Here is a 57,671-nt window from a genome sequence, read left to right on the forward strand (position 1 = left end):
ATGAAAACACAAAACCACCAGCAAATGGAGGAAATGAAACCACAAAACCACCAGCAAGTGGAGAAAATGAAACCACAAAACCACCAGCAAATGGAGGGAATGAAACAACACCACCAACAAATGGAGAAAATAATAACAGTAATGTAAATAATCCTGAAAAACCTCAAGTAGAAAAACCAAATCAATAGAAATTAAAAGGACTTTACTAGTAGTAAAGTCCCTTTTAATATTATAGAAATATCAAATTTACTTGTGATACTTGAAAATTATTCAAAATTTGAAGTTTACGACATATATATAGATAATGAGTTCTTCTTTAATTGGATAGTATTGGGAATTTCCTGTTGATATATAAGACTTATAAATGAAAAAATAAACATGAAGGTTACCTAAATTTTTATTAATAAAATGTAAACAAGAAGTATTAAATTTGATAAATATGGTATAATCATAAAAAAGAATAAGGAGGACTAGAATGTTAGCATCAGATTATTTATTAACTAAGATATTAACAGTGCCTGCAATTTTAGTAGCTTTTGTTGCACAAGGATATGCAAAAGCTAAAGTTGCAGATAAATTAGGAGATAAAACACCAAGATTTCAAGGAAGATTAACATTGAATCCAGCAGCTCACATAGATATTATTGGATTTGTTATGATTTTATTAGTAGGGTTTGGTTGGACTAAGCCTGTAGATACTAATCCAAGTGCATATAAAAGAGGGCAGAAGGATGCAATAAAGGTAACTATGGCAGCTCCTCTTGCAAATTTATTAGTAGGATTTATTGGGATGTTTATATATGCATTGTGGTCTTTTATAGCATATAGAATGCCATCATCAACTTATAGTATAGTTGGTAATGCACTATATTTAATTTCAATTATTAATATAAATTTATTTGTATTTAATCTAATACCCCTTCCAGGACTTGCTGGATTTGAATTGTTTAGAGAGTTGAAGCCTAGAAGCTTTTATAAAGTTGCAGATAAGCTTTATCAATATCAAATGGTTATTCTTTTAGGTATTGTTTTAGTAGGTCAATTTATATTGACTATACCATCAAGTTTAATTATAACTCTATTTAGTAAAATAGCATTTGGAATTGTAGGAATAATATTTTAATATGACAAAGTAGATTCTATAAAAAGAAGTGTAATTAAGAGTTAGATTTACTGAACTTTTAATTACACTTAAATGAATCTACTTTTTTATACTTTAATAATTATACAAAATTTTCTATATATGATTAACTTATATAATTGAACTTTCATTATATTAATAAATTAAATAGCTTCAATAATAAGTTCTTTCCCATATATTTCTATAAATTTCTCACTTGCTCTTAAAGCTTGACGAATTTCAAAATCTACATCTATATCGGAAGAAACTTTAATTGTTACAGTATCATTACTAAATGATACTTGGATATCTTTAACTGCACCAACCAGGCTTCTATCTAAACCTTCAGCTATTTTAACAAGAACTCCAATAAGTTTTACAGTGCGCAAATCTAATTGACTAATAACTGAAGAAAATGGGGATAAAGGTGTTTGATAGCTATTAAATCTATGAGAAGCAGCAATAGCAGCACTCATAAGAAGTTCTTTATGTGTTAAACCATTTATATAAGAGTTTAATATTATATAAAATGAATGTTTATGATGCCCATAATAGTTAATACTAATTCCACAATCATGAAGCATAGAAGATGTTTTTATAATATTTAAATATTCATCTCCTAAATGATGTAATGGTTTTAAAGAATTAAATAAATTATAAGCTATTTTAAACACATTTAGTGCATGATTTTTATCACCATTTAAAGTTTCCAATATTCCGTTTATACTATAATCTAGTATATCTTCTGGTAGTGAATACTTATTATTTAGATATTCATACATTAAACCTTCTCTAAGTCCTCTTCCTGAGATTATTATCTTACTACATTGAACCAAATTAGCTATTTTCTTAAAGATAGCTGTTCCGCCAACTATTATATCTGCAAGCTCAGGTTCTATTCCATCTAATTTTTGTCTTTGTTTATAGTCTTTACATTTTAATAAGTTAAATATTTCTTGAACATCAATATCAGAAAGTTCATAGTTGTGAGGGATATCAAAAGGATATCGCTTTCTAACTCTATCTATTTTGCCTATATTTCTAACAGTAGATGCTATGCCTATTATAGAATCAAATTTAGTATCCATAAGCCAATCAATGTCATTTAATTGTGAAGATATAAATGTAAAGGCATCAGTTAAATCTTGAGGCGATATTCTATCTTTCAAATTAAATTTATATGTTAGATTTACACTTCCTATAGGCAAGGTAACATTTTTTAGTACCTTATCACCTTGTACCCAAGCTAAATGAGTATCGGTTCCTGCTACTTCAATCATTAAAGAATTGCCTATATAAATACTTTTTCTTATTCCAAGAAAGTTATAGTAAATTTCTTCATCGCAGCTTAAAACTCTTATATCAATATCTAATTCTTTTTTGATTAGTGGAAGAAGAATATCTTTATTCTTAGCTTCTCTTAAAGATTCAGTAGCAACAGCAAAGATTTTATTTGCACCTGAAACTGTGCAAAGTGACTTATATGCTCTTAGTGTAGAAAGTATAGTTTTAAAGTTTTCATTACATATACCGTAATCAGTAACTAAATCATGACATAATCTGATAGATGTTTTTAATTCATCTATTATTTTAAAATATCCATGTTCATTAACTTCAGTTAACATAAGTCTAAGAGAACTTGGACCTATATCTATAATACCAACCCTATTCATATTGACTCCTTAAGTAAATATTATGAAAATTATTTTTATTATAGATATTATATCACTTTAATTAATAAAGTATAGATAATAGTTGAATTTATTTATATATGAGTACCTTTGGTGTTGACAATAAAAGTTTTGTTTATGTATAATGTTTATATTAAATTAGAATAAGTATTAATATCTATGAAGAGAAGAGTACTATATTTGATTCTTTTAGCGAGTAAGGGATTGGTGTAAGCCTTATAAGATAGAATATTAGGAAGAGAGCCTTGGAGATAGCTACTGAAATTTTATTAGTAGGATAGTTCGTATTGCTGCGTTAAAGCATTGAGTGGCATTTTATGCAATCAGAGTGGTACCGCGGAAGTTTTTCCGTCTCTTAGTTAGTTAAGAGACGGATTTTTTATTTTTAAAATTATTAGTGAAAATTAAGGAGGATACATAATGGATTACAAGAAAAAAGTTGCAGAAGCAATAAGTAAACATGTTGATATGGATATTGAAAGTATAGAAAAGTTAATAGAAATTCCACCAAAGAGTGATATGGGAGATTATGCATTTCCATGCTTTCAATTAGCAAAAGCTTTTAGAAAAGCTCCTAATATGATATCAGAGGAGTTGGCTGGTAAAATAGATAATGAAGGATTTGAAAAGATAATTAATGTTGGTCCATATGTTAATTTCTTTGCAGACAAAAGTATATTTACTAAAAATACAATAGAAAAAGTACTAACAGAAGGCGATGAATATGGTTCATCTAATATAGGAGAAGGGAAAACTATTTGTGTTGAATATTCATCACCTAATATAGCAAAGCCATTCCATGTTGGACATTTATTTACAACTGCTATAGGAAATTCTTTATATAAGATATTTAAAAAAGAAGGATATAACGTTGAAGGTATAAATCATTTAGGTGATTGGGGAACTCAATTTGGAAAGCTTATATCTGCGTATAAAAGATGGGGAAATGAAGAAGCATTGGAAGAGAATGCTATAGATGAATTATTAAGAATCTATGTTAAATTCCATGATGAAGCTGAAAAAGAACCTTCACTTGAAGATGAAGGAAGAGCTTACTTTAAGGCATTAGAAGATGGAGATAAAGAAGTTGAAGCTTTATGGAAGAGATTTAGAGACTTAAGCTTAAAAGAATTTGAAAGAATATATGAAATTTTTGATGTTAAATTTGATTCATATGCAGGGGAAGCATTTTATAATGATAAAATGGATGTTGTAGTAAATGAATTAAAGGAAAAGGATCTATTAGTAGAAAGTAATGGAGCACAAGTAGTTATGCTTGATGAATATAATATGCCTCCATGTATAGTATTAAAAGGTGATGGAGCATCAATATATGCAACCAGGGATTTAGCTGCTGCAATGTATAGAAAGAAAAAATATGATTTCTATAAGAGTATATATGTAGTTGGAACACCGCAAGCACTACACTTTAAACAAGTATTTAAGGTATTAGAACTTGCAGGTCATGAATGGGCAAAAGATTGTGTTCATGTAGGCTTTGGGCTTGTAAAATTTGCAGATAGAAAACTTTCAACTAGAAAAGGTGAAGTTATTTTATTAGATGACTTAATAAAAGAGTCTATAGATAAAACGTTAGAAGTAATAAATGAAAAAAATCCAAATTTAGAGAACAAAGAAGAAGTAGCTAAAAAGATAGGTGTTGGAGCAGTAGTATTTACTTATCTAAAAAATTCTAGAGAAAAGGATATAGTATTTGACTGGAAAGAAATGCTTTCATTTGATGGAGAAACAGGTCCTTATGTTCAATATTCATATGCAAGAGCAAACAGTATATTAACAAGAGCAGGAGAGCTTAAGGGAAATGCTGATTATTCTAAGCTTTCTTCAAAGGAAGAGTTTGAATTAGTAAAGACATTAGAAGGATTTGCAAAGCAAATACATTTAGCAACAGAAAAATTAGAGCCATCAATTGTTACAAGATATGCAATAGAAGTTGCAAAATCATTTAATAAATTTTATAATGCACATTCAGTATTAAATTTAGAAGATGAAGAATTAAAAGAGGCTAGATTAAGCTTAGTAAAAGCTACATGTCAAGTTATAAAAAACTCTTTAGCTTTATTAGGAATTGACGTTGTAGATAAGATGTAATATATAATCATTTAAGGATGCTAAGTTTGCATCCTTATTTGTATTTAATTTTTATAAAAAGTTAACAATAATATGAAAGACCAAAGAATACTATTATGATATAATCAATAAAAATTAGAGAGGAGAGTGGATATTTATTTTTGGCAATATAAAAAATAAAGATTTATTAATTACAATTGTTATTGCAATATTATTAGGAATAGTAGGATTTAAGCTAATAGAAAATTTCTCGTATTTTTGTAGTATATTCAAAAAGTTTTGGTCATTAATGTTACCAGTGGTATATGGTTTGATATTTGGGTATATTTTAAATCCATTAGTTAAACTTATAAAGAGAAAGTTTAACTTAAAAGAAGGTACAGCAATATTAAGTACCTATTTATTAGTACTAGCATTATTAGTATTAACATCAATATATTTTATACCTAATATGATAGATAGTGCTGCAGATATAACTACAAAAATGCCCATATATATTCAAGAGACTCAAGGTTGGTTAGATATAATTTTAAATAATGAATCTGTAAAAGAAATTATAAATACTACAGGAACAATGGATAATGTCAATCATATTATAACTCAATTTGGAACAATGGCAGTAACTTTATTGGAGGGTTCAATATCATATATATTTACTATTTCTAGTCAAATAGTTAAATTGTTCTTAGGGTTACTAATATCTATATATGTGTTAGTAGATAAGGATAGATTAATAAAAGAGAGTAAAAAAGTAACATTCTTAATATTTAAAGAAAGAAAAGGAAAGAAATTAATAGAGGGTGTTAGAATATATCATAGTATGATAGGTGCTTATATAGGAATAAAAGCAATAGACTCTGCAATTATTGCAGCTATGGCATTAGTTTTGTTAACTATAGTTAAGTCGGAATATGCTTTCTTATTAGCTGCTATAGTTGGGATAACTAATATGATTCCATATTTTGGACCATTTATAGGAGAAATAGTAGGATTTTTATTTAATGTTTTTGTATCTCCTAGTAAGGGGTTAATTGTATTTGTAGTATTATTGGCACTTCAATTATTTGATGGTTGGTATTTAGATCCAAAGCTAATAGGAGATAAAGTGGGGGTAAGACCTTTGTTTATAATAATAGCAGTACTAATAGGTGGAGGATTTTATGGGGCTTTAGGGATGCTTTTAGCATCACCAACAGCTGCAACTATAAAGGTATATTATGAAAGAATAATGAAAAAGAATGAAAGTTTAGTAAAGATTGCAGAAAAAAGTTAGTAGAAAGTTAAAATGACTTAATAAAATCTAATTACATTTTATTAAGTCATTTTACTTTTAGTTTTTTTTCTTAAGTTTAATTCCATTATCTTTTTCTTCATAGGCTGGGCAATGATTTGAACAACTACCACAATTACACTCGCCCTTAGAAGATTTTCTTATATTCTTATATATTGTATAACCTGCAAAAGCCACAATAATTAAAGTTATTAATATTTCCATGGAAACACCTTCTTTTATATAAATAATTTAGTTATGTTAAAAATTATAAATGAAACTACCCAAGCTAAAATAAGCTGATATGCACTTGCAAATAATGTGAATTTAGTACCATATTCCTTTTTCATTGCTCCAAGAACTGATATGCAAGGAGTATATAAAAGTACAAAAACTAAGAATGATATCGCTGATGCTGTAGTAAAATAAACTGGTAACATTACTGATAAGTCACCTGCAAATATGATTCCCATTGATGCAACAACAGTTTCTTTAGCTAATAATCCAGTTAATAAAGAAACTGAACTTTGCCAGTTACCAAATCCTAAAGGACTAAATACTGGAGATATAAAGTTTCCAATTGATGCTAATATACTTTCATTAACATCTACAGTACCTGAGAAGTTAAAGTTTGATAAGAACCAAATAACAACACTCATAGCAAATATTATAGTTCCTGCTTTTACTAAGAAGCTTTTAGCTTTTTCATAAACTTGTTTACCAACATTTTTTATAGAAGGAGCCTTATACTCAGGAAGTTCTATAATAAATGGTTCCTCATCCTTTTTAAATAAAGTATTCTTAAATATTATTCCTAAAATGAATGCTAATATTACACCTAATAAATATAAAAGTGCAACTACTAATCCTGTATAGTTTGGGAAAAATACTGCTGCAAATACAGCGTAAACAGGTAATCTAGCATTACAACTCATTAATGGAACTAATAAAGCTGTAAGTTTTCTATCTTTTTCACTTTCTAATGTTCTAGCGGACATTATTGCAGGAACTGTGCAACCAAATCCTACGATCATAGGTATAAATGCTTTACCTGAAAGCCCCATCTTTCTCATTAGTTTGTCCATTATAAATGCAACTCTAGCCATGTATCCGCTATCTTCAAGTATTGATATACATGCAAATAATGCAAGGATTATAGGTAATAAAACAATAATTCCACCAACACCGGCTACAATTCCATCAACTATTAGAGATTGGAACCATGGAGCACTATTAGCAAGCAAGTCAGATAAATAAGGTAAAAGTGAATCATTTAAAAATCCATCTAACATATCAGATAATGGTTGTCCAATCCATGCAAATGTAATTTGGAACATTAATGCCATTATTATTATAAATATTGGATACGCAAGCCATGGATTTAATAGAAAGTTATCTAATTTATCTTTTAATGTAGTTTTAGATTTATCTATAGTTTTATTACATTTATTAAGAATATCTTCTATAAATTCATAAGTTTCCTTCTCATTATTAAATTCATAATTGCTATTATCTATTTTAGATAAGTAATTACCACTTTCTAGAACTGATTTTATATTGTCAACACCTTGTCCTTTAGAAGCGACAATTGGAATTACTGTAACATTCATAAGACTTGATAATTTATTATAATCTAAGTTTATTCCCTTTTTTTCAGCAACATCAATCATGTTTACAGCCAAAATAATAGGTTTTTTAAATTGTTTTAGCTGAGTTGTCAAATAAAGATTTCTATCAATATTTGAGGCATCTATTATATTCAATATAACATCAACGTCATCATTTTCTAAAAATGCTTTAGATATTTTTTCTTCATTAGAATAAGTATCCATTGCATATATACCAGGCAAATCAACTATTCTAGTATTTTCAAAAAATCCTTCCTTCTTGTCTACCGTAACCCCTGCCCAGTTACCAATTCTTTGATTTGAACCGGTTAAGTAATTAAAAAGAGTAGTCTTTCCTACATTTGGATTTCCAAGCAATGCTACTGTTTTCATTTGTTATTCCCCCTATACAGCTAAAAATATATTTTTAGCATCCTTTTTTCTAATTGCTAAATCAAATCCCCTAAGATTAACTATTATTGGATCACCTAAAGGAGCAACCCTTTTAAGCTCAATTTCAGTTCCTTCAATACAACCAAGAGCTAATAATCTTTTGGTAAGTTTATCATCACCATTGATATATTTTATTATAGCTTTTTCCCCTAAATTTAAATCACATAGACTCATACTATCCACCTCGTATTGAAAATCATTATCATATTAATATGATATCAAAATGTGAAAAAATAGTCAATATTTTTAAGTGTATAATTGATATATATTATCATTTGTAAGATTATCTATATTAGAATTAGTTATATTTTTATTGAACATATAATAAACTACATAATATTATATTAAGGTAGGAAGATTTAATTATATTTATTTTTATATTGTTATAAAAGGTGATATAATATTATAAGATAAACTAAGGACTTAAAAGGTGATAAATGATAAGGAAGAAAGAGTGGTAATGTGATTATAAGAGAGAATATAATAGAGGTGGATTATTTCGCAAGAGATTTTATGCTAAAAACAGATATAATTAATAGGCCTTCGGAGGAACTAATATTTTTTGATCTAGAGCATTATGTGTATAAGAAACCAAAATGTATAGGAGTCTTTGGAGCATGTATTTTTGAAAAAAATAAATTATATGTAACTCAATATATGATTGAAAATAAAGGGGAAGTAATTCAAATTCTTGATTTAGCTAAAAGATATTTTGTTAATATGAGGAGAAAAGGAAAGAAGGCAATTGTTACTTTCTCAGGAAACAATGACTATACAGTTATAAATTATTTGTTTAAAAAATATGGAATAGAATTTAATTTTTCTAAGGAATTTGAAGATATAGATATTCAAAGAGAGTATGAAAAAGAAAATGGACACTCTATAGGTCTAAAAAATCTTGAAAAAGAGTTTGGTATTCATAGAGAAGGAGATTTAATTAGTGGATCTAATTTGGCTAAAACCTTTAATAAAGTATTAAAAGATAGAGATTATATACTAAGAATGCCAAAAGAAAAGATAGAAACGATACTTCTATATAATGAGCAAGATGTTACCAATTTATATAATATTTATATGAGATGGAAGGCATATGTAAAGAAAGAAGATGAGATTGAAGAAGATCAAGATATAGAAGAAATAGATGATAATAAAGGCTTAGAAAACAATTTTTTTAATATACAAAATAGAAACTATAAAGATATAAATAAAACGGAAGAAAAAATTTGCATAGATAATAAAAGGGATGCATTAAAAGAAAGTTAAAATATTGATTTAAGAATAAAATCTTAAATGATAGATGCTCCTAAAATATTAGGAGCATCTATCATTTTAAAGATAAACCATCTGATGTTATTACGATATTTCCATTTATATCTGTTCTATAAACTTTAGTTTTTTTTAATCTTGATAAAACAGTATCAGTTGGATGTCCATAAGTATTATCTTCGCCCACTGAAATTACTGCTATTGAAGGATTGCTTGCCTTTAAAAAATTTTCAGAAGTCGAACTAGAAGATCCATGATGACCTATTTTTAACACATCACATTTCAAATCAAAACCAGCATTTAAAACTTCATTTTCAGAAAGCTCTTCAGCATCACCAGTAAATAAAAATGAAGTGTTTCCATAAGATATTTTTATAATAGGAGAATAATTATTTATATCAGCATAACTGTTAGAGAGAGGAGAGAAAATATCTACCACGATATTTTTTCCAAGATCTATTGATTTTATATTTGCTTTCAGTACTTTAATTTTCATATCTTTTCGAATAAGAGATTCAACCATTGTCTCAAAGGCCTTTGTAGAATTTTCAACTTTAGGTGCATAAAAATTTAATACTTCAAAATTATTAATTATGTAGCTCATATTTCCTATATGATCTTCATGGGGGTGAGTTGCAATTATATAATCAAATTTAGGTGTTTTTAGTTCTTTTAGGTATTTTTTTAACTTATCTTCAGATTCATTAGGGCCAGAATCAATAAGTAGATTCTTATTGTTAACCTGTACTAATATAGAATCACCTTGCCCGACATCAATGAAATGTACTCTCATGGTATTTTTATTCTTTTCTAAATTATTTTCTTTAGTATCTATGCTACATTGAAAAAATGAAATTATAAGAATAAAATTCAGGATTATAAGTAATGATTTTTTTATCAATTTTTATCTCCTCGAATAAATTAAAATTTAAATGATAGGTTATTTAGCTAAAGTATTCTAGATAAGAAAAATAGTATATTCTGAATTAATAGGTTATGTGAGTAATAAAAGTCATAAATTTATAGTGGGAAATAAGTGTTTATATAAGAAATATACAAAAAATTATATAGTTATTAATTAAATATATAGTTAAATTCAATAATAAATATAATATATGAATATATATATATTATAGACATATGATAATAAAAATATAATTGAAGAAAAAAATATAAGCATTTATAATAAAGTAAGAAATAAAATATGGTGGTGAATACTAATGAGTGTTTTTAAAATTATTAATTATGGTATATATATGATATTCATGCAATTTAAAGCTATAAAACGTTGGTTTTTAGAAATTACAAAGGGTGAGAAAGCTGCGGTGGATTATAGTGGGAAAGTTGGAGAGGATTGGGCAAGATACACAATACATAATACTCTTAATATGAATGTTACTATAAAAGGAAAAGAAAATATTCCAGATGTTCCATGCTGTTATATAGGAAATCATACCAGCATTCTAGATATTCCTTTATTAATAGATTCAGTAGGAAAGTGTATGGGATTTATTGCTAAGAAAGAAATGGTAAAGGCCCCGATAATAGGATATTGGATGAAAAAATATAATTGTGTTCCTTTAGATAGAGAAAATGCAAGGGAAGCAATTAAAGTTATAAGAGAAGGTGCAAATAATATAAAAAATGGCTATAGTATGGCTATATTTCCCGAAGGTACAAGAAGCAAAGATGGAAAGTTAAGGGAATTCAAAAAAGGAAGTTTAAAATTGGCTACAATGGCTAAGGCACCTGTAGTTCCAGTTGCTATTGATGGTGCATATAGGGCTTATGAAATAGATGGACATTTTAAATCAATAGATATAACAGTTACATTTGGTAAGCCTATATATACTGTGGACTTAACTAGAGAAGAAGAAAAAGGATTAATGGAAAGGGTTAGAGAAGTAATAGCAAAAAATTTAGGACAATAAAATCATAATAAGAATAATATATAAACTATACCGTTAAAAGAAAGTTAAAGGTATAGTTTCTTTTTTATTCAAAAATGAATATACATATTATAAAATTTGCGGTTTAAAAAAAGTTCGCAATTAAATAGATGTTTTAAATTATTACAAGAAAAAAATTCGTGAATTTAATGAATTTATAAAAATATCTAAAAAAATCAATTTGATTACGTTTTCTTTATTGGAAAATATAAAAAAGTCATAATAATTTTTGAAAAATGAAAAAGACTTATTCCTAAACTTGCAAAATGTATGTTATAATATAAAAAAATAGTGTAAAAATGAAATTTTTAATTTGTATATATTTCAAAAGGGGGCAATTGTATGCGTAAAGAGTTTTCAATAAGCAATGATAAGGTATTAATTAATTTCACAGCTAAATATTGCAGTACATTTGAGGAGTTAGTAGAAAGTGAAGGATTTAGAAGGGTAATTGAAACCTATTTAAAAAAGTCTAAAAAGAAAGTTACATTAAGCTGGAGATATTTAAGGTTAGGGTTAAAAACAGAAGATATTTCACAAATATCAAAAGATTTATCAAAAATATTCAAATATTGCACAGTTATGAATGTGGATGAGATTGTAGAGGCTAATACAAATTATTGTGATTTATTTTTAGATAAGGAGAATTTTATAGCTTTTGTAGAAGATTTATATTTATTCTGGAGAAGAATGGAAAGATATACAATAATTCATAGCAATAAACGTCAAGATGGATTATCAGCAGTAAGTTTTACTCAAGCTAACTCATCATTATCTAACTTAATACTAAAGTTATATAGAAAAGTTGAAAAGAATGTATTAGGATATAAACCAAATGTATTTAGACAAATACCAGTTGGAGGAAATGCATCAATTATAATTAATAAAGTTTTATGGCCATTACCAAAGGGCTATGAAGCATTAGAAGATATAGAGTTTATCGATAGCATCTTATTAGAAACTCCATTTATAACATATCCTAAGAAAAATACTAGAAGTGGAATGTTTACAGAAATAGATAATAATCCATTAACATATGCTTCTTTAAATAAAGATCATTGGTTCTGTTATCCAGCTAAAGTCGGTGAACTTATAGCATTTATATATTTTCATAGGGATTTTATGCAGCATGGAATAACTTTATGTAACCTTTTTGAAATGGCTAGATGTGAAGAATATAGAGGTAAAAAACCAGATTTAGTATATGTATTTGGAGCAACAGATGGGGAAAATGAAAAGAAAACTGTATTTTATGATGATAAAGAAAATGATATTATGCTAGGTTATGTTAATCATTCTGTAGATATTGATTACTTTGGATATATGAAGAAAATGACTCTTACATTACACAATTTACTAATGATAAAAAGAGGATATTTACCAATACACGGGGCAATGGTTAATATCGAACTTAAAGATGGAAAAGCAGCAAATGTTGTTATAATGGGAGATAGTGGAGCTGGGAAATCAGAAAGTTTAGAAGCGTTTAGAACTTTAAGTGAAGATTATATTAGTAACATGACAATTATATTTGATGATATGGGAACATTTAAAGAAGTAGATGGAAAGATAATTGGATACGGTACAGAAATAGGAGCATTCGTTAGATTAGATGACTTAGATCAAGGATATGCTTTTAAAGAAATAGATAGAAGTATATTTATGAACCCAGATAAGATAAATGCAAGATTAGTAATGCCTGTAGCTCCATATAAAGAAATAGTAAAAGGATATGAAGTTGATTTATTCCTTTATGCAAATAACTATACAGATATTAAAGAAGGAGAAAATTCAATTGAATATTTCAAAACTCCAGAGGAAGCTATAGAAATATTTAAGGCAGGAGCAAGGATGGCTAAGGGAACAACTTCAGAGAAAGGCTTAGTTGAAAGCTATTTTGCAAATCCATTTGGACCGGCTCAAAAACAAAAGGAAACGGATTTGTTGATAGAAAAATACTTTAATGATATGTTTAATGGAAAAGTTAAAGTAGGCCAAATAAAAACTTGTTTAGCTTTAGAAGGCCAAGAAAAGGAAGGACCAAGAAAAGCTGCAATAGAATTATTTGATATTATAAAGAACTTGAAATAAAGAATTAAGGAAGCCCACTTTTAAAAGTAGGCTTTTTAAAGTAGAATTTTAAACTAGTAGTTTTTATTATAACAAGTATATTAAACTAATTAATTTATCTATAAAAGAGATAGAGAGTTATGAAAAGAAAACCCTTAATTTCTTTTATGATACTATTAATAATTTCTATTTGATATTCATTTAATTTTAAGGCAAATGTTTAATTTGATATATAATTTAGGTTGCTATTTTAAAGATATTAAAAATATATAATAATATATTTTTATATAAATTAAGAGAGTATGGTAAAACCATACTCTCTTAATTTAAATTTAATACAGTGTATTAAATTGCTTAGTTAGAACCCATAAATCTATCTTTAGCAAAGAATGATAGAGAATATAGTCCGGCTATTCCTACTAAAGCATAAATTATTCTGCTAAAAGCAGTCATTGTTCCAAATAGTGTGTCAACTAAATTAAATTGAAAAAATCCAATTAATCCCCAGTTAACAGCGCCAATTATAACTAAAATAAGTGCTATAGAATCTAAAACTTTCATAAAAAACACTCCTTTTAAAATAGGTTTACAAAAATAGTGTAACCAAAAGGAATCATTTTATGTATTTTTATATAGATATATTTCTATCAACAGGCTGATCTAAAGATATTATTGTATCTGTTCTTTGTATTCCATTAATAGTATTAATTTTATTTAATAATATATCTTGAAGATCTGTAATATTTCTACAAACCACTTTAGCAAAAATAGAATAATTTCCAGTTGTTAAGTGTAATTCAACAACCTCTTTAATTCTAGATAATTCATCGAATACTGAATCAAAAGAAGAGGTTTTATCAACGTATATTCCAACAAAACAACATACATCATAACCTAACTTAGGTAAATTTAAAAGAATTCTAGTTCCTTTTATTATTCCAAGCTCCTCCATTTTTTTCATTCTAACATGTATCGTTCCCCCACTTACATGGCAAATTCTTGCTATTTCTAAGTAAGGAGTTCTACAATCTTTTATTAATAAATCTAGTATTTGTAGATCTAATTCATCTAATTGATAGGGCAAATTTAAACTCATAGAATCACCTCTTATTAACATTTTATAATTTCTTTCTTTATTCTATCAAATAATTTATTAAAATAGAAGGGAATTATAATAAATTTAATAAATTTAACTAAAAATATTAATATATTAGCAATGAATGGTAAAAAACTGGATGTTTGAAATGCATTAAAGATTTTATTAGTTGTAAAATAAAAATATATAATGTTATAAATATTTAAATGCATATATCTTGAAAATATATAGTATTTCTTTTAATATAGTATATAGAAGCTTTTTAAAGGAGGAATAATACCGTGCAGATATTAATTACTATAGCATATTTTGCAGCAACTATCGGGTTAATGATCCTGCTATTTACTTTAGGAAAAAAATATGTATTTTCTAAGGTAAGAATAAACAAATGGATTCCATTAGCAATAGCACTAGTTCTATTTTTGGCTCAATTTTTTATAAAAACAAATAATATGTGGATAAATATGGGGCTTACTTTAGTTATAGTTTGGTTCTTCTTATGGTTCTTTGATATTCAAAGTACTGGTGGACCAAAGAAGAAAGAAAAGAAAATTGAAATAAGACCTAAGGCTAAACCTAACAGAGTTAAACATATGCAAAATCAAAAAAAATAATTTGAATTTTGAATATAAATATGGCATACAATTATGAATTAAAACATAATGTATGCCATATTTATTTTTATATTAAATTTTTAGATTTACAATACTATATTTTCAGTATTATTTATAAAAATAGGAGAGCTAAAAGCAATTTTATTATTTTCTTCGATAACTTTTATTATATACCAAGTTTCATGAGGTTCCCTTTTATGCTCATATAAGTACTTAATACTACTTAAATTAATATTTTCAATTGTTCGTATAACTGTACCTTTATTAGTTATTATTTGTATTTCTTTTATTTTATATTTAATGTCTTCTGTAAAAATCATAAATCTAAGCTTATCATCAGAAATAGTTATTTCTTCACCCATAAAGTTATCATTGATAGTAAAGTATAACTTTAAATATCGTGACTCAGTTGAATATGTTCTTCTTTCTCTAAAGGAAGATATAATATCACTGCTAGAAAGACTATTACAAATACAAACTGTCAAGTTTTCGGAATCACCAAAATTGATTTTATGATTATCTTGGCCATTAATTGCACCAAGTTTCCAGCCAATATCTAATAAGCTAAAGTAGTAGCGATCATGCCTTGTATATTTACTAGCAGGATTTCCATTTCCAATTTCTATAGATGTGATTAGTTTATTTAATACTGGATTATAAGGTAATGCTTTTATATTTTTATGTGGATGATTTATAGAAATAAAGGCATCAGGATTATTTAACATCCATAATGTTAGGACTTTTAAATCTCTTACGGCACCAGTAAAAAAGTTTGAAGAATTCATTATATTTAAATCTCCGTAGAGATTGGTCTTACATTCAAAACCAACTAGTGGTAAAAAGCTATCATATTTCTTTTTTATTTTTGAGGCGTAAACCTTAGTTCCTTGGAACTTAGAGTATTTATCATCTTTAATAGATATTTCATTAGATAAATAGGAGTTATGATCTGTTATAAACATAAAATCCAAACCAGATCGATAACCGTACTCATAAGCTTCGATGGGAGAACCTTTACCAGTTGAAAACTCAGTATGACAATGCGGAATACCATAATAAAATTTTATGCTACTTTGATCAAATTCTCTTGATTGTTTATGTTTTTTTCTTCCCAAAATAAGCTCCTTAATAATTTATTACTTATCTATATATAGTATTGAATAACTATAAATAATGACAATAATATTCAGTAATGATAAAATAACTTTAAGGATTACTTAATAGATCGGGGGGATAAAAGTGATAAAAGAATTTAATGGAATAAGACCTGTTATAGATAAAACTTGCTATATATCTGAGAGTGTTGATATAATAGGGGAAGTTGTTATTGAGAAGAATGTGAATATTTGGTTCGGAACACGATTAAGAGGCGATATGAACAAAATATATATAGGTGAAAATACCAATATTCAAGAAAATTCAGTTGTTCATGTTGACTTTGATTATGAAACTATTATAGGTAAAAATGTAACTGTAGGTCATGGAGCTATAATTCATGGATGCACAATTTCAGAGAATGTTTTAGTTGGAATGGGCTCAATAATATTAAATGGAGCAAAAATAGGAAAGAATACTATAATAGGAGCAGGTTCTTTAGTACCTCAAGGTAAAGAATATGAAGAAGGAGTTCTTATTCTTGGAAGCCCAGCAAAAGTTATAAGAAAACTTACAGATAGTGAAATTGAAAGTATAAAAAAATCTTCATATAATTATGTTGAGTTAAGTAAAAAATACTTATAAAATCAGGAGGAAAAATGATTAATATAGGAAAATATAATGTTTTAGAAGTTAAAAGAGAAAAAGAATTTGGGTTTTATTTAGGTGATGATGGAAGAATAGATGTATTGCTTCCTAAATCTATGACAGAAGATAAGGAAATACAAGTAGGAGATAAAGTAGAAGTATTTGTATATAGAGATTCAAAAGATAGACCAATAGCTACATTTAAAAAACCTTTAGTTACTGTTGGTGAAGTTGCTTATTTAAAAGTAGTATTCCAAACAGAATTTGGTGCTTTTATTGATTTTGGGCTAGATAGAGATATTTTTGTTCCGATTAAAGAACAAAGATTTAAATTACATACAGGAAGTAAATACTTATTTTACATATATTTAGACAAAACTGGAAGGTTAGCAGCTACTACAGATGTAGAAAATTATTTATTAAATGCACAAGAAGAAGAAAAAGAATTTAAAGTTGGAGAAGAGGTTATAGCTCAAGTGTACTCTAAGAGTGAGGGTGGAACTGTTCATGTAGCTATAGATTCAAAATATAAAGGCATAGTATTACCAAATGAATATTATACTGAAATTTATCCAGGAACTGAAATGAAGTTAAGGATAAAAAGAATATATGAAGACGGAATTATAGGCTTAACTCCAAGAAAAACAAGATTAACTGAAAGAGAACAGATTCAAGAAGACATATTAAAGTATTTAAATAAAAATGGTGGATTTATGACATTTAACGATAAATCTAATCCGGAAGATATTAAGGCTACCTTTAATACAAGTAAAAACTATTTTAAGATGGCTTTAGGCGGATTAATGAAGAGTGGAAAAATAGTTCAGGAAAAAGAAGGAACGAGATTAAAGTAATTTTCAAAAGAGGCAGTTTGTACTGTCTCTTTCTTTTAAAGATTAAATTTTCAATATAAAAATACACACAAAATGAAAAAAAAGGTGTTAAATAAAGTGAATTATTTAATGATTATATGAAAAATCAATAAATGAAGAAGTAAAAAATCTAGATAAGCCATCTAGATTTTATTAATAACTATTTATCGTATATCTATATTAATAATCAAGTCTATAATAGTTAGTAGTATAAAAATAATGAAATAAGAAGTAATTAAAATATATGATAAAGTTAAAAATAATAAGAATAGGGAATTTTTAAAGTGTTAATACTAGTAATGTATATAAAAAGGAGCTAGATTTTAATGACTAAAAAAAATAAAAATACTGATATAATAATTTCGGTATTCATAATATATAATTGCTTTTTAGCTATTTTTTCAAATATTATTAGTACTAATTTTAAATATGAAAACTTTATTATGCTTGGAGTGATATACTTAATCTCTTTAATAACTTATTTTGTAACTATAGAAAATTCAATTGTATTTATTATATTTATAGATTTTATTTATTCAAGCATAATTTTATACAGACATTTAGTTAAATTAGAAGAATTACAATTAAGTACTTTCTATTGGATATTACTAATTCCTATTACAACAGTTATTATACATAATTTAAGAAAATTAATTAAAGATTAAAAATACAATAATTTATTTATATTATTGTATTTTTAATTGACTTTATTACTTTACTATGATAAAGTAATAAATAGGTAAAGAATATGAATTGAAGGGGGATTTAATTATGAAAATAATAAAAAAAATATTAATTACTTCATTATTAGGAGTAATGTCATTTGCATTAGTATCTTGCGGAGAAAAAAAAGTTGAAAATTCTATGGATAAAGAGGAATTAGTATTGGGGTTTGATGATACTTTTGTACCAATGGGGTTTAAAGACGAAAAAGGGGAATATACAGGATTTGATATAGAGCTTGCTAAAGAAATTGGTGAAAAATTAAATAAAAAAATTATATTTCAGCCTATAGATTGGAGTATGAAAGAGACAGAACTTAATAGTGGAAATATAGATTTTATTTGGAATGGATATAGTGTCACTGAAGAGAGAAAAGAAAAAGTTACATTTTCAAAAGAATATTTAAACAACAGACAAGTTATTATAACATTAGCTGATTCGAAAATTAACTCTAAAAAAGACTTGAAGGATGCTGTAGTAGCTGCTCAAAATCAATCAAGTGCAGTAGATGCAATAGAAGGTGATGGGGATATAGTAAATAGTTTTAAGGATGGAAAAATAGTTACATTCGAAACTAATAACGAAGCCTTGATGGACTTAGAAGCAGGAAGAGTAGATGCAGTTGTTGCGGATGAAATATTAGCTAAATATTATATCAACCAAAGAGGGGCTGAAAAGTATAAAGTTTTAGATGAGGATTTTGGTAAAGAATCATATGCAGTAGGAATGAGAAAAGATGATAAAGAATTAGCAGAAGCTTTTAATAATGCTTTTGATGAATTAGTAAAGGAAGGTAAAGCTGGAGAAATATCAGAAAAATGGTTTGGAGAAGATATAATAGCTAAATAAACTTAAAGATAGTTAGGATAGTTAAATTAATTTGAGATGAGGTGGTTTCTTTGGAATTAATGAAGGATATAATAGCTTTTATGCCACAAGTTTTAGAAGGACTAAAGGTAACAATAGAAATATTTATAATTACTCTAGTTTTATCTATACCATTAGGAGCTATGATTGCACTTGGAAGAATATCTAAAATAAAAATATTAAAATCAATAACTGGATTATATGTATTAGTTTTAAGAGGAACACCTCTTTTATTACAAATTTTATTTATATTTTTTGGTTTACCATTAATAAATATAAGTATTCCGAGGTTTCCTTCAGCAATACTGGCAATGGTATTAAATTATGGGGCATATTTTGGAGAGATATTTAGAGCTGGAATTTTATCTATAGATAAGGGGCAATTTGAAGGGGCTGAGGTATTAGGATTAAGTAAAAAAGATACTTTTTTTAGAATTATAATGCCACAAGCATTAAAAAAAATATTTCCACCAGTTGCAAATGAAATTGTTACTTTAGTTAAAGATACAGCTTTAATTTATGTTGTAGGATTAGATGAGTTATTAAAAGTGGCTAAGATAGCTTCAAACAGGCTTTCATCTCTAATGCCATTTGTAATAGTAGGCATTGTATATTTATTATTTAATGCACTAATAACAAAAGGTTTAGAAAGTATTGAAAAAAGGTTTAATTACTATCAGTAGGAGGAGTAGTTTATGCTGAAAATTCAAGGATTAAAGAAGAACTTTGGTAAATCTGAAGTTTTAAAAGGAATAGATTTAGAAGTGAAAGATGGCGAGATAGCGGTTATAGTTGGACCTTCTGGTGGTGGTAAAACAACATTATTAAGATGTGTAAATGGATTAGAGTTTTGTGATGAAGGAACAATAGAAATTGATAATAAGTTTTTATGCAAAGAAGGAGCTTATAAAGAAAAAAAAGAATTCAATGAAGCAAGAAGAGAAATTGGATTAGTATTTCAAAATTTCAATCTATTTCCACATATGAATATATTAGAAAATTTAATTGAAGCACCGAAAAGAGTTTTAGGAGAATCAGATGAAGTAGCAAGGAAAAATGCAACAGAAATTTTAGGTTTTTTAGGACTAAAAGATAGGTTAAGTAGCTATCCATATGAGTTATCTGGTGGAGAAAAACAAAGAGTTGCAATAGGTAGGGCATTAGCATTAAATCCAAAGTTAATGTGTTTTGATGAACCTACTTCTGCATTAGATCCAGGGATAACAGGTGAAGTAGCAAGCTTAATAAGAAGCCTTGCAAAAGGAGGTATGAGTATGCTTATAATTACACATGACATGATATTTGCAGAAAAGGTAGCAGATAAAATTTATTCGATGGATGATGGTAAGCTTAAAGAAGGAAATATATTCTAATAGATAATGGATAATTGATGAAAGAATGAAAAAGTTAAAAAATGAAAGAATTTAGGAATAAACTTCATAGAAGTTTAGAAAATTTATTTTTCTTAATTTAGCATGCTAAATTATTTCCTTAATTCTTTCATTTTGATATTTTAATAGTAAAATATTAAATTTTTATTATTTAATTATTTTTTATCTTTCATTCTAAAGAATATTTTTATTATTTCATTTATAACAAATGGAATTAAAGATATTAATATCACTATTCCCCAATCTGTAAGTGTTAATGGATAAACTTTAAAGACTGATGCTGTAAATGGTATTGTTATTATAGCAAATTGTAGCAAAATGCCTAATAAAACTGAACCAATGAGCCATTTATTTTTAAACACTCCAACTTGGAATAATGACTTAGTTTCATTTCTCATAGCTAGTGAGTAGAATAATTGTGAAACGCTAAGTACAACGAATGCCATAGTTTGAGCATGTCTTAATGAATCTGGATATAAATATTCTCCAAGTACAAAAGCAAATAATGTATTTGCACCAATCAAAATACCATTTAATATTAATAATTTACCCATTCTTCCAGCAAATAAGCTTTCTTTTGGATTTCTAGGTGGAAGTTCCATAACACCTTTATCTCCAGGATCAACACCAAGTGAAAGAGCAGGAAAACTATCTGTAATTAAATTTACCCAAAGAATGTGTATTGGTAATAATGGGGCAGCCCAATTTAACAATATAGCAACGAATAATGCAACTACTTCACCTAAGTTACAACTTAATAGGAATAAAATAGATTTTTTTATATTATTAAAAATGTTTCTTCCTTCTTCTACAGCACTTACTATAGTTGTGAAGTTATCATCAGTTAATACCATATCTGCAGCACCTTTTGCAACGTCTGTTCCTGTTATCCCCATGGCAACTCCTATATCAGCTGCCTTTAAAGATGGAGCATCATTAACACCGTCACCAGTCATAGAAACAATATTACCATGAGCTTTAAAGGCTTTAACAATTTTAACTTTATGCTCAGGAGACACACGAGCAAAGACTCTATAATTATTAACTATCTTAGTAAATTCTTCATCTGAATAGGTATCTATTTCACTACCAGACATAGCTTCTGAAATATCATTAGCAATGCCAAGTTCTTTAGCAATAGCTACAGCTGTATTTTTATGGTCACCAGTTATCATTATTGTTCTAATTCCAGCATTTTTACTAACTTGAATTGAACCTTTTACTTCTTCTCTTGGAGGGTCTATCATACCCATAAGACCAACAAAAATTAAATCTTTTTCAAGGTCATCTATAGCAACATGTTCAGTATCTATAACTTTATATCCTAATGCCAAAACTCTTAATGCATCATCAGACATTAAGTTTGAAGCTTCAAGAACTTTGTCTTTTTCTTCTTTTGTAAAATCTTTAATTTCTCCATTAATCAATATTTTATTAGAGATTTTTAAAATACTGTCTATGGCTCCTTTAGTGAATACATTAAAGCCTTTATTATAAGTATTTACAGTGGTCATAAGCTTTCTGTCAGAATCAAATGGAATTTCATTTACTCTTTTGTGAGCTTTATTTAAATCCTCTTTAAATATATTGATTTTATTACCAACATCAATTAATGCAACTTCTGTAGGGTCACCAGTTTGAACACCATCCTTTGAAGTAGCATCATTACATAGAATCATTCCATCAACTAATAATTTACTTTCATTATTTTTGATATCTATTTTTTCAAGAGCCTTAGTTTCTCCATTAACATAGAATTTTTTTACAGTCATCTTATTAATAGTTAATGTACCAGTTTTATCTGAGCAAATTATATTAACAGATCCTAAGGTTTCTACAGAGGGAAGCTTTCTGATAATAGCATTTTCCTTTATCATTCTTTGAACACCAAGGGCTAAAACAATAGCCACAATTGCAGGCAATCCTTCAGGAATGGCAGCTACAGCTAAACTTATAGAGGTCATAAACATTTCAAGAAAATCTCTTCCTTGGAACATAGATACTATGAACATAACTATTGAAATTCCAACAGCAGCAAAGCCTAAGGTTTTACCTAATTGAGCTAATTTTTTTTGAAGAGGAGTAGTATTTTCATCTTCTTCATCTAACATCTTAGCAATTTTACCTATTTGAGTGTCCATTCCAGTGGCTATTACTATACCTGTTCCTCTACCATAAGTTGCTAGGGTAGACATAAATGCCATATTATGCTGATCTCCAATAGGAACATCTTTTTCTTCTTTTATAATATCAGAATTTTTTTCAGCAGGAACAGATTCACCTGTAAAAGCTGATTCTTCAATTTTTAAGTTTGCAGATTCAATTAATCTTAAATCTGCTGGAATATATCTACCTGCATCTATTACTACAATATCACCAACAACAACTTCCTCTGATGCTATTTCAATAATTGAACCATCTCTTTTTACAAGAGCTTTTGGAGTAGACATATTTTTTAGTGCTTCCAAAGCTTTTTCAGCTTTAGATTCTTGAATAACCCCAATTATTGCATTAACAAATATTACGATTAAAATAATAATTGCATCACTTATTTCTCCTACAATTGCAGAAATTATTGCAGCAATTAGTAAAATGTAAATCATAACATCATTAACTTGCGATAAAAAAAGCTGTAAAATAGATTTCTTCTTTTTTCCTTGAAGTTTATTTAGACCATTTTTTTCTAATCTTGATTTTGCGTCTGTTGAAGAAAGTCCATTAATGACATTTGAGGATAATTCTTCAATTATTTCTTCAGAGTTTTTATTAAACCACATTAAAATACCTCCAAACTTTCTAAATTTTGTAAAAATAAATTTCTTATATAAGTATAGCATATTTACTTTTATTAATATTAATACATGGAAAAAAAAGTGAGAGAAAAAATATTTTTTAATGATATAATATCTATAGAGGAAGGGTGGAGATTATGGAAATAAGTAGAATAAATAGAAAAAGTCCCGTTAAGCAAGATAGAAGAGTAATTTCTGAGAAAAAGGATTTTTCACAAAGTTTTAATCAAGCTAGGGAAAGAAAATCTGAAGAACAATTAAATCAAATGATTGAAGAAATACATAAAAAGGGTAATAGATTAGTAGTTACAAAAACATATGGTGATGTTATAGCTTATAAGAAGTTAATAAAAGAGTATTTAGAATCTATTTTAAAGTTTATGTATGACACTAAAAAAGATATAAGTTTTTGGCAAACACAATATTTCATAACTGTAGATACTATAGATCAAAAGCTTGAAGAACTTACTAAATCTCTCTTAATGGGAGAGGGAGATAATTTAAATATAGCTTCTTCTATTGATGAAATACAAGGATTAATAGTTGATATATATAGATAAAAAGAATAAAGTATTAAATATTTAAAATAATTATAATTGCAAAATAAATATATTTATGATACTTAATAAATAGATAAATTGTTTCGAATAATAAAGATTACTTGAAAATTATTATCAATAAGTCTATTATTAAATAATAACAATAATATAATGTAGTAATAAAAGGAGGTTAGTTATGGTAAAGAGATTTATTAGTTACTATAAACCATACAAAAAATTATTCTTTTTAGATATGTTTGCAGCATTTATAGCAGCAGCATGTGATCTTGTTTATCCTATGATGACAAGAACTTTAGTAAATGATAGCATTCCAAATAAGAATTTAAGAATGCTAGTGGTGTTCGGAGTTACTTTATTAATTATATATTTAATAAAAGCAGCTTGTGGTTATTTCATGCAATATTATGGACATGTTATGGGTGTACATATGCAAGGTGATATGAGAAAGGATATGTTCTTACATCTACAAAAATTACCTAATTCATATTTTGATAACAATAAAACTGGTGATTTAATGAGTAGAATGATAAATGACCTTATGGAAGTATCAGAACTTGCGCATCATGGTCCTGAAGATTTATTTATTTCTCTTGTTATGTTAATTGGTTCATTTACTGTATTATGTACAATAAATATACCTTTGACTCTGATCATATTCGCATTTATACCTTTTATTGTACTGTTTACTTGGAAGCAAAAGAATAAAATGATGAATGCTTTTATGGAAACTAGAGTAGAGACATCAGCAGTAAATTCAAATTTAGAGAATTCACTTTCTGGAATAAGAATAACAAAGGCTTTTGTATCACATGATCATGAAATAGATAAGTTTGAAAATGGAAATAATAGATTTAAAAATGCTAGGTCAAGAGCTTATAAAGTTATGGCAGAATATTTTGCAGGTGTTGGATTTGGAATAGATATATTAGATTATGTAGTATTAATAGCCGGTGGAATTTTCACATATTTCGATATAATAAATATAGGAGATTTCTTTGCATATCTTTTATATATAAAATTATTTACTCAACCAATTAAAAAGCTAGTTAATTTCATGGAGCAATATCAAAATGGAATGACTGGATTTAAGAGATTTGTATCTATAATAGATGAAAAGATTGAGGAAGATGGAAGTTTAGATTTAAAAAATGTTAAAGGGCATATAAGATTTGAAAATGTTCATTTTAGTTATGATGAAAAAAATATTTTAGAGGGAATAGACTTAGATATAGAACAAGGGAAAATGCTTGCGTTAGTAGGACCATCAGGTGGTGGTAAAACAACTTTCTGTAATTTGATTCCTAGATTTTATGATGTAACAGAAGGAAATATAGCAATTGACAATGTAAGTATATATGATGTTACATTAGAATCTTTAAGAAAAAATATAGGAATAGTTCAACAAGATGTATTCTTATTTACAGGAACAATAAAAGATAATATATTATATGGAAAGCATGATGCTACTGACGAAGAAGTATTAAGAGCAGCAAAAAGAGCTAATATACATGAATTTATTATGTCATTACCAGAAGGTTATGATACTTATATAGGAGAAAGAGGCGTGAAACTTTCAGGAGGACAAAAGCAAAGAATTTCAATTGCAAGAGTGTTCCTAAAAAATCCACCTATATTAATTTTAGATGAAGCAACATCAGCATTAGATAATACAACAGAATATATGATACAAAAGTCCTTAGAAGAATTATGTGCAGGAAGAACTACTATAGTTGTAGCACATAGATTATCAACAATAAAAAATGCAGATGAAATCCTAGTATTAACTGATAAAGGTATTGAAGAAAAAGGAAGTCATGATGTCTTGTTAAAGAGAGAGGGATTATATAAAGAATTATATGAATCTCAATTCTTACATTTAAAAAAATAGTAAATAAAAGAGTTTTTATTGGGAAGAATAAAAAGGTAAAAATAACCCTATAATCTATTGACTATAAATAAATAATTGTGTAAAATAAATACAAACGATACCCCTTAGGGGTATATTAGGAGGTAAATTTATATGGTTCAACATGTATCAGAAACAGATTTTAATGAAGTTGTATTAAAACATGAAGGAGTTGTATTAGTAGACTTTTGGGCAACTTGGTGTGGTCCTTGTAAAATGATAGCTCCTGTATTAGAGGAAGTATCTAATGAAATAAATAATGCAAGATTTGTAAAAATTGATGTAGATGAAAATCCAAATATAGCTAATAAATATCAAATAGCAAGTATTCCAACTTTAATGATATTTAAGAATGGTGCTCCAGTAGAAACTTTAGTTGGTTTTATGCCTAAGGATTCTTTAAAAGAAGCTGTAATTAAGCATCTATAAAATAAAGAGGTAGAAAAGTGAGCGAAAGATATGATATTGCAATAGTAGGTAGTGGTCCAGCTGGTTTATCAGCAGCTTTAAATGCAAAGATAAGAAATAAGAAATTTATTATCTTTGGAAATAAGAACCTAACTAATAAGCTTGTTAGAGCACCTAAGATTAATAATTATTTAGGCTTTTATGGAATAACAGGAGAAGGTGTTAAGGAAAGATTTCAAGAGCATATACAGGCTATGGATATAGAAATAACAGAAGAAAGAATTAATAGTATTTATGCAATGGGGGAGTATTTTGCTTTAATGGCAAATGATAAAACTTTTGAAGCAAGGGCTGTTATTTTAGCAACCGGAATAGAATACACAAGACCTATAAAAGGTGAAGAAGAATACTTAGGTAAGGGTGTAGGATATTGTGCAACTTGTGATGCACCATTATATAAAGGTAAAGTAGTAACCATAATAGGTCATAACAAGGAAGCGGAGGAAGAAGCAAATTATGTTTCAGAGTTAGCTGGAGAAGTATATTATGTTCCTATGTATAAAGGCAATTATAAATTAAGAGATAATATAAAATTAATAGAAGATAAGCCACAAGAAATAGTTGGTGAGTTAAAGGTAACTAAATTGATCCTAAATAAATCTGAAATTGAAACAGATGCTGTATTTTTATTGAAAGATTCAATATCACCAGGCCAGCTAGTTCCAGGTTTAAAAATAGAGGAAAATCATATCTTTGTTGATAGACTTATGAAAACAAATATACCAGGATGCTTTGCAGCTGGTGATTGTGTAGGTAAGCCATACCAATATATAAAATCTGCAGGAGAAGGTAATATAGCTGCCCTTAGTGCAGTTCAATATTTAGATAAAATTAAAAAATAAGTTAAAGTAAAGCAGTATCAAAATACGTTTTAATATTAGATAATAAGAAGGGAAGTTCTAATTTGAACTTCCCTTTTTTGCGCATATATAAATAATAGATAAAAATTTCTATTTAAGTTTAAAAGCGTATTTAAGCAAGTAAAATCAATGGTTTAAAATGGGCTCATGAAACGCGAGCCCCTTTAGAAAAATAAAAGATTAACTGTTTTAAGGGAAATATTATAATATTTAATATGTGAACAAAATGTTAAGAATTGATGTATAAATTATAAAAAATAAACAAAATTAGACACATGATAAATATTGTCTAAATACTTTATTATTTGGGCAAACTATAATACTAATTAGATAGATAAATAATATATAAAGAAAGTTGAGGGATATTTATGGGTAAGAAGTCAAAAAATAATATAAATCCTTTATTAGCAGTTGGTGCTATTGCAGGGGCGGCGGCAGTTGCTACTTTAGCAGCAAAGAAGATGAAGAAGAATGAAGAAAAAGAATCATCATTTGTAACATTTACTCAAAATTTTGATGAAAATAATGAAAGACAAGTATATTTTGTTGGCGGTGGTTTAGCATCTTTAGCAGGAGCTGCATACTTAGTAAGAGACTGTAATTTTAAAGGTGAAAATATTCATATTATAGAAGGAATGCATATATTAGGCGGAAGTAATGATGGAGCTGGAGACCATATAAATGGATTTATATGTCGTGGCGGAAGAATGTTAAATGAAGAAACATATGAGAACTTTTGGGAGCTATTAAGAAGTGTACCATCATTAGAAATGCCAGGTATGAGTGTTACAGAAGAAATACTGAATTTTGACCACCTACATCCAACACATGCACAAGCGCGTTTGATTGATAAATATGGTGTTATACAAGATGTAGAAAGCATGGGATTTAATAATGCAGATCGTATGGCACTTGGAAAATTAATGATTACTCCAGAAGAAAAATTAGATGATTTAACAATTGAAGATTGGTTTAAAGATACACCTCACTTTTTCACAACAAACTTCTGGTATATGTGGCAAACAACATTTGCATTTCAAAAATGGTCTAGTTTATTTGAATTTAAGCGCTACATGGAACGTATGATATTCGAATTTTCACGTATTGAAACTTTAGAAGGTGTAACACGTACTCCATATAATCAATATGAATCAGTTATACTTCCATTAAAAGCTTATTTAGATGGATTTGGTGTTGATTTCAGTATAAATGCAACTGTTACAGATTTAGATTTTAAACCAGGTGAAGGTATAACAGTAACAGCAATGCATATAGAAGATGAAGATGGAGAAAAAATAATTAAACTCAATGATGGGGATATTTGCATAATGACTAATGCTTGTATGACTGATAGTGCAACATTAGGAGATTTTAAAACAGCTCCTGAATATAACCCAGATAAACCAATTTCAGGAGAACTCTGGTCAAAGATTGCTAAGAAGAAGCCGGGACTTGGAAATCCAGAATCATTCTTTGGGCATCCAGATGAAACTAATTGGGAAAGTTTTACTGTAACATGTAAGGGTAATAAATTATTAAAACTTATAGAACAATTCTCAGGTAATGTACCAGGTAGTGGAGCATTAATGACATTTAAAGATTCTAATTGGTTAATGAGCATAGTTGTGGCAGCGCAACCACATTTCAAAAATCAACCAATGGATACAACAATATTCTGGGGGTATGGACTTTACACAGATAAGATTGGAGATTATGTAAAGAAGCCTATGAGAGAATGTACTGGTGAAGAACTATTAATTGAACTTTTACATCACTTACATTTTGAAGATAAAATAGATGAAATAATGGAAACTGTAGTAAATGTAATTCCATGTATGATGCCATACATCGATGCACAATTCCAACCACGTAAAATGACTGATAGACCTAATGTGGTACCAGAAGGTTCAACAAATTTTGCAATGATAAGTCAATTTGTTGAAATTCCAGAAGATATGGTATTTACAGAAGAATATTCAGTACGTGCAGCAAGAATAGCAGTTTACACATTATTAAACGTAAAAAATAAAAAGATAATACCAGTAACACCTTATAAAAAGGATCCAAAAGTTTTATTAAAAGCGTTAAAAAAATCATATAGCTAGAATAAAAAAGTGAAAGAATGAAGATTTAATTTAATACTGAAGAATTAAATGTAAAATGAAAGAATTAAGGAAATAATTTAGCCTAGCTAAATTAAGAAAAATTAATTTTCTAAACTCCGTAGGAGTTTGTTCCACAATTCTTTCATTCTTTCATTAACTATCAATTGTTCCTTGTCCATTATCAATTATCCGCATTTATAAATTATCAATTGTCACTTTTTCATTGTCTAAGTACGGTTGGTACATCATAAATGCGTGATTTTCAGCCACATATTCGTCATTAATTTCTTCACCCACAATATTAAAAACTTTCCTATGTATAACATTATTTCTAATATAATGGCCAAAAAAACCAGGGGTTATAGAATGTTCTCTTTCATAAATTTCATATCTATAATTACAAGTCTCATTTGAGCACCACTCACCTATAAGATTTTCATTTGTAAGATATAATTTAAGTTGATAAGGCTTATTTGTAGTATTTTTAATCTCTAAATCTAAATAATTAAAAAAGCATGTAGCACCAGATCCAAAAGGTTGTGTTCTATTTACATCAGGAAAAACATCATGACTATGTCTATATCGCTCTGTAATAGTCAGAGGGGTATGTAAAGTAATCCAATAAATTAAATTAGATAATTGGCATAACCTGCCACCAACACCAGGTTTAAAATCACCATTAGGGCAAAGGACAACCCCGTCTTTATAACCTTTTCTATAAGTAGGTTTTCCGATTAGTTTCCAGTAAGAAAAGTATTCATCAGGCATAATTGTAACACCATCTAGCTTTTTTATTGCTAGTTTTAAGTTTTCAACTTTATTATGTTGCAAGTACATATCAACATTTTTTAGCTTTCTATAAAGAGGTGTACTATGTGTAAAAATTACATGCTCTAATTGTTCTTCATTAATATTTTTACTATATTTATTTTTAGAGAACCACCAGTAAAAATATTTTCTGATTTTATAGTAAGTTTGTCCTAAAAACAATCTAAATTGACTGCGTTTAATAGGCCTTTTTTCAACATAAGACATAAATTCAGCTCCTAAAATATATTACAATACAATTGTAAGATAATAGGAAAATATATACAAGTAGGTAAATTAATATTCATAATGTAAATGATAATTGGAAAGTAAAGTACACTTATAAACAGAATTATGATAAATTAGAAGAATATAAAATACATACAAATTAAAGAATAATTTTGTAATGTGTATATATTAAAATATAAAAATGAGTTTAATTTCTAATTATAATAGAAAATTATGTCCTTTTAAAAAATCTATATAGTATATAGAATTAAAAATATAAGGGAGAAAATGATTTCATTAAAGGAGAATAATATGAGGAGCAAGAAAATATTAGAGCAATTAGTTAATAGTGATACGTATTTAAACTTAGATTATTTTGCAGAATTATTTAAGGTATCTACAAAAACCATTAGCAATAATATGAATTGTTTAATAAAAGATGGGAAAAAGAATGGTTTTGATATAAGACTGAAAAGAGCTAGAGGTTATTATATAGAAATAAATAATAAGGATACATTTAATTCTTATATTGAAAAAATATCATTTAATGAAATTTTTTCACCAGAATATAGGATAAGTTATATTATTGTTTTACTTTTACTAAATAGAGAATTTATTACCATGGATTATTTAGCAGAAAAAATTAGTGTAAGTAAATCAATAATAAAATCAGATATGAGAAAAGTAGAATTAGAGTTAGAGAATAGAAATATCGTATTAGAAAGGAAAGCCCATTACGGTATAAAAATTCAATGTGATGATTACACAAGGAAAGAACTAATCTTGATGTATTATGAAGATGGAAATGAATTTATAAATAACTTTATAGATAATAAACTAAAAAAGAGGACTTTTAAAGTTATTGAAAATAAATTAATAACCTTATTAAAAGAAAATAGTTTAAATACTATTTATATAGAATTAGAACAAATAAATTCTTTTATTAAAGTTACTATTTGTATTCATGAAGAGTTAGATGATGACTATCATAATTTTACAAAAGAAGAGTCAATTTATTTTAAAGTTGCAGATGAATTGAATAATATTATAGAAACAATATATGATATAAAATTAAATAAAAATGAATTAATAGATTTAGAGAAGTATTTAATAAAAAAGACCAAAAGATTTACAAATCAAGAAACATATATAGAAGAGTTATGTAAAGATATAGAAAGATTTATAAAAGAAATTGATTATGAATATGATACTAATTTCTATGAAGATGAAGAGTTTAAGAATAACTTGTTATATCATATTTCCTTATTAATAAATAGGTTGCAAAAGAAAATATCATTTAGTAATCCTTTAGTTAAAGAAATAAGTATAAAGTATCCTACAATATTTGATATAGCAATTAAGTTTTCAAATGAAATAGAAGAAAAATATAAAATAAATATTTCTCAAGATGAAATAGGATTTATAGCAACTCATTTTGCTGCACACTTAGAAAAGGAAATTTACAATAAAATTCGAAATTACAATAAAATAGCAATAATATGTTCTAGTGGAAAAGGCAGTGCACTATTAATGAAATTAAAATTAGAAATGTTATTTTCTTCAAGTGATATCAGAACATATTCTCTATTAGATGAAGATGAAGTGGAAAACTTTAATCCAGATATAATATTTACTAATTGGCAATTAAATAGAGATTTTAAAATGCCAATTGTATACGTTAACGAACTTATTGATGATTTAGATATATTGAGAATTAGAAATATAATTAAAATGAAAAAAAATAGTACTAGCTTTATTAAAACAAATAAAGAGTTTATAAATTTGTTTAAAAAAGAAACATTTAGGGTAGTAACTAAAAATAGTAATTATATGGAACTATTAGAGGAGATGGCAAAGGAAGTAGAAGCCTTAGGATATGTAGATGAAAATTATGCTTCATATATTATAGAAAGAGAAGAGTATATGTCAACAATATATGATAATGGAGTAGCTATTCCTCATCCTATAAATATCTGTGGCAAAGATAATTTGCTAAGTGTTGCGATAATAAAGAATAATAGTTTTACTCATAATAAAAAACCAGTAAAAATAATTTTTATGGTCGCTTTAGAAAAGGGAAATATGGATTACCTTGGAATGGTAACCCAAATATTATTTGAAATAATGAAAGATGAATATTTAGTTGAAAAGTTAAGAGGTTCAGAAACCTTTGAAGATTTTTTAATAAATCTAAATGAAATAAATATTTAGGAGGAGTTTATGAATATCGAATATTTAAAAAAATTAAGTAACTCAGATAGTATTGCATCAAATGAAGCTGAAGTAAGAAATGTAATGTTAGAAGAACTAAAGGATTATGCAGATGAAATATCTTATGATAATTTAGGAAGTATTATTTTTAAAAAAGAAGGAAATATTAATGGACCAAAGATAATGATATGTGCACATATTGATGAAGTTGGTTTCATGGTAAGAAGCATTTCTAGCCAAGGACAAATTATGCTGATAGAAGTAGGGGGTGTTAAGCAATTATCCAAATTTATGCAGAAAGTAAGAATAACAACTAATGAAGGGCTAAAAGTAAATGGAATATTGAATGCTACTTATGATAATGGAGTAGCAACTAAAGTATATGTTGATATTGGTGCAAATAGCTATGAAGATGTAGTGAAGCTTGGAATAGAAGTTGGAGATATGGTGACATTTACTACTGAATTTGAAGAATTAGATATAGATAATACTATTTGCGGAAAGGCATTTGACGATAGATTGGGGTGTTTTATTATTGGAGAAGTATTAAAAAAGCTAAAGAATGATGTTCATCCTAATACAGTATATTTTGTTGGGACAAGTAGTGAAGAGGTAGGGATAAGAGGTGCAAAAACAGCAACATATAAAATAAACCCAGATATAATACTTCCAATAGATGTGGCTTGTTTTTCAGATGAATTTATAAGAGATCATACAAATAATAGACAAATATCAAAAGGAATGATGCTTACAAATTTTGATAAGACTTTAGTTCCAAATAAAAAATTAATAAATTTTATAAAAAAATCAGCAAGAAATTTAAATAAGGAACTTCAGTTAGATATGTTTACCACTGGAGGAACTGATGGGGGAGAGGCACATAAGGTGTATTCAGGAAAGCCAGTAGCAGTATCATGTATACCTGTTAGATATGGGCATTGTGGATATTCCATTGCCAATAAAAATGACATTCAAGATGCTATAGATATTTTTGTAGAAATAATCAAAAATTTTGATGAAAAAGCATATGAAGAAACTATAAAATTTTAGGAGGGCAATAGTATGACAGAGTTAGAAAAAGATATTATGAACATTATTTCCATAGCAGGAGATAGCAAAGGAAAGGCGTTTGAAGCATTAAAGAAAGTAAAGGATATGGATTTTGAAGGAGCTAAATCTTTGCTTGAAGAATCAAGAAAATTAGACTTAGAGGCACATAAGATTCAAACAAAATTAATAACAAATGAAATGGATCCTGAAAAAGAAAATACCCCTATATCATTGTTAATGGTACATGCTCAAGATCATTATATGACAAGTCAATTAGCTAGAGATTTAGTTGAAACACTAGTAGAAGTTTTTAAATATCAAGGAGGTAAATAATATGAAAATTTTATTATGTTGTGCAGGCGGATTTTCAACAAATATGTTAATGCAAAATATGAAAAAGGTTGTAAAAGAGAGTGCTAAATTAAAGGAAGAAGATTTTAAATTTATAGCTATTCCAGCAGATTCATTAGAAGGGGAAATTGATAATTGGGATATAGTACTAGTTGGGCCTCAAGTATCACATAAAACTGATTTCATAGAAGCTATATGTAAGCCTAGAAATATACCATTTGTTGTAATAGATAAAGATGTGTATGGTCAAATGGATGGAGCAACAGTATTAAAACTAGCTTTAGTAACTTATAAAAAGCATCAATTAGCAAATAAAAGATAATAATGAATAGTAAAGGGGGAATGAGATAAGATGTTTAAAAAGTTTGAAGAACTAATGAATAAGTACCTTATGCCAATTGCACACAAAGTTGATAAGCAGAGACATCTAAGTGCAATAAAAGCCGCTATGGTTGCTATGACACCGTTTACTATATTAGGAAGTTTTTTTGCTATAATTCCAGCACTTCCTAATATGATTGGAACTGAGAATGCTGTTAGTCAATTTATTTTAAATAATAGTGAACTATTAGATTTACCTGTTACCTTATCAATAGGATTAATGAGTTTATATGTAGTTATGTGTATTGCATATAACTTAGGTAATCATTATAAATTATATATTCCAGGGTGTATAACTTTAGCTACTTTTGCCTTTTTGTTTACAGCAATTGAAACTGTAGATGGTGGGGTATCTATTAGTTATTTAGGGTCAAAAGGATTATTTTGTGCCATGCTAGTTGGTATAATAGCAGTTGAATTGTACCGTTTCTGTAAAGAGAAAAATATTACAATTCGTATGCCAGAAGGAGTTCCAGATTTTGTATCAAAGTCCTTTGAGCTTATTCCAATAACAATAATAGTTGCCGGAACATTTATATTAATTAGATTCTTATCATTAAAGATATTTGGAACATTGCCACCACAAATTTTAACTAAGTTTATTTCACCATTAGTTGGATCAATGGATAATCCTTGGGCAGTTCTTGGATTACACTTTGCAATATGTACAATATTCTTCTTTGGAATACATTCATCAGTATTTGGACCAGTAACAAGACCTATAATGGCTACATTTATTGCAGAAAACATTCAAGCAATGCAAGCTGGACAACCGTTACCACATTTCTATACAGCAGGAACATCAAGTGCATTTTTTGGATTTACAGGAGCTGGAATAACTATTGGATGCGTAGTTGCTTGCTTATTATCTAAATCTAAGCGATATCGAAAGATTGGACAAATTTCACTTTTCCCATCATTGTTTGGAGTTAATGAGCCAATATTATTTGGAGCACCAATTATATTAAATCCAATAATGTTTATTCCATTTGTATTTGGAGGAGCAATAATAGGAACTTTACCTATGTTTATGATGCATTGGGGATTGTTAAATAAACCATTTTTTGATCCACCATATGTAGGAGTATTTTTAGAAGCATTTTTAACAAATGGAGATTGGAGAATATTAATTGCAAACGGGTTACAATTAATTTTAGCTGTCTTGATATATTTACCTTTCTTCAAGATAATGGAAAAACAAGAGCTTAAGAATGAGAAAGAAAAGCTTAATAAGGAAAGTAATATATTCTCTAATGAAGATAAAGATATTCTATCTGATTTAGATTTAGACTTCTAACAAAAATATAATCGATAAAAATGAGCAATATGAACTATAGGTGTATATTGCTCATTTATTATAGAAAGGGAGAAATATGAAAGAAAGAAGAGATAAGTTTAGAAAGATTCTAATTGATAATGATATAGATGCTATATTAATTAAAAGTAAGTCAAATAAAAGATATATTGGTGCTTTACCTGGAAGTGGAGTAAAAGTATTAATAACTAAAGATGACGATTATCAAATTATGGATGGAAGGTATATAAATGAAGCAAGTGAAGTAACCTCAGGATTTACAAATATAGTGCATGAACAGGGTAAGAATTATATTAAAGTAGTAAAAGAAATTTTAGGAAGTAGAAATAGAGTTGGAGTAGAGCCTAATCAAATTTTATTGAAAGAGTATTTAAATTTAAAGGATTTTGATCTAGAAATTAATTTATTAGATGATGAATTAGAATGGATAAGAAGATGTAAAGATATTTATGAAATTAAATCAATAAAAAAAGCCTGTGAGATTACAGATAAAGTGTTTAAAGAGATTTTAGATAATATATGTATAGGGATGAAAGAATATGAATTATCAGCACTTATTCAATATTTATCAATAAGCAACGGAGCGAGTGGGATGGCTTTTGATACAATTGTTGTAAGTGGTAAAAGAGGATCTATGCCGCATGGAAGACCAACAGATAAAGAATTCGCTGCACATGAATTTATTACAATAGATTTTGGAATTATATATGAAGGTTATCAGTCAGATATGACGAGAACCATATGCATAGATGAGCCAGATCCTAAGTTAAAGAAAATATATGACATAGTTTTAGAAGCACAAATGGCAGGAGTGAATTATATAAAAGCAGGAGTTGCATGCAAAGATGTAGATAAGCATGTAAGGGATATAATAAGTGGTTACGGTTTTGGAGAATATTTTACCCATGGATTAGGACATGGAATTGGAATAGGGGATGGAGAGTTACCTATATTAAATAGTAAAAGTAATACTATTTTGGAGGAAGGTATGGTAATGTCTTGTGAACCAGGAATTTATATACCTAATACATGTGGAGTAAGAATAGAGGATGATGTATTAATTGAAAATGGGGTAGGAGTTGTACTAAATAATACAAGTAAAGATTTAATAATCCTGGAGGGAAAATAAATGAAATATAATTTAGATAAAAAGATTAATAGAAAGCTTAGCCACTGTCGTAAATGGGATAATAAAATTTTGAAAGAAAAGTTTGGTGTTAACGAAGATGCTATACCAATGGATATAGCTGAGCTAGATTTCGAATGTTCTCCTTCAATTAAAGAAGCATTGATAAAGAGAGCTAGCTTAGGTGATTATGGGTATACATATGATTATGATGAATATTATGACGCTATTATAAACTGGAATAAACGTAGGTTTAATGTGAATATAGAGAGAGATTGGATAAAGTTAGTGTTTGGTACTTGCTCCACATTACATTATATAGTTCAATGCTTTTGTAATGAAGGAGATTCAGTAATGATTAATACTCCTGCTTATGATCCATTTGCTGAAGCTGTAGAGCGTGGTGGATGTAAATTAGTTTGCAATACATTAAAGTTAGTTGGTATGAGATATTATTTAGACTTTGAAAAAATGGAAGAACAGATTATAGAGAACAATGTTAAACTATATATTTTCTGTAGCCCACAAAATCCTAGTGGACGCGTGTGGTCAAAGGAAGAACTAAATAGATTAAGTGAAATATGTATTAAGCATGATGTGCTTTTAGTATGTGATGAAATACATAGGGATATAGTTTTTAATAGAGAGTCATTTACTACCCTATGGAATGCAAATGAAAATATAGATAATAATAGTATTATGTGTATATCACCTAATAAGGGATTTAATTTAGGCGGATTAAAATCATCATATATAATTATTAAAAACCCCAATATTAGGAATAAGATGTTAAATTATCTAAAGAAAGTCTATGTTACAAGCCCACATGTTTTTGCAATTCCAGCTGTTGTTGCAGCTTATAATGAAAGTGAAGAATGGCTTGATGAGGTAACTAAATATATAGAAGAAAACTTTATGATACTTTACAAGTGGATTGAAAGAAATATGCCAATGGCAAAGGTCATGAAAGCAGACTCAAGTTTTTTAGCTTGGATTAATATTAAAGATATATTTAAAAATGAAGATGAATTAAAGGAATTCTTTAAAAAATCAAATATATCAATGGTTGTGGGAAGTTATTTTGTTAAAGATGGAGAAGGCTGGGTTAGATTAAATATAGGTACTCAAAGAGAAATTTTATTAGAGGCCTTAAATAGAATGGAAAGAACTTTAAATAGTCAGAAATAATTTAATGAAACAAAAGTGAAAATAATAAATGAAAAATTCATTTAAATTTTTCATTTATTATTTTTATATAAATTACTAGTTCTTTCCCATTAATTCATCTATAAGTTCTTTTACAGAAATTATTTTATTTATTCGATGAGCATTTGCACCACAGAAAACTAATCCATTTTCGACATCGCCTTTTACAGCGTTGATCAAAGCTGAGCTTATACAATATGGTGTTGTTGCTGGAGTGCAAGGAATCAAGCAATTATAACATTTAGTTATTTTGATTTTTTGATTTTTTAATGTTTCTGTTAATTTATTTTTTATAGCTCTTCCTGGCATTCCTACAGGACTTATAGTTAATTCAATATTTTCTTTTTTACAATTAACATAAGCATTTTTAAAATTAATATGTGCATCACATTCATGAGTTGCTACAAATCTTGTTGCAACTTGTACGCCATTGGCTCCAAGATTTAAGTATTTAACCATATCATCATGAGTAAATACTCCACCAGCAACTACAACAGGGATTTCTTTATTAAATTCATTTTCAAAGTTTTTAACTTCTTTAATTATGTTTATAACATTATTATCAAAATTTTTAATTTCATCATCTAGGTTATTAGCTTTAAATCCAAGATGACCGCCTGCCATTGGACCTTCAACAATTACTGCATCAGCAGTTCTATTAAAATGTTTTTTCCAATAGCCTAGTATTACTTTTACAGCTTTTGAAGATGAAACTATAGGAGCTATCTTTATTGAGCTTTCTTTTGTAATTTCAGGCAAGTTCAATGGAAGTCCAGCACCAGATATAATTAAATCAGCACCAGCTTCAATTGCTGCCTTTACATGTTCAACATAATTGTTCATTGCGACCATTACATTAACACCTATTAGTCCATTTGAACTTATTTCTTTAGCTTTTTTTATATGATTAGCTAACCCTCTTAGATTAGCTTTTAATGTATTAGCCTCAAAATCTTCTTCCATATAACCTGCATGAGCAGCAGAAATAACACCAATAGCACCATTCTTTGCAACATTACCTGCAAGATTTGATAGAGATACTCCAACACCCATTCCCCCTTGAATTATAGGGACTTTAGCTATTAAATCACCAATTTTTAATGGTTTAATATTCATAATTTTACTCCTTTAAATTTTAAGAATAATACTTTGATAATCAAAATATTATTAATAGTATAGTTCAGAATTTTGGAAAAAACAATAGATAGTTTAAATAATAATTTATGTTAATAGATACTGATTATATTTTGGAAAATAAAATAAGAAAATGTGAAAATCATGAAATGAAGAAATTTATTATGCTGTGATATGGAAAATATAAAATTAAATATAAGAAAATCTTATTATATTTTAAATTTATAATTAAAAAAATATTACGATTGTTGACAAATTAAAAAAATGGTATTATCATGATGATATTACTTTGATAGTCAAAATATTTGAGGATAGGAATTTTGTCGATATTTCTGTATTTTTATTTAAATAATAGTTTCTATTTATAAAATGGATATGATATTGAAGTAATTTATTGAATATGTAGAAGTTAAAGTTATATCTACTAAATTTCAATAGTAACTTAATATAAAATTATATTTTGATAATAAAAATATTTGATGTTTGAGTTAAATATAACTTGAAAGTTGAATTTTTAGAAAGAGGCGTTAAATGAAAGGAGTAAAGGTAGTTGGATTTGGTCATTACTGCCCAGAGAATATAGTAAGCAACAAGGATTTGGAAAACATAGTTGAAACTACAGATGAGTGGATAGTAAAAAGAACTGGAATAAAAGAAAGAAGAATATCTAGTGGAGAAGGCACAGTTGAACTAGCATATAAAGCAGCGTTATCCGCTTTGAAAAATAGTAATTGTGATAAAGATGATATAGATTTAATTGTTATAGCTACAACTTCTCCAGATAGAATTATGCCATCTACAGCTTGCAATGTTCAAGGACTATTAGGATGTAATAATGCAGCAGCATTTGATATATCAGCAGCATGTTCAGGATTTGTATATTCGTTAATAGTTGCTTCTAGTTTAATTAGAGGTACTGATAAAAAAAGGGCATTAGTAATTGGATCAGAAGTTTTATCTAGAATAATAGATTGGAGCGATAGAAGTACTTGTGTATTATTTGGAGATGGAGCTGGAGCAGCAGTGATTGAAATATCAAATGATGAAGAAGGAATTATAAGTACATGTTTTTCATCTGATGGAAGCCTTGGGGAAAAGAGTTTAGTTGCAGGTGAATTAGAGTTAAATACACCTTTTGCAAAAGATAAAAAGTTAGAAAAAAGATATATAGAAATGAAAGGTGCTGAGGTTTATAAATTTGCAGTATCAATAATACCTCAAATAGTTAATGAATTGTTAGAAAAATCAAATGAGGATATAAAAAATATAAAATATATAGTTCCTCATCAAGCTAATTCAAGAATAATTGATGATGCTGCAAGAAGATTAAAAGTAGATAAGGATAAGTTTTATATTAATCTAGATAAGTATGGAAATACTTCGTCAGCGAGTATTCCAGTGGCTTTAAGTGAAATGTTTGAAAAAGGTCTTATAAAAAGAGGAGATAAAATAATTTTAGCTGCCTTTGGTGGAGGATTAACCTGGGCAGGAACATTAATTAAATTTTAGGAGGATTTTAAAATGGTATTTGAAAAGATTAAGGACATAGTAGTCGAACAATTAGGTGTTAATGAAGATGAGGTAAAATTAGAAACTAACTTCATTGAAGATTTAGGTGCAGATTCACTTGATTTATTTCAAGTTGTAATGGATCTTGAAGATGCATTTAACGTAAAAGTTGATAATGTTGAAAATATTAAAACTGTGGGAGATGCAGTGAAGTATATAGAAAGTGTTATAGAAAAATAGAGTGGAGGAAATCTCATGAACAATAATATTTGCAAATTGTTAAATATTAAATACCCTATTTTTCAAGGGGGGATGGCATGGGTTTCAGATAGTTCTTTAGCAGCTGCAGTTTCTAATGCAGGTGGACTTGGAATAATAGCAGGAGCAAATGCTCCTGCAAGTTTTATAAGAGAAGAAATTAGAAAGACAAAAGAACTAACTGATAAACCTTTTGGTATTAATATAATGTTACTTTCTGAAAATGCAGATGAGATAGCACAAATTGTAATTGAAGAAGGGGTAAAAGTTGTTACAACTGGAGCTGGAAATCCAGGAAAGTATATTGCAAGATGGAAGGAAGCTGGAGTTAAAGTTATTCCTGTTGTTGCATCAGTTGCATTAGCAAAGAGAATGGAAAGAGCTGGAGCAGATGCTGTTATAGCAGAAGGGTGTGAAGCAGGGGGACATATTGGTAAGTTAACTACTATGGTTTTACTTCCGCAAGTTGTAGATGCAGTAAATATTCCAGTTATAGCAGCAGGTGGAATAGGAGATGGAAGAGGCATAGGAGCAGCTTTAATTTTAGGAGCAAGTGGAGTTCAAGTTGGAACAAGATTTTTAGTTGCAAATGAATGTAGTATTCATGAAAACTATAAGGATGCTGTAGTAAAAGCAAAAGACATAGATACTGTTGTAACTGGTAGAGTTACGGGTCACCCAGTTCAAGTTATAAAAAATAAACTTGCAAGAGAGTATTTAAATCTTGAAGGAAAGAATGCTTCAATAGAAGAGTTAGAGGAATTAGGTAGAGGAGCACTGAGAAAAGCTGTAAAAGATGGAGATATAGAAAATGGATCTCTTATGGCAGGTCAAATTTCAGGGATGATCACAAAAAAGCAAAGTGCTAAGGAAATTATAGAAGAAATGTTTAATGAATATGAAAATATAAGAAAGAGCCTTTAAAGAGGAGGAAGTATGAAAACAGCTTTTGTTTTTGCAGGTCAAGGATCTCAATATATAGGAATGGGAAAAGATTTATATGAACATATTCCAAGATGTAAAGAGATTTTTGATAAAGCAAATGATATATTGAGTTTTGATATAAAAGAACTAATATTTAATGGAAATAAAGAAGACTTAGATATTACAGAAAATACGCAACCAGCTATTTTGATAACTTCAATTGCAGCAAAAGAAGCACTTGAAGAAAGAGGTATTAAAGCGGATGTTGTTGCAGGACTAAGTCTTGGGGAGTATTCAGCTTTAGTATGTGCAAATGCTTTAAGTTTTGAAGAAGCAGTTGCTTTAGTGAAAAAAAGAGGAATATATATGCAAGAAGCAGTTCCTATTGGAGTTGGATCTATGGCTGCTATAATAGGATTACCTATAGAAAAAATAAAGATAGCTATAGAAAATTCTAGAGATAAGGGAATAGTAGAAATTGCTAATTATAACACTAATAATCAAATTGTAATTGGTGGAGAAAAAGAAGCAGTAGAAAAAGCTAAAGAACTATGTTTAGAATATGGAGCTAAAAGAGCTATTGAATTAAAAGTATCTGGACCTTTTCATACATCCTTGTTAGAAAAAGCATCAATAAAGCTTAAAGAGGAACTTAAAAACATAGAATTTAATAATCCTAGCACAAAAATTATATCTAATGTTACAGCTGAATTTATAGATAATAAATCTGATATAGAAGAATTACTTTGTAGTCAAATAAAATCATCTGTTAAATGGAGTAAAAGCATAGAAAAAATGCTTTATATGGGTGTTGATACATTTATTGAATTTGGACCAGGTAGAGTATTAAGTAGCTTTATCAAGGAAATAAGTAGAGAAAAAGGCTTAAAAGTAAATATTTATAATGTTGAAGATATGAAATCTTTAAATAAAACATTAGAAGGGATAGGAATTTTAAATGGTTAAGGATAAAAATGCAATAGTTACAGGTGGAACTAGAGGTATAGGTAGAGAAATAGCAAGGACATTAGCGCAAAATGGAGCTAATATTGCTATAAACTATAGAAAATATAATGAAGAAGTAGAAAATTTAATAGAAGAATTAAAGAGCTTTGGTGTTAAAGTGGTAGCATGTAAATGCGATGTAAGTATTGAAGAAGAAGTGGTTAACTTTATAAAAGAAGTAAAAGATAAATTTGAAAGTATAGATATCTTAGTTAACAATGCAGGAATAACTAAAGATGGATTAATTATAAGAATGAGTGAAAAAGATTTTGATGATGTTATAGATGTAAATTTGAAAGGAACTTTCAATACAACTAAGGCGGTATCGTCTATTATGGTTAAACAAAGATACGGAAAGATAATAAATATATCTTCTGTTGTTGGAGTAGCTGGGAATGCAGGACAATGCAATTATGCTGCATCTAAAGCTGGTGTAATAGGATTTTCAAAATCAGTAGCAAAGGAGCTTGCAGCTAGAAATATAAATGTTAATATTATTGCTCCAGGATATATAAATACAGATATGACAAGTGTTTTACCAGATAGAGTAAAAGAAGAAGTAATAAAGACAATTCCTATGAAAAAAATAGGAGAGCCTAAAGAAATAGCTAATTTAGTTTTATTCTTATCATCTAATTTGTCAGATTATATTACTGGCCAAGTAATAAATGTAGATGGTGGAATGGTTATGCTTTAAAAGGAGAGTATTTTATGAAGAGAAGAGTAGTAGTTACAGGATTAGGAGCTATAACACCAATTGGGAATTCAATAGATAGTTTTTGGAATGCTGTTAAAGAAGGAAAAAATGGGATAGATAAAATAACATTTTTTGATACAACAGATTTTAAAGTTAAGGTAGCAGCAGAAGTAAAAGACTTTAAAGCAGAGAACTATTTAGGAAAGAAAGATGCTAAAAGATTAGATCGATATACACAATTAGCATTAGTTGCAGCAAAAGAGTGTATGAAAGATAGTAACATAGATTTAGATAAAGTAGATAGAGAAAGATTTGGAGTAATATTTGGTTCAGGTATTGGTGGACTTATTACTATAGAAAATCAAATAAGAACTTTAGTAGAAAAGGGACCAAATAGAGTTTCACCATTAACAATTCCAACATCAATATCTAATATTGCAGCTGGAAGTATAGCAATAGAGTTTGGACTTTTAGGATCATGTTTAAGTGTTACTACAGCATGTGCAACTTCAACTCATTGCATTGGTGAAGCTTATAGAAGTATAAAAGATGGATATTTAGATAGAGCAATAGTTGGTGGTGCAGAGGCATCAATTAATGAGTTTGGTATTGCAGGATTTCAAGCTTTGACTGCGCTTAGTAAAAGTGAGGATCCAAACAGAGCTTCTATACCATTCGATAAAGATAGAAATGGTTTTGTAATGGGAGAAGGAGCAGGAGCATTAATTTTAGAGGAATTAGAAAGTGCTCTTAAAAGAGGAGCAAAGATTTATGGAGAAGTTGTAGGATATGGAACAACTTGTGATGCTTATCACATAACTTCACCAACTCTTGATGGAGATGGTGCTTATAGATCAATGAGAGATGCAATGAATGATGCTAATATATTACCAAATGAAATTGGATATATAAATGCTCATGGTACATCCACAGAGATAAATGATAAGGTAGAAACTTTAGCAATAAAGAAAGCCTTTAAAGATTTAGCAAAAGATGTTTATGTAAGTTCAACCAAATCTATGACAGGACATTTACTTGGAGCTGCTGGAGCTGTAGAAGCAATAATATCAATAAAAGCTTTAGAAGATGGCTTTATACCAGCAAATATTAATTATTTAAATTCAGATGAAGAATGTGATTTAAATTTAGTTGCTAATGTTGGTAAAAATGAAGAAATAGATTATGCATTATCAAATTCATTGGGGTTTGGTGGCCATAATGGAACAGTTATATTTAAAAAGTGGAGGTGAAGATAGAAATGTTAACTTATGAACAAATAAAAGAATTGATAAAGTCAATAGATTCATCTTCTCTTAGAATATTTGAATTAGAAAGTGATGGTATTAAATTAAAGCTTAGTAAAAATGAAGAAAGCTTCAAAGAAATATCAAAAGATAGTAATAGTAATGGTGGGGTAATAGGTCAGGCTGAAAATAATGCAATAGTAATAAATAATAAAGCTGAAATAAAAGAAGAATCTATTGATATAGAAGATATAAAAAATAATAGTTTCAAATCAGTTAAATCACCTTTAGTTGGAACATTTTATTCATCTGGAACACCTGGAGGAAAACCTTATGTAGAAGTAGGCTCTAAGGTGAAAAAAGGTGAAGTTCTTTGTATTGTTGAAGCAATGAAAATAATGAATGAAATAACAGCAGAAGAGGATTGTGAAATAATAGAAGTTTTAAGAAATGATGAAGATATTGTAGAGTTTGGAATGGAATTATTTAAGATAAAGTAGGTGAAATATTTGGATATAAAAGAGATTATGGAGATAATCCCTCATAGATACCCATTTCTATTATTAGATAGAGTTGAGAGTTTAGAGGATAATAAAATAGTTGCAATAAAAAATGTAACAATGAATGAATACTTTTTTCAAGGCCACTTTCCAGTAGAACCAGTTATGCCAGGAGTGCTAATAGTTGAAGCACTTGCACAAGCAGGAGCAGTTGCACTTTTAAAAAGAGATGAGTTTAAAGGTAAAATAGCGTACTTTGGTGGAATAAATAATGCAAAGTTTAGAAAAAAGGTTGTTCCTGGAGATACATTAAGGTTAGAGGTAGAGCTTACTAAAATAAGAGGAGCAGCTGGAATAGGTAAAGGAATTGCATATGTAAATGATAAAAAGGTTTGTGAAGCAGAATTAACCTTTATGGTAGGATAGTAAAGAGGTGTTTTTATGATTAGAAAGGTATTAATAGCTAACAGAGGAGAAATAGCAGTAAGAATAATAAGAGCTTGCAAGGAGCTTGGAATACAAACAGTGGCTATTTACTCAGAAGCTGATAAAGATGCTATGCATACTCAGCTTGCAGATGAAGCTATTTGTGTTGGAAAGCCTAAATCAAAGGACTCATATTTAAATGAAAGCAATATTATTAGTGCAGCAGTAATAACCAAATGCAATGCAATTCATCCAGGGTTTGGATTCTTATCAGAAAATGCAGAATTTGCATCTATTTGTGAAGAATGTAATATTAAATTTATAGGACCAAGTAGTAATACTATAAGTATTATGGGAGATAAAGCTAGAGCTAGAGAAATTATGAAAAGTGCAGATGTTCCTGTAATACCTGGAAGCAACGGAATAGTTAAAAGTATTGAAGACGCATATATCGAGGCTAAAGAAATAGGGTATCCAGTAATGATAAAAGCAGCTTTAGGGGGAGGCGGTAAAGGAATTAGAATAGTTCATAAAGAAAATGAACTTGAAAATGCTTACTTTACTGCAAAATCAGAAGCTAAAGTGAATTTTGGCGATGATACAATATATATTGAAAAGTTTATAGAAAATCCTAGACATATAGAATTTCAAATTTTAGGTGATGAACATGGAAATATTATTCACTTAGGAGAAAGGGATTGTACTATACAAAGAAGAAATCAAAAGGTGCTAGAAGAGGCACCATCATTAATTTTAAGTGATGATTTAAGAAGAGAAATGGGAAGAGCAGCAATTAATGCAGCAAAAGCAGTAAATTATTTTAATGCAGGGACAATAGAATTTTTAGTAGATAAATATAGTAATTTTTATTTTATGGAAATGAATACAAGAATTCAAGTAGAACATCCAATAACAGAAATGGTAACATCAATTGATATTGTAAAAGAACAAATAAAAATTGCTAATGGAGAAATTTTAAGCTTTTCTCAAGATAAAGTTGAAATAAAAGGGCATGCCATTGAGTGCAGAATAAATGCTGAAAATCCAAGGAAAGGATTTATACCCTCACCAGGAAAAATTGAATTTTTAAATTTACCAGGAGGTAATGGAATCAGAGTAGATACAGCAGTTTATTCAGGATATACTATTCCTCCAACATATGATTCAATGATAGCTAAGCTTATAGCTTATGGTAAGAATAGAGAAGAAGCAATTAATAAAATGCTTAGAGCACTAGATGAGTTTGTAATAGAAGGTATTGATAATAATATAGAGTTTCAAATTGATATTTTAAATAATGAGAAATTTCGCTTAGGGGACTTTGATACAAGTTTTATAAGCAAAGAATATAATTTATAGTTGGTGAAAATTATGGGGATTTTTAAAAAGAGACAATACGGAGTTATTAACATAACTCCACAAGAAGATGAAAAAGATATACCTATAGTTCCTGATGGAACTTGGATAAAATGCAGTAAATGTGGAAAAATTTTATATAAAAAGTCCTTAGAAGAAAATCTTAATATATGTTCAAACTGTAATCATTATTTTAGATTAGGTAGTTATGAAAGATTATCATATATTTGTGATAAAGATACTTTTAGAGAGTTTAATAAATATATGAAGTCTAAAAATCCAATGGATTTTCCAAACTACGAAGAAAAATTAAAGGCAAACGAAGAAAAGAGTGGTAACTCTGAAGCTGTAGTAACAGGAGAATGTGAAATTGGTGGAAATAAAACAATTATTGCAGTTATGGATTCAAACTTTTTAATGGGAAGTATGGGAACTGTAGTAGGAGAAAAAATTACATTAGCAATAGAGGAAGCTACAAAAAGAAAATTACCTATTATAATATTTACAGCTTCTGGAGGAGCCAGAATGCAAGAAGGAATATTTTCTTTGATGCAAATGGCTAAAATAAGTAGTGCACTTGCAAAACATAGTGAAGAAGGGCTGCTTTATATAACAGTTTTAACTGATCCAACAACAGGTGGAGTTACAGCAAGTTTTGCTATGCTTGGTGACATTATACTAGCAGAACCTAATGCATTAATAGGTTTTGCAGGAAGAAGAGTAATAGAAGGAACTATAAAAGAAAAATTGCCTGAAAATTTCCAAAGTGCAGAATTTTTATTAGAAAATGGATTTATAGATAATATTATAAAAAGAGAAGATTTAAAAAAGGCTCTTTCAACTCTTCTAAAATTTCATAGGAATAAGGAGGTGTAGTTGTGAATAAAAAGATCAAGGCATATGATAGATTAGTAATAGCAAGAATGGTAGAAAGACCAACTACACTTGATTATATAGATAAAATATTTACTAACTTTTTTGAATTACATGGAGATAGATGTTTTAAAGATGATAAATCCATAGTAGGAGGAATTGGGCTTTTAAATGGAAATCCAATTACTATAATAGGAATTCAAAAAGGAAAAGATTTAAAAGAAAATATGGAGAGAAATTTTGGTTCTCCGCATCCAGAAGGATATAGAAAAGCTTTAAGATTAATGAGGCAAGCTGAGAAATTTAATAGACCTATAGTTTGTTTCATAAATACATCTGGTGCATATTGTGGTGTTGGTGCAGAAGAAAGAGGTCAAGGAGAAGCAATAGCAAGAAATTTAATAGAAATAGCACGAATCAAAGTACCTATAATTTCAATAATAATAGGTGAAGGTGGAAGTGGTGGAGCTTTAGCTTTAGCTTGTGGAGATAGAGTTTGGATGCTTGAAAACTCTGTTTATTCTATACTTTCTCCGGAAGGATTTGCATCAATACTTTTAAAAGATCCTTCAAAATCAAAGGATGTTGCTGAGATTATGGGAATAACTTCATATGAGCTTTTAGAAAGTGGTATAATTGAAAAGATAATAAAGGAACCTAAAGGGGGAGCTCATAAGAATTTAGAGCTAGTTTCAAATTCTATAAAAGAAGAATTAATAAATGAATTCAAAGTATTAAATAATAAACCTAAAGATGTGCTTTTAGAGGAACGTTCTTTAAGATTTAGAAAGTTTAAATAAAATAATTTAATATTAACAAGAATGACTATAATGTAGCTTTAATATATAAGGAGATGTCATAGAAAATTATTCAATGTAAAATGTAAAATTGAGGTGGTATTTCAGTATGAAATACTTAAATTTATATTAAAAACTCTTTCAGTAGTTTTACTTTCAATCTTAATTCTATATTTTTAATTTTTAGATATCTCCTTTATTTATTATTTTAATCTGTCATATAATTATTAACTAACTCATAACATCTGTTTTTTGTCGTCCCATATAAAGATGAATTATATGCAACAAATTCAAATGTCCCACCTTTATATTTTTCAGCGTCTTTCTTTGCTGTAGCCTCCTTTTCTTCTATCCATTTAATTTGTTCACTTTGTAAGTTTTGCATTGTTTCTGGTGATAACTGCTCTTTTAGTAAAGCATAAATCTCATTTAATGCTTTGTCATACATATCATAGGATACTCCATAATAACTTGTCATAGCAATTGTTATTCCAGCATCTGAATCCTTCTTTTCAGGTAATGAATCAAGTTCTTTTTGGATATTATCTAATTTTTCTATAAATTCTTTTCTTTTTCCTTCTATTTGGGTTACTTGATCTGCTGGATTAGGTTCTTGAGTAGTTTCATTTATTTTTGTATTGTTTGAATTATATGAGGAATCACTAGTGCCATTAGTATCACTATTATCAACATTATTTATATCATCGTTCATTTGTTGATTTTCTTCTACTTCATTTTTAGAATTTTGATTTTCCTCATTATCTTTTGAACATGCTGTAAATGGAATTATTAATAGTAAAACAACCAGCATAAATGTTAATTTTTTAGCTTTCATAAGTGCTCTCCTTTTGACTTTATTTTTATCTTATTTTAATAATTTATAAACATGAAATTTTTAAGATTTAAAAATTTCCTTTAATAATTTGATATTTTTTATATTATATAATAATTTGAGAAAATGATTACGCTTCCATTATAACATCATCTCTAATTTATATGTTTAGTTAAATTTAAATTAAGGTAATAAATTAAATTTAATAGTACTTGTCTTTGTTAAATAATATAGAATATTTCAAAATTAATGTTATAATTAAAATATATTTGTAAATCAGTGAAAAACGTAGAATTTATAATGAGTGAAAATATTCAAGAATTTAATTAAAACATGTTTTAATTGAATTTTAAGTTTGGTAGAGCAAAACAACGTAAATTTTTGTTTTTAATTCTTTAGTTATCTTAAGGGGGATTTAAATGAAAAGACATGATTACATATCTTGGGATGAATATTTTATGGGAGTAGCAATTCTTGCTGGAAAGAGAAGTAAGGATCCGAGTACTCAAGTTGGGGCTTGTATAGTTGATGATGATAATAAGATTTTAAGTCAAGGATATAATGGATTACCAAGAGGATGTTCAGATGATGAATTTCCATGGAATAGAGAAGGTGATGTGCTTGAAACGAAATATCCATATGTAGTACATGCCGAACTTAATGCTATTTTAAATAGTAGAGGAACTAATCTTTATGGCTCCAAAATTTATGTTGCACTATTTCCTTGTAATGAGTGCGCAAAGGCAATAATACAAGCTGGAATAAAAGAAGTAGTATATCTTTCAGATAAGTATTCTGACTCAGATAATGTTAAAGCTTCTAAAAGGTTATTAAGTGCAGCCGGAGTGAAGATGACAATATTAGAGCCTAAAAATAAAAATATAAATATTTCTTTAGAAATAAATGATATTTAACAAGTAAATTTTATAAATATAGTATTAGAAAAAACTATTAAATCTAAATTTGATTTAATAATATAAGTTTAGAAAAATATATTAAAAGATGATTTCTTCATTATATAGAGGTCGTCTTTTTTCTTTATTCTACTTGGAATTAATTGTATAATGTATGTATTAATAAATAGCGAGGGGAAAATTAGATTAAAAGAGTTTTCTAGAAAGATATAATTAAAAATTAAAGATATTTATTTAGACTATAAACATAAGGATACTTCAATAGCTGTAAAACAAAAAAAATTATACTAGAGAATATTATGAAGGAATTCGAAGAAAATTTTTGAAGGTTACAATTTGGAAATAATTTAGAAAATATTATTAACAACTATAGTTTATAATAAAAATTAAATAGTAGATTTGGGAGAGAAATATGAGAGAGAATATATTAATTATAGAAGATGATAGGGATATAAGTGAAATACTAAGATTTGCTTTAATGAAGGAAGGATATAAAGTAAAAGTAAATCCAAATGGATTAGAAGCAAAAGATGAAATAAAGAATTTTAATCCAGACCTAATATTACTAGACATAATGTTAAATGATATAGATGGATTTAGTGTTTGTAAAAATATTTCAAGTTATAAAATTCCAATAATTATGCTTACGGCAAGAGTTGAAATAATGGATAAGATATTGGGATTAGAGCTTGGAGCAGATGATTATATAACGAAACCATTTGATATAAGAGAGGTCATAACAAGGGTTAGAGTAGCAATAAGAAGAAGAGATGAAATGAAAAAGTTGGTTGCTTCTAAAGAACAAGAGGAAATAATTGTAGATAATATAGTAATTAATGAAGCTTGTAGAAGTGTTCATGTGAATAATGAAGGAGTTCAATTAAAGCCTAAGGAATTTGAACTATTAACATTTCTTTGTAAAAATACAAACAAGGTTTATTCAAGGAATCAATTATTAGATTTAGTTTGGGGATATGATTTTTTAGGTGATACAAGAACTGTGGATGTACATATAACAAGACTACGTAAAAAATTAAAAGACAACTTTAATATAGAAACTATTTTTGGAGTAGGATACATGCTAAAGGAGAAAAATGTTAACAATAAGGCGTAAATTTGGAATAGTTTTAGGACTTATTTTTGTTTTATAAATACTATTATTTAATTTAATAATGGACAAGTTTTTTGATAAGAATTTCAAGGATCATATATCAAAAGATATGAGTAATATTTATAAAGTTTCGGCTAAGAACTTAGAAGATTATATAATAATAAATAATATAAAAAAAGAGAATATGTTAAAAGATGATTTTAATAATAAAGTTATGAAATTTATTGTTGAAAGAGTAAATTGTCAAGGTATTTTTTATAGTTTAGATGGGGGAGTATTGGCAACAGGAATTACTAATGAAAGAGTAATCGATTTAAATATATTAAAAGAAATGCCATTTTCCTTTGATCTTGCAAAGAATAATAAAAGCGTAGTAGATATAGAAAGCAAGAATGGAAATATAATAGGAAAATTAAGCTCTCCTATTTATGGTAAAGATAATGAAAATATAGGAGTCTTAGTTTTAATAAAAGATTATACTTCTGAGTATTTAAGAAATAAGAACATAAAAAATCTTGTTAATGTAATAGTATTAACATTATTTTTATTAATATTTATTTCAATATACTTTTTATCTTCGACTATTATAAGACCAATTATAATTTTAAAGGATAAGATTTCTCAAATATCTATAGGAAATTATCCTGAAAAGATAAATAAAACATCAAAAGATGAAATAGGTGTACTTATAAATACATTTAATAATATGAGTGAAAAACTAAAGTTAAAAGATGAGCAAGAAAAAAATATATTTAGAAATATTACTCATGAATTAAAGACACCATTAACTAATATATCAGGATATGCACAAATTTTAAGATAATATGATTTTAATGATGAAGAACTTTTAATTCGGCTGTTGGGAATAAAGCAATGAATCCATTAAAGGTTTATTATGAGATTTATAAAGTAGAAAATTAAAATATATAATAAATATAAAATTTAAAGACGAAGGGGGAGATGTTAATTATTCTCTCCCTTCTTTTTTATAGTGTGCTCAGAATAAGAAACAACTTGAAGGTGAAAAAGTCTATTGAGAAGAAACTTCTTAGCATGTACATTAAAGTTAATCTATGGGAAAGTGTATTCAAGCATATCTAAACAATAATTATAGAAGCATAAATAGGAATTAAGAGATATTTTATCTATATTAAAGTTGATGACTTTAATAGAATTATTCTCAGTTACTGGATTTCCTTAAAGTTTTTCTATCTATATTAATTATATCAAATGAATTTTTAGGAAATCTTAAGACTTTATAAAGTTGAAATTAATAATTGAATGTTATCATTTAAGTAAGTTTTAATTATAGTTATTGTACATTCAGCATAAACAAAAGAAAGGAAAGAATTACATGAAAATATTAATTTTAACTAGCCATTTTGGAATGGGGCATTATTGTGCTGCAGAGGCTATTAAGGAAGAACTACTTGAATCTAATACTGATGATATTATTGAAATTGTAGATATTGTAAAGGTATTGTTTCCTATTATGCATAAATTAGTTTATAGATTTTTTACTCTTTTTATCTGTAGATTTTCATGTGTATACAATTTTATAAATAATTTTGCTATGAAACATGAAAAAACTTGTTTAAAGAGACGAAATTTAAATAAAATAAATTCTTTAATCGAAAAATATAATCCAGATTTAATAATATCTACGTGGTCTGCATGTTCTCGATTTATTTCAACCTATAAGCAGGAATATGAAGATGATATTCAACTATATACATATATTACTGATATTACAGTTCATGATGGATGGATTTCTAATGGGACTAATATGTATTTTGTAGCAGCGAGAAGCACAATGGAACTCCTTTTATCAAAAGGAGTTACTGCTGAGAAAATTATTATAAATGGAATACCTGTAAGGAAGTGCTTTAAAAAGAAAGTGGAAGTACAATTTATTGATAATAAAAAGAAAATCCTAATAATGGGAGGAGGACTTGGGTTAATAAGAAACCTTGATAATATATTAGATCAATTATATGAATCAAGAGGGGTTCATATTACAATTATAACTGGTAAAAATAAAAAACTATTAAAAAAGATTAAAAAAGATTACCCTAAAATAGATGTAGTTGGTTATACAGATCAAGTATATAAATATATGGAAAGGTCAGATTTACTAATCACTAAGCCAGGAGGAATTTCAACTTTTGAAGCTATTTATACTACCACACCTTTATATATTATTAAACCATTTTTATCTCAAGAGGTTGGAAATGCTGAATTTATTGAAAAAATGATTATAGGAAAAATTGCTTGGGGAAATAACTCCAATATATCTGAAGACATTATATCTTTAATAAGTAATGAGAGGCTTTTGGGAGAAATGAAATATAATATGCAACTTTTGAAGAATGAAGTTTCTGAATCTAAACTGAAGAAAGTTTACGAAAGGAATGTGAGAAAAGATGTGGATAATTGTAATGATATTATATTTAATAGTATATGGAATAATTCCTACATTGTTTTATAGAATATGGAATAGAAAACAGAAAAAGAATAGAAGAGAAAAAGAAATAGAAAATATATATTTGACATTTGATGATGGTGTGGATAATAAATACACTATAGAAGTTCTCAAAGTACTAAAGTCTTACCAAGTTCAAGCAACATTCTTTGTTGTAGCAGAATTTGCTAAAAATAATCCTAAGATTATTAAGTTAATCAAAGAAGATGGACATGCAGTAGGATTACATTCATTAGAACATAAAAATGAAATTTTTCAGGCACCATGGAATATAAGAAAAGATTTTTCAAAAAGTATGGATATATTAAAAGAACTTGATATTGAACCGAAGTTTTTTAGACCTCCTTGGGGGCATTTTAGCTTGGCGGCTATAAATGAAATAAAAAAATTAAATTTAAAGATTGTTCTTTGGAATGTAATTGTAGGAGATTGGAAGGCAAATATAGAAGCAACAACGATAGCAGATAGATTGCTTCGTGAAACAGAAAAAGGAGATATTATCTGTCTTCATGATGGACGAGGGAAAAATGATGCTCCGAAAAGAACTGTTGAAGCATTAAAGATAGTTCTTCCAATTTGGAAATCACTAGGAGTTACTTTTGGAACTTTGGAGGAACTTTATGAGTAAATATAAAAAACTAATAAATTTACTGAAAAATGGTGGATTATTTATAATAATCGTTGTAATAACATTCAAAATGATTTTTTTCAATGCTGACTTTAAAGAGATTATAAAAATAGTTTCAGGTGTAAATTTAGGATATATTGCTATTGGCATAGCTGCTATGTTTCTTATGGTTCTTTGTGAAGCTATAAATATAAGACGTAGTTTAAAAATCTTTAAAGAAAGGACAACACTACTTCAATGTGTACAATATTCATTTACAGGAATTTTTTTCAGTTCTATAACTCCTTCAGCCACTGGAGGTCAGCCAATGCAGCTTTATTATATGCATAAAAAAAGGATAGATATTTCTAATGGTATGCTTGCATTACTGATATGTCTTGCAACATATCAATTTGTTACTGTATCAATGGCTGTTATGGGAGTAATAATAAAATTTGAATTTTTAAAAGGAACTCTTGGAAAGTTTAGTATATTACTATTTTTAGGTATTGGATTAAATGTGCTTTTATTAGTATTAATCTTGGCATCTATTTTTTCAAAAAAGCTTATTTTTAAAGTTGTGAACTCATGTGTTAAAGTTTTACAACACATTAACTATCAAAAATCTATAATATTTAATGAAAAGGCATTAATAGAGATAGAAAAGTATAAAAAAGGTGCAGATTATATTAAAAATGATACATTTTTTATAGTAAAAACTGTTCTTACTACCACAGTACAAATCTTAGCATTGCATAGTATTCCGTTTTGGGTATATAAATCTATTGGAATGTCATCTGTGCCTTTAATTCAATTCATTTTGATTCAGTCTACCTTATATATTACAGGTGCAGCATTACCATTGCCAGGGGCGGTAGGAGTAGGAGAAAAAGGGTTCTTAATATTTTTTAAGACGTTATTTCCAATTCAGATAATAAGTTCTGCTATGCTACTTAGTAGAGGTATCAGCTTTTATTTAATGCTCTTAATTAGTGGTATAGGAGTTATGCTTTTACAGTTAAATTTAAATAAAAATTCAAAAGGTGTAGAAGTGAAATTATAAATAATATACTAAATATAATATATTAGTACTATTTAAAGAGAATAAGGACATTTATTATAATGGAGAGGTATATAAGAATGAAGATATATTAGTTATAGATGCAGCTATTAATATATATTGAGTTATTATGTGATTAAATAATAATAAAAATAAAATTGAATTAAAAAAATAGATGTAAAATACCGTAGTATTAAAATGAATATACGGGATTCTTAATTTTGTAAATCTAAGAAATATTTATATTATGCCAAATAATTTAAGTAATTATGTAATCTAGATTTATATATAACGCCATGATATACTTTAGCTAATTAATAAGTTAAGTAGGATTTAATAGATATTTAACTAAAGACTATAATTATGGAGGGATAATGAGAGGTTTATCTAAAAGGGTGAAGATGTTAATATTATTAGTTTTATTAATTATAGCATTATATGTGTTTGTCATTTGGCAAAATAATAGTATTGCAATTTCTAGTTTTAATTACTCAAGCTATGATGTGCCATCTAATTTTAATAACTTTAGAATTGTACATATTTCTGATTTGCACAATAAAATGTTTGGAAAAGAGCAATCAAAAATATTAGAAAAAATAGAAAAGTTATCACCAGATATTATTGTAGTTACAGGTGATTTGATAGATAGGCGTAGATATAATTTAGATAAAGCAATGGATTTTATTAATGGGGTCATAGAAATTGCTCCAATTTATTATGTTTCAGGAAATCATGAAGCATGGTCAGGAAAATATGATAAAATATCAGAAAGATTGATTGAGGCAGGAGTTAATATCATAGATGATACTAAGTTAGAACTTACAAAAGAAAATAGTACTATATATATTTTAGGGGTATCTGACCCATCTTTTCTTACAACAAATTATATAGATGGAACTGATATAAGTAATATAGAGGGAAATTTAAGTAATTGGTCAAGTATTGAAGGATTTAAGATTTTACTTTCGCATAGACCAGAGTTATTTGATATATATTCTAAAAATAACATGGATTTAGTTTTTTCAGGACATGCTCATGGAGGACAAATTAGAATTCCATTTTTGGGAGGCATTATAGCTCCAAATCAAGGATTTTTCCCTAAATATACTAGTGGAAGTTATAGTAGTGGTAAAACTACAATGTTTGTTAGTAGGGGATTAGGGAATAGTTTATTTCCGGTAAGAGTATTTAATAGACCAGAAATTATATCAGTAACATTAAAAGGAGATAATTAAGAAATTACTAATATAGAATATAAATTAAAAAAGTTAAGTATGTTAGTTAAATTAGGGTTTATGGAGGAAATATGTATATAGATGCACACACACATTTAGATTTTTTTGAAGAAAATATAGAAAAAGCAATTGAAGATATTAATAAGAATGAAATACTAACTTTATCAAATAGCATGGATATAGAAAGTTATATGAAAAATAAAGAGTATAGTAAACAAAGTGAATTTATTAAGCCATGCTTTGGAATTCATCCGTGGAAAGCAGCAGAATATAACGGGAATTTAGAAGATATTATACCTTATATAGAAGAAAGCGAAATAATAGGAGAAATAGGTTTAGATTATGTTTGGGTAGAAGATACAAGCACTTATGAAGCACAAAGAAGAGTTTTTAATTTTATATTAAAAGAGAGCATTAAAAGAAATAAGTTTGTAAGCATTCATACGAAAGGTGCAGAAGAGGAAATTTATAATACCCTTAAAAAGTATAATTACAATAAAGCTATTATACATTGGTAT

56 protein-coding genes, 1 pseudogene and 1 other annotated feature (1 of these 58 running past the window's edge) are annotated in these 57,671 nt (G+C 27.7%); of the genes and pseudogenes, 45 read left to right on the forward strand and 12 right to left on the reverse strand.

The genetic code is table 11. From position 1 onward, the window contains the following. A pseudogene (locus tag J7M87_RS04350) lies at window positions 1-188 on the forward strand (transcriptional regulator); the annotation flags it as partial. Window positions 189-475: 287 nt separating this feature from the next. After that, window positions 476-1,123 carry a site-2 protease family protein gene (locus J7M87_RS04355; RefSeq protein WP_291649033.1) on the forward strand — a complete coding sequence of 216 codons (648 nt, stop codon included), beginning with the start codon at window positions 476-478 and terminating at the stop codon, window positions 1,121-1,123. A gap of 161 nt (window positions 1,124-1,284) precedes the next feature. Here J7M87_RS04355 and J7M87_RS04360 read toward each other — a convergent pair whose 3' ends face one another. After that, a complete protein-coding gene (locus J7M87_RS04360) occupies window positions 1,285-2,793 on the reverse strand; it encodes a Ppx/GppA phosphatase family protein (protein ID WP_291649035.1) in 1,509 nt (502 codons plus the stop codon). A 168-nt stretch (window positions 2,794-2,961) separates the two neighbouring features. Continuing rightward, window positions 2,962-3,170, forward strand: a binding site (T-box leader). Between the two features lie 61 nt (window positions 3,171-3,231). Between J7M87_RS04360 and argS the strand changes: the two genes are divergently transcribed. Both argS and J7M87_RS04370 read left to right on the forward strand, forming a co-directional pair. Continuing rightward, entirely contained in the window at window positions 3,232-4,923 is a 1,692-nt protein-coding gene (argS, locus tag J7M87_RS04365) for an arginine--tRNA ligase (RefSeq protein ID WP_291649038.1), read from the forward strand. 217 nt (window positions 4,924-5,140) lie between these two features. Next, window positions 5,141-6,175, forward strand: coding sequence for an AI-2E family transporter (locus tag J7M87_RS04370; RefSeq protein WP_291649164.1), 1,035 nt, complete (start codon window positions 5,141-5,143; stop codon window positions 6,173-6,175). A 57-nt stretch (window positions 6,176-6,232) separates the two neighbouring features. On the opposite strand, the gene J7M87_RS04375 is transcribed toward J7M87_RS04370, so the two are convergent. The 3 genes from J7M87_RS04375 to J7M87_RS04385 are packed head-to-tail and all read right to left on the reverse strand — an operon-like array spanning window position 6,233 to window position 8,406. After that, a complete protein-coding gene (locus J7M87_RS04375) occupies window positions 6,233-6,397 on the reverse strand; it encodes a FeoB-associated Cys-rich membrane protein (RefSeq protein WP_291649040.1) in 165 nt (54 codons plus the stop codon). 14 nt (window positions 6,398-6,411) lie between these two features. Continuing rightward, window positions 6,412-8,172, reverse strand: coding sequence for a ferrous iron transport protein B (gene feoB, locus J7M87_RS04380; protein WP_291649042.1), 1,761 nt, complete (start codon window positions 8,170-8,172; stop codon window positions 6,412-6,414). Between the two features lie 12 nt (window positions 8,173-8,184). After that, complete coding sequence (locus J7M87_RS04385) at window positions 8,185-8,406, reverse strand: ferrous iron transport protein A (RefSeq protein ID WP_291649045.1); 222 nt, start codon at window positions 8,404-8,406, stop codon at window positions 8,185-8,187. A gap of 288 nt (window positions 8,407-8,694) precedes the next feature. Here J7M87_RS04385 and J7M87_RS04390 point away from each other — a divergent pair, with 288 nt between their 5' ends. Next, a complete protein-coding gene (locus J7M87_RS04390; protein WP_291649047.1) occupies window positions 8,695-9,495 on the forward strand; it encodes a ribonuclease H-like domain-containing protein in 801 nt (266 codons plus the stop codon). Between the two features lie 61 nt (window positions 9,496-9,556). Here J7M87_RS04390 and J7M87_RS04395 read toward each other — a convergent pair whose 3' ends face one another. Next, complete coding sequence (locus J7M87_RS04395) at window positions 9,557-10,399, reverse strand: ComEC/Rec2 family competence protein (RefSeq protein ID WP_291649050.1); 843 nt, start codon at window positions 10,397-10,399, stop codon at window positions 9,557-9,559. Between the two features lie 319 nt (window positions 10,400-10,718). Between J7M87_RS04395 and J7M87_RS04400 the strand changes: the two genes are divergently transcribed. Continuing rightward, window positions 10,719-11,429, forward strand: coding sequence for a lysophospholipid acyltransferase family protein (locus J7M87_RS04400; RefSeq protein ID WP_291649052.1), 711 nt, complete (start codon window positions 10,719-10,721; stop codon window positions 11,427-11,429). A 360-nt stretch (window positions 11,430-11,789) separates the two neighbouring features. Beyond that, window positions 11,790-13,538 (forward strand): phosphoenolpyruvate carboxykinase, encoded by a 1,749-nt coding sequence (locus J7M87_RS04405; protein WP_291649054.1) that lies wholly within the window; start codon window positions 11,790-11,792, stop codon window positions 13,536-13,538. A gap of 333 nt (window positions 13,539-13,871) precedes the next feature. On the opposite strand, the gene J7M87_RS04410 is transcribed toward J7M87_RS04405, so the two are convergent. Further along, window positions 13,872-14,078 carry a DUF378 domain-containing protein gene (locus J7M87_RS04410; protein WP_195263331.1) on the reverse strand — a complete coding sequence of 69 codons (207 nt, stop codon included), beginning with the start codon at window positions 14,076-14,078 and terminating at the stop codon, window positions 13,872-13,874. Between the two features lie 67 nt (window positions 14,079-14,145). Continuing rightward, the gene (locus J7M87_RS04415) at window positions 14,146-14,613 is read right to left on the reverse strand and encodes an Lrp/AsnC ligand binding domain-containing protein (RefSeq protein WP_291649060.1); all 468 of its coding nucleotides are present in this window, start codon (window positions 14,611-14,613) and stop codon (window positions 14,146-14,148) included. A 281-nt stretch (window positions 14,614-14,894) separates the two neighbouring features. Between J7M87_RS04415 and J7M87_RS04420 the strand changes: the two genes are divergently transcribed. Further along, window positions 14,895-15,227, forward strand: a complete 333-nt coding sequence (locus J7M87_RS04420; RefSeq protein WP_291649062.1) for a hypothetical protein — start codon at window positions 14,895-14,897, stop codon at window positions 15,225-15,227. A gap of 86 nt (window positions 15,228-15,313) precedes the next feature. Here J7M87_RS04420 and J7M87_RS04425 read toward each other — a convergent pair whose 3' ends face one another. Continuing rightward, on the reverse strand, window positions 15,314-16,342 hold the full coding sequence (locus J7M87_RS04425) for a histidinol phosphatase (protein ID WP_291649065.1): 1,029 nt from the start codon (window positions 16,340-16,342) through the stop codon (window positions 15,314-15,316). A gap of 124 nt (window positions 16,343-16,466) precedes the next feature. On the opposite strand from J7M87_RS04425, the gene J7M87_RS04430 reads away from it, so the two are divergent. From J7M87_RS04430 to J7M87_RS04455, 6 genes are all read left to right on the forward strand, one after another. Further along, on the forward strand, window positions 16,467-16,967 hold the full coding sequence (locus tag J7M87_RS04430; protein WP_291649067.1) for a gamma carbonic anhydrase family protein: 501 nt from the start codon (window positions 16,467-16,469) through the stop codon (window positions 16,965-16,967). 14 nt (window positions 16,968-16,981) lie between these two features. Further along, window positions 16,982-17,824, forward strand: coding sequence for a S1-like domain-containing RNA-binding protein (locus tag J7M87_RS04435; RefSeq protein WP_291649069.1), 843 nt, complete (start codon window positions 16,982-16,984; stop codon window positions 17,822-17,824). A 344-nt stretch (window positions 17,825-18,168) separates the two neighbouring features. After that, window positions 18,169-18,507 (forward strand): hypothetical protein, encoded by a 339-nt coding sequence (locus J7M87_RS04440; RefSeq protein WP_291649071.1) that lies wholly within the window; start codon window positions 18,169-18,171, stop codon window positions 18,505-18,507. Window positions 18,508-18,613: 106 nt separating this feature from the next. Further along, the gene (locus J7M87_RS04445; protein WP_291649073.1) at window positions 18,614-19,414 is read left to right on the forward strand and encodes an amino acid ABC transporter substrate-binding protein; all 801 of its coding nucleotides are present in this window, start codon (window positions 18,614-18,616) and stop codon (window positions 19,412-19,414) included. 59 nt (window positions 19,415-19,473) lie between these two features. Then, the gene (locus tag J7M87_RS04450; RefSeq protein ID WP_291649166.1) at window positions 19,474-20,115 is read left to right on the forward strand and encodes an amino acid ABC transporter permease; all 642 of its coding nucleotides are present in this window, start codon (window positions 19,474-19,476) and stop codon (window positions 20,113-20,115) included. Between the two features lie 12 nt (window positions 20,116-20,127). After that, entirely contained in the window at window positions 20,128-20,805 is a 678-nt protein-coding gene (locus tag J7M87_RS04455) for an amino acid ABC transporter ATP-binding protein (RefSeq protein ID WP_291649075.1), read from the forward strand. A 173-nt stretch (window positions 20,806-20,978) separates the two neighbouring features. Here J7M87_RS04455 and J7M87_RS04460 read toward each other — a convergent pair whose 3' ends face one another. Then, window positions 20,979-23,600, reverse strand: coding sequence for a calcium-translocating P-type ATPase, PMCA-type (locus J7M87_RS04460; protein ID WP_291649078.1), 2,622 nt, complete (start codon window positions 23,598-23,600; stop codon window positions 20,979-20,981). A 152-nt stretch (window positions 23,601-23,752) separates the two neighbouring features. Between J7M87_RS04460 and J7M87_RS04465 the strand changes: the two genes are divergently transcribed. From J7M87_RS04465 to J7M87_RS04485, 5 genes are all read left to right on the forward strand, one after another. Beyond that, a complete protein-coding gene (locus tag J7M87_RS04465; protein WP_291649080.1) occupies window positions 23,753-24,175 on the forward strand; it encodes a YaaR family protein in 423 nt (140 codons plus the stop codon). A 175-nt stretch (window positions 24,176-24,350) separates the two neighbouring features. Next, window positions 24,351-26,063: an ABC transporter ATP-binding protein gene (locus J7M87_RS04470; RefSeq protein WP_291649082.1), complete on the forward strand. Its 1,713-nt coding sequence runs from the start codon at window positions 24,351-24,353 to the stop codon at window positions 26,061-26,063. A 132-nt stretch (window positions 26,064-26,195) separates the two neighbouring features. Next, a complete protein-coding gene (gene trxA, locus J7M87_RS04475) occupies window positions 26,196-26,510 on the forward strand; it encodes a thioredoxin (RefSeq protein ID WP_291649084.1) in 315 nt (104 codons plus the stop codon). 17 nt (window positions 26,511-26,527) lie between these two features. Beyond that, window positions 26,528-27,391 (forward strand): NAD(P)/FAD-dependent oxidoreductase, encoded by an 864-nt coding sequence (locus tag J7M87_RS04480; protein WP_291649086.1) that lies wholly within the window; start codon window positions 26,528-26,530, stop codon window positions 27,389-27,391. 386 nt (window positions 27,392-27,777) lie between these two features. Continuing rightward, window positions 27,778-29,514: an oleate hydratase gene (locus tag J7M87_RS04485; protein WP_291649088.1), complete on the forward strand. Its 1,737-nt coding sequence runs from the start codon at window positions 27,778-27,780 to the stop codon at window positions 29,512-29,514. A gap of 195 nt (window positions 29,515-29,709) precedes the next feature. On the opposite strand, the gene J7M87_RS04490 is transcribed toward J7M87_RS04485, so the two are convergent. Continuing rightward, window positions 29,710-30,549: a VanW family protein gene (locus J7M87_RS04490; RefSeq protein ID WP_291649090.1), complete on the reverse strand. Its 840-nt coding sequence runs from the start codon at window positions 30,547-30,549 to the stop codon at window positions 29,710-29,712. Between the two features lie 312 nt (window positions 30,550-30,861). On the opposite strand from J7M87_RS04490, the gene J7M87_RS04495 reads away from it, so the two are divergent. The 7 genes from J7M87_RS04495 (at window position 30,862) to J7M87_RS04525 (ending at window position 38,171) form a co-directional block, all read left to right on the forward strand. Then, on the forward strand, window positions 30,862-32,760 hold the full coding sequence (locus J7M87_RS04495) for a PRD domain-containing protein (RefSeq protein WP_291649092.1): 1,899 nt from the start codon (window positions 30,862-30,864) through the stop codon (window positions 32,758-32,760). Between the two features lie 9 nt (window positions 32,761-32,769). Next, window positions 32,770-33,810, forward strand: a complete 1,041-nt coding sequence (gene ypdE / locus J7M87_RS04500; protein ID WP_291649095.1) for an aminopeptidase — start codon at window positions 32,770-32,772, stop codon at window positions 33,808-33,810. Between the two features lie 12 nt (window positions 33,811-33,822). Next, window positions 33,823-34,143 carry a PTS lactose/cellobiose transporter subunit IIA gene (locus tag J7M87_RS04505; RefSeq protein WP_008677470.1) on the forward strand — a complete coding sequence of 107 codons (321 nt, stop codon included), beginning with the start codon at window positions 33,823-33,825 and terminating at the stop codon, window positions 34,141-34,143. A 1-nt stretch (window position 34,144) separates the two neighbouring features. Beyond that, on the forward strand, window positions 34,145-34,483 hold the full coding sequence (locus J7M87_RS04510; protein WP_291649099.1) for a PTS sugar transporter subunit IIB: 339 nt from the start codon (window positions 34,145-34,147) through the stop codon (window positions 34,481-34,483). 30 nt (window positions 34,484-34,513) lie between these two features. After that, window positions 34,514-35,839: a PTS transporter subunit EIIC gene (locus J7M87_RS04515; protein ID WP_291649100.1), complete on the forward strand. Its 1,326-nt coding sequence runs from the start codon at window positions 34,514-34,516 to the stop codon at window positions 35,837-35,839. Between the two features lie 76 nt (window positions 35,840-35,915). Beyond that, the gene (locus J7M87_RS04520; protein ID WP_291649102.1) at window positions 35,916-36,986 is read left to right on the forward strand and encodes a Xaa-Pro peptidase family protein; all 1,071 of its coding nucleotides are present in this window, start codon (window positions 35,916-35,918) and stop codon (window positions 36,984-36,986) included. Further along, window positions 36,987-38,171: a PatB family C-S lyase gene (locus J7M87_RS04525; RefSeq protein ID WP_008677476.1), complete on the forward strand. Its 1,185-nt coding sequence runs from the start codon at window positions 36,987-36,989 to the stop codon at window positions 38,169-38,171. Window positions 38,172-38,246: 75 nt separating this feature from the next. Here the strand turns inward: J7M87_RS04525 and J7M87_RS04530 are convergent, their stop codons facing one another. Beyond that, complete coding sequence (locus tag J7M87_RS04530; protein WP_291649104.1) at window positions 38,247-39,305, reverse strand: nitronate monooxygenase family protein; 1,059 nt, start codon at window positions 39,303-39,305, stop codon at window positions 38,247-38,249. Window positions 39,306-39,854: 549 nt separating this feature from the next. Between J7M87_RS04530 and J7M87_RS04535 the strand changes: the two genes are divergently transcribed. The 11 genes from J7M87_RS04535 to J7M87_RS04585 are packed head-to-tail and all read left to right on the forward strand — an operon-like array spanning window position 39,855 to window position 48,915. Then, entirely contained in the window at window positions 39,855-40,832 is a 978-nt protein-coding gene (locus J7M87_RS04535) for a beta-ketoacyl-ACP synthase III (protein ID WP_291649106.1), read from the forward strand. 12 nt (window positions 40,833-40,844) lie between these two features. Next, window positions 40,845-41,072, forward strand: coding sequence for an acyl carrier protein (acpP, locus tag J7M87_RS04540; RefSeq protein WP_291649108.1), 228 nt, complete (start codon window positions 40,845-40,847; stop codon window positions 41,070-41,072). 15 nt (window positions 41,073-41,087) lie between these two features. Next, window positions 41,088-42,014 carry an enoyl-[acyl-carrier-protein] reductase FabK gene (gene fabK, locus J7M87_RS04545; protein WP_291649110.1) on the forward strand — a complete coding sequence of 309 codons (927 nt, stop codon included), beginning with the start codon at window positions 41,088-41,090 and terminating at the stop codon, window positions 42,012-42,014. Window positions 42,015-42,026: 12 nt separating this feature from the next. Beyond that, a complete protein-coding gene (gene fabD / locus J7M87_RS04550) occupies window positions 42,027-42,980 on the forward strand; it encodes an ACP S-malonyltransferase (RefSeq protein WP_291649112.1) in 954 nt (317 codons plus the stop codon). Continuing rightward, on the forward strand, window positions 42,973-43,716 hold the full coding sequence (fabG, locus tag J7M87_RS04555; RefSeq protein ID WP_291649114.1) for a 3-oxoacyl-[acyl-carrier-protein] reductase: 744 nt from the start codon (window positions 42,973-42,975) through the stop codon (window positions 43,714-43,716). The genes fabD and fabG overlap by 8 nt, the downstream gene beginning before the upstream one ends. Before the next feature lie 14 nt (window positions 43,717-43,730). Continuing rightward, a complete protein-coding gene (gene fabF / locus J7M87_RS04560; RefSeq protein ID WP_291649116.1) occupies window positions 43,731-44,966 on the forward strand; it encodes a beta-ketoacyl-ACP synthase II in 1,236 nt (411 codons plus the stop codon). An 8-nt stretch (window positions 44,967-44,974) separates the two neighbouring features. Then, window positions 44,975-45,460 (forward strand): acetyl-CoA carboxylase biotin carboxyl carrier protein, encoded by a 486-nt coding sequence (gene accB / locus J7M87_RS04565; RefSeq protein WP_291649118.1) that lies wholly within the window; start codon window positions 44,975-44,977, stop codon window positions 45,458-45,460. 9 nt (window positions 45,461-45,469) lie between these two features. Next, a complete protein-coding gene (gene fabZ / locus J7M87_RS04570) occupies window positions 45,470-45,886 on the forward strand; it encodes a 3-hydroxyacyl-ACP dehydratase FabZ (RefSeq protein WP_008677485.1) in 417 nt (138 codons plus the stop codon). Window positions 45,887-45,901: 15 nt separating this feature from the next. Beyond that, a complete protein-coding gene (locus J7M87_RS04575; RefSeq protein WP_291649122.1) occupies window positions 45,902-47,245 on the forward strand; it encodes an acetyl-CoA carboxylase biotin carboxylase subunit in 1,344 nt (447 codons plus the stop codon). 12 nt (window positions 47,246-47,257) lie between these two features. Further along, on the forward strand, window positions 47,258-48,118 hold the full coding sequence (gene accD / locus J7M87_RS04580; RefSeq protein WP_291649124.1) for an acetyl-CoA carboxylase, carboxyltransferase subunit beta: 861 nt from the start codon (window positions 47,258-47,260) through the stop codon (window positions 48,116-48,118). 2 nt (window positions 48,119-48,120) lie between these two features. After that, a complete protein-coding gene (locus J7M87_RS04585) occupies window positions 48,121-48,915 on the forward strand; it encodes an acetyl-CoA carboxylase carboxyltransferase subunit alpha (protein ID WP_291649126.1) in 795 nt (264 codons plus the stop codon). A 205-nt stretch (window positions 48,916-49,120) separates the two neighbouring features. Here the strand turns inward: J7M87_RS04585 and J7M87_RS04590 are convergent, their stop codons facing one another. Continuing rightward, the gene (locus J7M87_RS04590; RefSeq protein WP_291649128.1) at window positions 49,121-49,747 is read right to left on the reverse strand and encodes a lysozyme inhibitor LprI family protein; all 627 of its coding nucleotides are present in this window, start codon (window positions 49,745-49,747) and stop codon (window positions 49,121-49,123) included. A gap of 416 nt (window positions 49,748-50,163) precedes the next feature. Between J7M87_RS04590 and J7M87_RS04595 the strand changes: the two genes are divergently transcribed. From J7M87_RS04595 to J7M87_RS04630, 8 genes are all read left to right on the forward strand, one after another. Next, complete coding sequence (locus J7M87_RS04595; RefSeq protein ID WP_291649130.1) at window positions 50,164-50,658, forward strand: dCMP deaminase family protein; 495 nt, start codon at window positions 50,164-50,166, stop codon at window positions 50,656-50,658. Between the two features lie 412 nt (window positions 50,659-51,070). Further along, entirely contained in the window at window positions 51,071-51,772 is a 702-nt protein-coding gene (locus J7M87_RS04600) for a response regulator transcription factor (protein ID WP_291649132.1), read from the forward strand. Window positions 51,773-51,878: 106 nt separating this feature from the next. Beyond that, entirely contained in the window at window positions 51,879-52,592 is a 714-nt protein-coding gene (locus J7M87_RS04605; RefSeq protein WP_291649134.1) for a HAMP domain-containing protein, read from the forward strand. Window positions 52,593-53,123: 531 nt separating this feature from the next. Continuing rightward, window positions 53,124-54,257 (forward strand): glycosyltransferase, encoded by a 1,134-nt coding sequence (locus J7M87_RS04610; protein WP_291649137.1) that lies wholly within the window; start codon window positions 53,124-53,126, stop codon window positions 54,255-54,257. After that, a complete protein-coding gene (locus tag J7M87_RS04615) occupies window positions 54,208-54,879 on the forward strand; it encodes a polysaccharide deacetylase family protein (protein WP_291649139.1) in 672 nt (223 codons plus the stop codon). The genes J7M87_RS04610 and J7M87_RS04615 overlap by 50 nt, the downstream gene beginning before the upstream one ends. Further along, on the forward strand, window positions 54,872-55,921 hold the full coding sequence (locus J7M87_RS04620) for a lysylphosphatidylglycerol synthase transmembrane domain-containing protein (protein WP_291649141.1): 1,050 nt from the start codon (window positions 54,872-54,874) through the stop codon (window positions 55,919-55,921). The genes J7M87_RS04615 and J7M87_RS04620 overlap by 8 nt, the downstream gene beginning before the upstream one ends. 371 nt (window positions 55,922-56,292) lie before the next feature. Next, a complete protein-coding gene (locus tag J7M87_RS04625; protein ID WP_291649143.1) occupies window positions 56,293-57,153 on the forward strand; it encodes a metallophosphoesterase in 861 nt (286 codons plus the stop codon). A gap of 71 nt (window positions 57,154-57,224) precedes the next feature. Further along, window positions 57,225-57,671, forward strand: the 5' portion of a protein-coding gene (locus tag J7M87_RS04630) for a TatD family hydrolase (protein ID WP_291649145.1). It continues 288 nt past the right edge of the window; the window shows 447 of its 735 coding nt (coding positions 1-447); the start codon lies at window positions 57,225-57,227; its stop codon lies off the right edge, out of view.

Source organism: Clostridium sp., from assembly GCF_017888565.1.
GTDB lineage: Bacteria > Bacillota > Clostridia > Clostridiales > Clostridiaceae > Clostridium.

Coding starts and splice junctions, on each gene's coding strand:
- J7M87_RS04530 (WP_291649104.1), bottom strand. CDS start 39,305: ATGAATATTAAACCATTAAAAATTGGTGATTTAATAGCTAAAGTCCCT.
- J7M87_RS04450 (WP_291649166.1), top strand. CDS start 19,474: ATGAAGGATATAATAGCTTTTATGCCACAAGTTTTAGAAGGACTAAAG.
- accB (WP_291649118.1), top strand. CDS start 44,975: ATGTTAACTTATGAACAAATAAAAGAATTGATAAAGTCAATAGATTCA.
- J7M87_RS04495 (WP_291649092.1), top strand. CDS start 30,862: ATGAGGAGCAAGAAAATATTAGAGCAATTAGTTAATAGTGATACGTAT.
- J7M87_RS04605 (WP_291649134.1), top strand. CDS start 51,879: ATGAGTAATATTTATAAAGTTTCGGCTAAGAACTTAGAAGATTATATA.
- J7M87_RS04410 (WP_195263331.1), bottom strand. CDS start 14,078: ATGAAAGTTTTAGATTCTATAGCACTTATTTTAGTTATAATTGGCGCT.
- J7M87_RS04470 (WP_291649082.1), top strand. CDS start 24,351: ATGGTAAAGAGATTTATTAGTTACTATAAACCATACAAAAAATTATTC.
- J7M87_RS04360 (WP_291649035.1), bottom strand. CDS start 2,793: ATGAATAGGGTTGGTATTATAGATATAGGTCCAAGTTCTCTTAGACTT.
- J7M87_RS04505 (WP_008677470.1), top strand. CDS start 33,823: ATGACAGAGTTAGAAAAAGATATTATGAACATTATTTCCATAGCAGGA.
- trxA (WP_291649084.1), top strand. CDS start 26,196: ATGGTTCAACATGTATCAGAAACAGATTTTAATGAAGTTGTATTAAAA.
- J7M87_RS04600 (WP_291649132.1), top strand. CDS start 51,071: ATGAGAGAGAATATATTAATTATAGAAGATGATAGGGATATAAGTGAA.
- J7M87_RS04525 (WP_008677476.1), top strand. CDS start 36,987: ATGAAATATAATTTAGATAAAAAGATTAATAGAAAGCTTAGCCACTGT.
- J7M87_RS04415 (WP_291649060.1), bottom strand. CDS start 14,613: ATGAGTTTAAATTTGCCCTATCAATTAGATGAATTAGATCTACAAATA.
- fabK (WP_291649110.1), top strand. CDS start 41,088: ATGAACAATAATATTTGCAAATTGTTAAATATTAAATACCCTATTTTT.
- argS (WP_291649038.1), top strand. CDS start 3,232: ATGGATTACAAGAAAAAAGTTGCAGAAGCAATAAGTAAACATGTTGAT.
- J7M87_RS04575 (WP_291649122.1), top strand. CDS start 45,902: ATGATTAGAAAGGTATTAATAGCTAACAGAGGAGAAATAGCAGTAAGA.
- J7M87_RS04405 (WP_291649054.1), top strand. CDS start 11,790: ATGCGTAAAGAGTTTTCAATAAGCAATGATAAGGTATTAATTAATTTC.
- J7M87_RS04625 (WP_291649143.1), top strand. CDS start 56,293: ATGAGAGGTTTATCTAAAAGGGTGAAGATGTTAATATTATTAGTTTTA.
- J7M87_RS04510 (WP_291649099.1), top strand. CDS start 34,145: ATGAAAATTTTATTATGTTGTGCAGGCGGATTTTCAACAAATATGTTA.
- J7M87_RS04595 (WP_291649130.1), top strand. CDS start 50,164: ATGAAAAGACATGATTACATATCTTGGGATGAATATTTTATGGGAGTA.
- J7M87_RS04385 (WP_291649045.1), bottom strand. CDS start 8,406: ATGAGTCTATGTGATTTAAATTTAGGGGAAAAAGCTATAATAAAATAT.
- J7M87_RS04590 (WP_291649128.1), bottom strand. CDS start 49,747: ATGAAAGCTAAAAAATTAACATTTATGCTGGTTGTTTTACTATTAATA.
- J7M87_RS04460 (WP_291649078.1), bottom strand. CDS start 23,600: ATGTGGTTTAATAAAAACTCTGAAGAAATAATTGAAGAATTATCCTCA.
- J7M87_RS04375 (WP_291649040.1), bottom strand. CDS start 6,397: ATGGAAATATTAATAACTTTAATTATTGTGGCTTTTGCAGGTTATACA.
- J7M87_RS04615 (WP_291649139.1), top strand. CDS start 54,208: ATGATATTATATTTAATAGTATATGGAATAATTCCTACATTGTTTTAT.
- J7M87_RS04445 (WP_291649073.1), top strand. CDS start 18,614: ATGAAAATAATAAAAAAAATATTAATTACTTCATTATTAGGAGTAATG.
- fabG (WP_291649114.1), top strand. CDS start 42,973: ATGGTTAAGGATAAAAATGCAATAGTTACAGGTGGAACTAGAGGTATA.
- J7M87_RS04485 (WP_291649088.1), top strand. CDS start 27,778: ATGGGTAAGAAGTCAAAAAATAATATAAATCCTTTATTAGCAGTTGGT.
- J7M87_RS04520 (WP_291649102.1), top strand. CDS start 35,916: ATGAAAGAAAGAAGAGATAAGTTTAGAAAGATTCTAATTGATAATGAT.
- J7M87_RS04620 (WP_291649141.1), top strand. CDS start 54,872: ATGAGTAAATATAAAAAACTAATAAATTTACTGAAAAATGGTGGATTA.
- J7M87_RS04455 (WP_291649075.1), top strand. CDS start 20,128: ATGCTGAAAATTCAAGGATTAAAGAAGAACTTTGGTAAATCTGAAGTT.
- J7M87_RS04515 (WP_291649100.1), top strand. CDS start 34,514: ATGTTTAAAAAGTTTGAAGAACTAATGAATAAGTACCTTATGCCAATT.
- J7M87_RS04400 (WP_291649052.1), top strand. CDS start 10,719: ATGAGTGTTTTTAAAATTATTAATTATGGTATATATATGATATTCATG.
- fabD (WP_291649112.1), top strand. CDS start 42,027: ATGAAAACAGCTTTTGTTTTTGCAGGTCAAGGATCTCAATATATAGGA.
- J7M87_RS04465 (WP_291649080.1), top strand. CDS start 23,753: ATGGAAATAAGTAGAATAAATAGAAAAAGTCCCGTTAAGCAAGATAGA.
- J7M87_RS04440 (WP_291649071.1), top strand. CDS start 18,169: ATGACTAAAAAAAATAAAAATACTGATATAATAATTTCGGTATTCATA.
- J7M87_RS04610 (WP_291649137.1), top strand. CDS start 53,124: ATGAAAATATTAATTTTAACTAGCCATTTTGGAATGGGGCATTATTGT.
- accD (WP_291649124.1), top strand. CDS start 47,258: ATGGGGATTTTTAAAAAGAGACAATACGGAGTTATTAACATAACTCCA.
- ypdE (WP_291649095.1), top strand. CDS start 32,770: ATGAATATCGAATATTTAAAAAAATTAAGTAACTCAGATAGTATTGCA.
- J7M87_RS04435 (WP_291649069.1), top strand. CDS start 16,982: ATGATTAATATAGGAAAATATAATGTTTTAGAAGTTAAAAGAGAAAAA.
- feoB (WP_291649042.1), bottom strand. CDS start 8,172: ATGAAAACAGTAGCATTGCTTGGAAATCCAAATGTAGGAAAGACTACT.
- J7M87_RS04535 (WP_291649106.1), top strand. CDS start 39,855: ATGAAAGGAGTAAAGGTAGTTGGATTTGGTCATTACTGCCCAGAGAAT.
- J7M87_RS04355 (WP_291649033.1), top strand. CDS start 476: ATGTTAGCATCAGATTATTTATTAACTAAGATATTAACAGTGCCTGCA.
- J7M87_RS04490 (WP_291649090.1), bottom strand. CDS start 30,549: ATGTCTTATGTTGAAAAAAGGCCTATTAAACGCAGTCAATTTAGATTG.
- fabF (WP_291649116.1), top strand. CDS start 43,731: ATGAAGAGAAGAGTAGTAGTTACAGGATTAGGAGCTATAACACCAATT.
- acpP (WP_291649108.1), top strand. CDS start 40,845: ATGGTATTTGAAAAGATTAAGGACATAGTAGTCGAACAATTAGGTGTT.